The 57,671-nt window shown below is 63.1% G+C and carries 47 protein-coding genes (2 of these 47 running past the window's edge); 17 read left to right on the top strand and 30 right to left on the bottom strand.

Features of this window, described 5'->3' with window-relative positions; translation table 11 throughout:
- The 5 genes in view from gspF to PRJ_RS05535 are tightly spaced (at most 21 nt apart) and all read right to left on the bottom strand, a layout consistent with a single transcriptional unit that may run on beyond the window.
- Positions 1-676, bottom strand: partial view of a type II secretion system inner membrane protein GspF gene (gspF, locus tag PRJ_RS05555; protein WP_010952223.1) — the 5' portion only. Its footprint begins 527 nt before the window's first position; only the first 676 of its 1,203 coding nucleotides appear in the window; it begins with the start codon at positions 674-676; its stop codon lies beyond the left edge, outside the window.
- Between the two features lie 3 nt (positions 677-679).
- Positions 680-2,128, bottom strand: coding sequence for a GspE/PulE family protein (locus tag PRJ_RS05550; RefSeq protein ID WP_104960887.1), 1,449 nt, complete (start codon positions 2,126-2,128; stop codon positions 680-682).
- On the bottom strand, positions 2,128-3,864 hold the full coding sequence (gene gspD, locus PRJ_RS05545; protein ID WP_104960886.1) for a type II secretion system secretin GspD: 1,737 nt from the start codon (positions 3,862-3,864) through the stop codon (positions 2,128-2,130). The genes PRJ_RS05550 and gspD overlap by 1 nt, the downstream gene beginning before the upstream one ends.
- Before the next feature lie 21 nt (positions 3,865-3,885).
- Positions 3,886-4,308 (bottom strand): pilus assembly protein PilZ, encoded by a 423-nt coding sequence (locus tag PRJ_RS05540; RefSeq protein ID WP_049588493.1) that lies wholly within the window; start codon positions 4,306-4,308, stop codon positions 3,886-3,888.
- Positions 4,308-5,948 (bottom strand): lipoprotein UxpA, encoded by a 1,641-nt coding sequence (locus tag PRJ_RS05535; RefSeq protein WP_104960885.1) that lies wholly within the window; start codon positions 5,946-5,948, stop codon positions 4,308-4,310. Before PRJ_RS05535 ends, PRJ_RS05540 begins: the two co-directional genes overlap by 1 nt.
- Before the next feature lie 223 nt (positions 5,949-6,171).
- Between PRJ_RS05535 and PRJ_RS05530 the strand changes: the two genes are divergently transcribed.
- On the top strand, positions 6,172-8,247 hold the full coding sequence (locus PRJ_RS05530) for a PhoX family phosphatase (RefSeq protein WP_104960884.1): 2,076 nt from the start codon (positions 6,172-6,174) through the stop codon (positions 8,245-8,247).
- A 128-nt stretch (positions 8,248-8,375) separates the two neighbouring features.
- Here PRJ_RS05530 and gspK read toward each other — a convergent pair whose 3' ends face one another.
- A complete protein-coding gene (gene gspK, locus PRJ_RS05525; RefSeq protein ID WP_003255010.1) occupies positions 8,376-9,341 on the bottom strand; it encodes a type II secretion system minor pseudopilin GspK in 966 nt (321 codons plus the stop codon).
- 145 nt (positions 9,342-9,486) lie between these two features.
- Here gspK and tatA point away from each other — a divergent pair, with 145 nt between their 5' ends.
- Genes tatA through tatC form a run of 3 tightly spaced genes read left to right on the top strand, consistent with a single transcriptional unit; the run spans position 9,487 to position 10,768 of the window.
- Complete coding sequence (gene tatA / locus PRJ_RS05520; RefSeq protein WP_104960883.1) at positions 9,487-9,720, top strand: twin-arginine translocase TatA/TatE family subunit; 234 nt, start codon at positions 9,487-9,489, stop codon at positions 9,718-9,720.
- Positions 9,720-10,010 (top strand): Sec-independent protein translocase protein TatB, encoded by a 291-nt coding sequence (gene tatB, locus PRJ_RS05515; protein WP_003255013.1) that lies wholly within the window; start codon positions 9,720-9,722, stop codon positions 10,008-10,010. Before tatA ends, tatB begins: the two co-directional genes overlap by 1 nt.
- A complete protein-coding gene (gene tatC, locus PRJ_RS05510) occupies positions 10,007-10,768 on the top strand; it encodes a twin-arginine translocase subunit TatC (protein ID WP_010952216.1) in 762 nt (253 codons plus the stop codon). The genes tatB and tatC overlap by 4 nt, the downstream gene beginning before the upstream one ends.
- Positions 10,769-10,870: 102 nt before the next feature.
- Here tatC and PRJ_RS05505 read toward each other — a convergent pair whose 3' ends face one another.
- Both PRJ_RS05505 and purL read right to left on the bottom strand, forming a co-directional pair.
- Entirely contained in the window at positions 10,871-11,182 is a 312-nt protein-coding gene (locus tag PRJ_RS05505; RefSeq protein ID WP_104960882.1) for a YqfO family protein, read from the bottom strand.
- 3 nt (positions 11,183-11,185) lie between these two features.
- A complete protein-coding gene (gene purL / locus PRJ_RS05500) occupies positions 11,186-15,085 on the bottom strand; it encodes a phosphoribosylformylglycinamidine synthase (RefSeq protein WP_104960881.1) in 3,900 nt (1,299 codons plus the stop codon).
- Between the two features lie 744 nt (positions 15,086-15,829).
- Here purL and mltF point away from each other — a divergent pair.
- Positions 15,830-17,287: a membrane-bound lytic murein transglycosylase MltF gene (gene mltF / locus PRJ_RS05485; RefSeq protein WP_104960880.1), complete on the top strand. Its 1,458-nt coding sequence runs from the start codon at positions 15,830-15,832 to the stop codon at positions 17,285-17,287.
- 91 nt (positions 17,288-17,378) lie between these two features.
- Here mltF and tadA read toward each other — a convergent pair whose 3' ends face one another.
- A complete protein-coding gene (gene tadA, locus PRJ_RS05480) occupies positions 17,379-17,858 on the bottom strand; it encodes a tRNA adenosine(34) deaminase TadA (protein WP_012051365.1) in 480 nt (159 codons plus the stop codon).
- Entirely contained in the window at positions 17,858-19,237 is a 1,380-nt protein-coding gene (locus PRJ_RS05475) for a multicopper oxidase family protein (protein ID WP_020193354.1), read from the bottom strand. The genes tadA and PRJ_RS05475 overlap by 1 nt, the downstream gene beginning before the upstream one ends.
- A 300-nt stretch (positions 19,238-19,537) precedes the next feature.
- Between PRJ_RS05475 and PRJ_RS05470 the strand changes: the two genes are divergently transcribed.
- Positions 19,538-21,418 (top strand): LTA synthase family protein, encoded by a 1,881-nt coding sequence (locus PRJ_RS05470; RefSeq protein WP_104960879.1) that lies wholly within the window; start codon positions 19,538-19,540, stop codon positions 21,416-21,418.
- 93 nt (positions 21,419-21,511) lie between these two features.
- Here the strand turns inward: PRJ_RS05470 and guaA are convergent, their stop codons facing one another.
- From guaA to PRJ_RS05450, 4 genes are all read right to left on the bottom strand, one after another.
- Complete coding sequence (gene guaA / locus PRJ_RS05465; RefSeq protein ID WP_010952209.1) at positions 21,512-23,089, bottom strand: glutamine-hydrolyzing GMP synthase; 1,578 nt, start codon at positions 23,087-23,089, stop codon at positions 21,512-21,514.
- A 78-nt stretch (positions 23,090-23,167) separates the two neighbouring features.
- On the bottom strand, positions 23,168-24,637 hold the full coding sequence (gene guaB / locus PRJ_RS05460) for an IMP dehydrogenase (RefSeq protein WP_003255025.1): 1,470 nt from the start codon (positions 24,635-24,637) through the stop codon (positions 23,168-23,170).
- An 86-nt stretch (positions 24,638-24,723) separates the two neighbouring features.
- Positions 24,724-25,281, bottom strand: coding sequence for a sugar ABC transporter ATPase (locus PRJ_RS05455; RefSeq protein WP_104960878.1), 558 nt, complete (start codon positions 25,279-25,281; stop codon positions 24,724-24,726).
- 47 nt (positions 25,282-25,328) lie between these two features.
- Entirely contained in the window at positions 25,329-26,084 is a 756-nt protein-coding gene (locus PRJ_RS05450; RefSeq protein ID WP_104960877.1) for a sulfite exporter TauE/SafE family protein, read from the bottom strand.
- 97 nt (positions 26,085-26,181) lie between these two features.
- On the opposite strand from PRJ_RS05450, the gene PRJ_RS05445 reads away from it, so the two are divergent.
- From PRJ_RS05445 to leuA, 4 genes are all read left to right on the top strand, one after another.
- Positions 26,182-27,060: a LysR family transcriptional regulator gene (locus tag PRJ_RS05445; protein ID WP_104960876.1), complete on the top strand. Its 879-nt coding sequence runs from the start codon at positions 26,182-26,184 to the stop codon at positions 27,058-27,060.
- A gap of 80 nt (positions 27,061-27,140) precedes the next feature.
- Entirely contained in the window at positions 27,141-28,520 is a 1,380-nt protein-coding gene (gene xseA, locus PRJ_RS05440; RefSeq protein ID WP_104960875.1) for an exodeoxyribonuclease VII large subunit, read from the top strand.
- 3 nt (positions 28,521-28,523) lie between these two features.
- Positions 28,524-29,351, top strand: coding sequence for a M23 family metallopeptidase (locus tag PRJ_RS05435; protein WP_104960874.1), 828 nt, complete (start codon positions 28,524-28,526; stop codon positions 29,349-29,351).
- 432 nt (positions 29,352-29,783) lie between these two features.
- Positions 29,784-31,457, top strand: a complete 1,674-nt coding sequence (gene leuA / locus PRJ_RS05430; RefSeq protein WP_010952204.1) for a 2-isopropylmalate synthase — start codon at positions 29,784-29,786, stop codon at positions 31,455-31,457.
- 394 nt (positions 31,458-31,851) lie between these two features.
- Here the strand turns inward: leuA and PRJ_RS05425 are convergent, their stop codons facing one another.
- The 3 genes from PRJ_RS05425 to zwf are packed head-to-tail and all read right to left on the bottom strand — an operon-like array spanning position 31,852 to position 34,719.
- Positions 31,852-32,532: a bifunctional 4-hydroxy-2-oxoglutarate aldolase/2-dehydro-3-deoxy-phosphogluconate aldolase gene (locus PRJ_RS05425; protein WP_003255037.1), complete on the bottom strand. Its 681-nt coding sequence runs from the start codon at positions 32,530-32,532 to the stop codon at positions 31,852-31,854.
- A 17-nt stretch (positions 32,533-32,549) separates the two neighbouring features.
- Entirely contained in the window at positions 32,550-33,263 is a 714-nt protein-coding gene (gene pgl, locus PRJ_RS05420; protein WP_104960873.1) for a 6-phosphogluconolactonase, read from the bottom strand.
- Positions 33,250-34,719, bottom strand: coding sequence for a glucose-6-phosphate dehydrogenase (zwf, locus tag PRJ_RS05415; protein ID WP_010952201.1), 1,470 nt, complete (start codon positions 34,717-34,719; stop codon positions 33,250-33,252). Before zwf ends, pgl begins: the two co-directional genes overlap by 14 nt.
- Positions 34,720-34,930: 211 nt before the next feature.
- On the opposite strand from zwf, the gene hexR reads away from it, so the two are divergent.
- Positions 34,931-35,794: a DNA-binding transcriptional regulator HexR gene (hexR, locus tag PRJ_RS05410; RefSeq protein WP_169774905.1), complete on the top strand. Its 864-nt coding sequence runs from the start codon at positions 34,931-34,933 to the stop codon at positions 35,792-35,794.
- On the opposite strand, the gene PRJ_RS05405 is transcribed toward hexR, so the two are convergent.
- The 11 genes from PRJ_RS05405 to edd form a co-directional block, all read right to left on the bottom strand.
- Positions 35,787-36,641 carry a D-hexose-6-phosphate mutarotase gene (locus PRJ_RS05405; RefSeq protein ID WP_003255044.1) on the bottom strand — a complete coding sequence of 285 codons (855 nt, stop codon included), beginning with the start codon at positions 36,639-36,641 and terminating at the stop codon, positions 35,787-35,789. The two genes, hexR and PRJ_RS05405, sit on opposite strands and share 8 nt — an antisense overlap.
- Positions 36,642-36,758: 117 nt before the next feature.
- Positions 36,759-38,102, bottom strand: a complete 1,344-nt coding sequence (locus PRJ_RS05400; RefSeq protein ID WP_010952199.1) for a carbohydrate porin — start codon at positions 38,100-38,102, stop codon at positions 36,759-36,761.
- 40 nt (positions 38,103-38,142) lie between these two features.
- A complete protein-coding gene (locus PRJ_RS05395) occupies positions 38,143-39,297 on the bottom strand; it encodes an ABC transporter ATP-binding protein (protein WP_003255047.1) in 1,155 nt (384 codons plus the stop codon).
- A 3-nt stretch (positions 39,298-39,300) separates the two neighbouring features.
- Positions 39,301-40,146, bottom strand: coding sequence for a carbohydrate ABC transporter permease (locus tag PRJ_RS05390; RefSeq protein ID WP_104960872.1), 846 nt, complete (start codon positions 40,144-40,146; stop codon positions 39,301-39,303).
- Positions 40,139-41,047 (bottom strand): carbohydrate ABC transporter permease, encoded by a 909-nt coding sequence (locus tag PRJ_RS05385; protein ID WP_003255050.1) that lies wholly within the window; start codon positions 41,045-41,047, stop codon positions 40,139-40,141. The genes PRJ_RS05390 and PRJ_RS05385 overlap by 8 nt, the downstream gene beginning before the upstream one ends.
- Positions 41,048-41,180: 133 nt before the next feature.
- Positions 41,181-42,467 (bottom strand): ABC transporter substrate-binding protein, encoded by a 1,287-nt coding sequence (locus PRJ_RS05380; protein ID WP_064493191.1) that lies wholly within the window; start codon positions 42,465-42,467, stop codon positions 41,181-41,183.
- Positions 42,468-42,571: 104 nt separating this feature from the next.
- Positions 42,572-43,822, bottom strand: a complete 1,251-nt coding sequence (locus PRJ_RS05375; RefSeq protein WP_104960871.1) for an AGE family epimerase/isomerase — start codon at positions 43,820-43,822, stop codon at positions 42,572-42,574.
- A 215-nt stretch (positions 43,823-44,037) separates the two neighbouring features.
- Positions 44,038-45,492: an ATP-binding protein gene (locus PRJ_RS05370; RefSeq protein WP_010952195.1), complete on the bottom strand. Its 1,455-nt coding sequence runs from the start codon at positions 45,490-45,492 to the stop codon at positions 44,038-44,040.
- Entirely contained in the window at positions 45,473-46,198 is a 726-nt protein-coding gene (gltR, locus tag PRJ_RS05365) for a two-component system response regulator GltR (RefSeq protein WP_014589861.1), read from the bottom strand. Before gltR ends, PRJ_RS05370 begins: the two co-directional genes overlap by 20 nt.
- 78 nt (positions 46,199-46,276) lie before the next feature.
- Positions 46,277-47,236: a glucokinase gene (locus PRJ_RS05360; RefSeq protein ID WP_104960870.1), complete on the bottom strand. Its 960-nt coding sequence runs from the start codon at positions 47,234-47,236 to the stop codon at positions 46,277-46,279.
- Positions 47,233-49,059, bottom strand: coding sequence for a phosphogluconate dehydratase (edd, locus tag PRJ_RS05355; RefSeq protein WP_003255057.1), 1,827 nt, complete (start codon positions 49,057-49,059; stop codon positions 47,233-47,235). The genes PRJ_RS05360 and edd overlap by 4 nt, the downstream gene beginning before the upstream one ends.
- A 264-nt stretch (positions 49,060-49,323) precedes the next feature.
- Here edd and gap point away from each other — a divergent pair, with 264 nt between their 5' ends.
- From gap to PRJ_RS05335, 4 genes are all read left to right on the top strand, one after another.
- Positions 49,324-50,325, top strand: a complete 1,002-nt coding sequence (gap, locus tag PRJ_RS05350; RefSeq protein ID WP_014589858.1) for a type I glyceraldehyde-3-phosphate dehydrogenase — start codon at positions 49,324-49,326, stop codon at positions 50,323-50,325.
- A gap of 172 nt (positions 50,326-50,497) precedes the next feature.
- Positions 50,498-51,010 carry an RNA polymerase sigma factor gene (locus PRJ_RS05345; protein ID WP_003255059.1) on the top strand — a complete coding sequence of 171 codons (513 nt, stop codon included), beginning with the start codon at positions 50,498-50,500 and terminating at the stop codon, positions 51,008-51,010.
- 89 nt (positions 51,011-51,099) lie between these two features.
- Positions 51,100-52,062 (top strand): FecR domain-containing protein, encoded by a 963-nt coding sequence (locus tag PRJ_RS05340; protein WP_041166852.1) that lies wholly within the window; start codon positions 51,100-51,102, stop codon positions 52,060-52,062.
- A gap of 126 nt (positions 52,063-52,188) precedes the next feature.
- Positions 52,189-54,777 (top strand): TonB-dependent receptor, encoded by a 2,589-nt coding sequence (locus PRJ_RS05335; protein WP_019438107.1) that lies wholly within the window; start codon positions 52,189-52,191, stop codon positions 54,775-54,777.
- 87 nt (positions 54,778-54,864) lie between these two features.
- Here PRJ_RS05335 and PRJ_RS05330 read toward each other — a convergent pair whose 3' ends face one another.
- Entirely contained in the window at positions 54,865-56,070 is a 1,206-nt protein-coding gene (locus PRJ_RS05330) for an ISL3 family transposase (protein WP_104960601.1), read from the bottom strand.
- Positions 56,071-56,232: 162 nt separating this feature from the next.
- Between PRJ_RS05330 and PRJ_RS05325 the strand changes: the two genes are divergently transcribed.
- Together PRJ_RS05325 and PRJ_RS05320 are read left to right on the top strand one after the other, a co-directional pair.
- Positions 56,233-56,826 carry a biliverdin-producing heme oxygenase gene (locus PRJ_RS05325; RefSeq protein ID WP_104960869.1) on the top strand — a complete coding sequence of 198 codons (594 nt, stop codon included), beginning with the start codon at positions 56,233-56,235 and terminating at the stop codon, positions 56,824-56,826.
- 54 nt (positions 56,827-56,880) lie between these two features.
- Positions 56,881-57,294 carry a YbaN family protein gene (locus PRJ_RS05320; RefSeq protein ID WP_020189896.1) on the top strand — a complete coding sequence of 138 codons (414 nt, stop codon included), beginning with the start codon at positions 56,881-56,883 and terminating at the stop codon, positions 57,292-57,294.
- On the opposite strand, the gene arcD is transcribed toward PRJ_RS05320, so the two are convergent.
- Positions 57,274-57,671 carry the 3' end of an arginine-ornithine antiporter gene (gene arcD / locus PRJ_RS05315; RefSeq protein ID WP_104960868.1) on the bottom strand. 1,030 nt of this gene lie beyond the right edge of the window, so only the last 398 of its 1,428 coding nucleotides appear in the window; the start codon falls outside the window, past its right edge — the gene reads right to left on this strand; its stop codon occupies positions 57,274-57,276. The genes PRJ_RS05320 and arcD overlap by 21 nt on opposite strands.

Below are 57,671 nucleotides of genomic sequence, written 5' to 3'. Positions count from 1 at the left end.
CCACCCCTAACAACCACGGCCCGGCGTGCACCAGCCCCTGGCTCAGGCCGATCAGCAACGAGGTGATCAGCGGCAGGCTTTGCCCGGCATGGGCGAATTGCTCGGTGAGTTTGGGCACGACGAACGTCATCAGGCCAATCACCACGGCCAGCGATACACCCATCAGCACAGCGGGGTAGATCAGCGCTGTGCGGGCCTTGTGTTGCTGGCGTTGCACCTGCTCCAGGTGGTCGGCCAAGCGGGTCAGCACCTGGGCCAGGTGCCCGGAACGTTCGCCGGCCTCGACCAGCGCGCAGTACAAGCCAGTGAACGGTGCCCCCTGCCGGGCCAGGCTGCGGGCCAGGCCCAGGCCTTCGGCGAGTGAGCCGCGCAAGGCCACCAGCACACTGTGCAGGGCAGGCTGACGCAGTTGCCGTTCAAGGGTGGCAAGGGCATCGACCAAGGGAATGCCGGCCCCGGTCAAGGTGGCCAACTGACGGGTCAGCTCACACAGCTGGGCGCGGCTCAGGCGCTGGCGTCGGGGTTGTCGGCTGCCGGCGTCATGACGTTGCAACTGTCGGGCGAACAGGCCCTGCTCGCGCAACAGCTGGCGGGCGTGGCGTTCACTGTCAGCCTGCAGGCTGGCCTTGTGCGATTTGCCGGCGAGGTCAACGGCCTGGTAGCGATAGGTCGGCATGCCTTAGCCCTGCACCACGCGCAGCACTTCGGCCAGGCTGGTCTCACCGCGGGCCAGGCAATCGCTGGCCATCGCCACCAGGCTTTGGCGCCGGTCAGCCAGATAGTCCTGCATGGCCAGCTCACTGGCGCCGTCGTACAACAGGCCGATGAGCCCAGCGTCCAGCTCGATGAATTCGTACAGCCCCAGTCGCCCGATATAACCGCTGCCCTGGCACTGCTCGCAACCCACGGCGTGATAAGTGCTGTCCAGCGCCGCCAGCTCGGGCCACAGCTCGCGCTCGGCAGCCTGTAGCGGGTGCGCCATGGCACAGCTGCACAAACGCCGCACCAGGCGCTGGGCCAGGACGCCGCGAAGGCACGAGGCGATCAGGAAGGGCTCGATGCCCATGTCGCGCAGGCGGGTCACTGCGCCTACCGCACTGTTGGTGTGCAAGGTCGACAGCACCAGGTGGCCGGTGAGGCTGGCCTGCACGGCGATCTGCGCAGTCTCCTGATCGCGGATTTCGCCGAGCATGATCACGTCAGGGTCCTGACGCAGGATGGCGCGCAGGCCACTGGCAAACGTCAGCCCGGCACGCGGGTTGATGGCGGTCTGGCCAATGCCGGCGATGGCGTACTCCACCGGGTCCTCGACGGTGAGGATGTTGCGGCTGCCATCGTTGAGGCTGTTCAGGCTGGCGTACAGGGTCGTGGTCTTGCCCGAACCGGTCGGCCCGGTGGACAACACGATGCCGTTGGGCCGCGCCAGGCAACTGCGCAGGCCCTGCAATACCGCTGCCGGCATGCCCAGGTTATCCAGCGCCAGCAGGCTGGCCTGCTTGTCGAGGACGCGCATCACCACCCGCTCGCCGTGGATGCCGGGCAAGGTCGAGACCCGTACGTCCACTTCGCGCCCCGCCGCGCGCAAGGTGATGCGGCCGTCCTGGGGCTGACGCTTTTCAGCAATGTCCAGGCGGGCCATGACCTTGATCCGTGATACCAGCATGGCCGACAACGCACGTGGAGGGCGCAGCACCTCACGCAGGTGGCCATCGACCCGCAGACGCACCACCAGGCTCTGCTCGAAGGTCTCGATATGGATGTCCGAGGCGCGCAGCCGTAGCGCCTGGCCGAACAGGCCGTTGATCAGGCGGATCACCGGGGCTTCGTCGTCGCTTTCAAGCAGGTCTTCGATGCGCGGCATCTCGCTCATCAGGCTATCCAGGTCGACCTGGTCGCCAATGCCTTCGATCAGCGCTTCGGTGGCGGCATCGCCGGCCTGGTACAGCTGGCCAAGGCGCTCGTCGAACAGCGCAGGTTCCAGGTATTCGAACAGGCTTGGCTGGCCATGCACACGCAGCAACTCCTGCAACTGGGCATTGTCGGCGTCGGGCCGCAGCCATAGCTGCCAGCCCTGCTCTGCCGGGGCCATGGCCACTCCGCTCTGCCGTGCCTGGCGATAGGGCAGCATCACCAGTCACCGCCTTCCAGGCGTGCGCGGCTGGCGGGGAATACCTGCAACAGCCGCGTGCCCTCTGCAAGGTCCGGCAACTGCAGCGGTGTGGTCTGCTGCAGGGTGCGGTACTTGTCTTCACTGAGGCCCGCCAGGCTCGGCCCGTCGCGCAGGATACGCGGGCGGATGAACACCATCAGGTTCTGCTTGGTATTGCGGGTGGCATCGGAGCGGAACAACCGGCCAAGATAAGGAATGTCGCCGAGCAGTGGCACACGCTGGTCGCTGGTACTCAACTCGTCGCTGATCAGGCCGCCAAGTATCACCAGGCCGTTGTCCTCGACCATGACCTTGGTCTTGATCTCGCGCTTGTTGGTGATCACGTCGCTGGCCGAGCTGGTGTCGGCAATCGACGACACCTCCTGGACGATGTCCAGGCGCACGCTGTTGTCGATATTGATCTGCGGCTTGATGCGCAGCTTCACCCCGACTTCCTTGCGCTCGATGGTCTGGTACGGGTTGGCGTTGTTCTGCGTCACGGAGCCGGTGACGAAGGGCACTTCCTGGCCGACCAGGATCGATGCCTCGGCATTGTCCAGGGTCAGCAAGGTGGGCGTGGACAGCAGGTTGAAGCCGCTCTTGCCCTTCAGCGCGTTGACCAGCATGGCAAAGTTGAAGCCACCGCCGAAATGGCCGATGCCCGCCGTGGCACCGGTGGTGGTGGACAACAGATCGCCCAGGGCCTCGTTGTCGCCACTGGCGGCGGCGCCGGCGATGCTGGCGATATTCACCCCGTTACTGCCGAAGTTGACGATACCGGCGCCGAACTTCTCGTCGGCGAACAGCCACTGCACGCCCAGCTCCTGGGCGCTGCTGTCGGACACCTCGGCGATGATCGCTTCGACCACCACCTGGGCACGGCGAATGTCCAGTTGCTCGACAATGGCCCGGTACGCTGCCAGCTCGCTGTCGGGGCCGACCATGACCACGGCATTGGTACCTTCTTCGTATTCCAGGCGGATGCCCGGGCCACCGGAGGCTGGCATCACCGGCCGGTCCTTGCCCTCTGCCTCACCCGCGCCTTCAGCCGGCACCGCCCCTTCCTGGCTGAGCCCTCGCAGCACCTTGACCACTTCACCGGCATTGGCATGGCGCAAGTAGATCACCTGGGTGCTGCCGCTGCCCGGTGCCTCTTGAGGGCGGTCGAGCTGGCGCAGCAGGCTGGCGATGCGTTCGAGGTTGCTGCGCCAGTCAGTCACCACCAACTGGTGCGCCGCCGGGTACGGTGTAATAACCCCAACCCGTGGGTCGATCAGCGGTTTGAGGATGCCCAGTACCTGTTCGCTGGCGGCGTTGCGCACGCTGAATACGCGGGTGGCCACGCTGTCGCTGCCCTCGCCTTGCTGCCCGCCCGCCTCCACTGGCACCGGCTCCAGGCGCGCGGCCTGGTCGGGCACGATTTTCACGCTGCCGTTGGGCAGGTCGACGGTGGCATAGCCCTGGGCGCGCAGTTGGGCCAGGAAGATGTCGTAGATGGCGTCGGCGTCGTGCAGGTCGACGGTGCGCACGGTGACCTTGCCCTTGACCCGGGGGTCGACGATGAAGGTGGTGCCGGTGATGCGCGACACGCTGTCGATGAACTCGCCGAGTTCGGTATCGACGAAATTCACTTCGTACATCGGCGTACCGTTGTCATCGAACACCGGCTCTTGGGCATAGGCCATGGACAAGGCCAGGCTCAGCGCAGCTGCCATGCAGTATCTAACAGGCATCGTTCATCCTTGCCGCTTGAAGCCGGTCACGGCGGGGCGTGGCGGCCAGGGCAGGCGCTCACGCCGCCCCTGGTTGTTGAAAATCAGGCCATCGCTGTCGATGTCCTGCAGCACGATCCCTGGCGCCAGGCGCTGACCGCGGGCCAGGGTGCGCACTTGCTCGCCGTAGCGCAGCACCACCACACTGGCGGCCAATGGCTGGGCCTTGAGGCCGCCGAGGTATTGCAGCGGCAGACGAGTGATGGTGATGGCGCCGTCGTCGGGCGGCGCCTGCCAGTGACCAACCATCAGCCCGGGCAGCGGGCTGTCGGCCACCGCAGGCGCCGTGGCCGGGTGTGGCTGCCGGCTCAACTGCAGCACACACTGCGCAGACAGCCAGCCGGCCAGGGTCAGGCCAGCGCCGGTGAGCAGACGCGAGGTAAGCATCACGAGGCCAATTGCCGTGGGTGCCAGCCTGGGTGCCCCTGCACGTAACGCACTTCGGGCAGTTGCAGCGGCGCCAGTTGCCAATCCTCAGGCTGGCGGGCGAGCCAGGCCTCGACCCGCTGCCACAGTGGCTCGCCGGCCTGGCTTTCGAACTGCAGGCCAAAGGTGCGGCACAGGCCTTGCACCGGCTCCAACCCCGTGATGCGCTTGCCTTGCGGGCTGTAGCTGACGCTCCAGGCCTGGCCCTGCCAGCGCGGCAGGTCCTGGCTGTTGTCCAGCAGCAGCGGGTCACCGAACAATTGTTCAGCGGCGTTTTCCAGCACTTGCTCAACCTGCCGGGCCGGTGCCTCGACCACTGGCGCGGGGTAGCCTCCGGTAAGGCTGATCAGATGTTCGCGGGTAATGGCCGCCCCCGCTGCCAGCGGGTAGTCATAACGCAAGCCCGGCAGCAACACGGGCATGCTGCTATCGTCGGCCAAGGCTTGATGCAGCAGGCAGTCCCAGCTGCCGCCACGGGTATCGCGGCGCCACAAGGCCTGAGGCGCGCGGGCCAGCGGCTGGTCAAGCCAGGCCGCGTGGCCGGACCGTTGCTGGCGCAGTTGCGCCTGCAATTGCGCGACACGCAGCTGCGCGGCAGGCGCCAGTTGCTGTTCAAAGGCCGGGAAAAAACGCCCGTCGAACTGCCACTGGCCGGCCACACGCTGGCAGCGCAGGCGGAAGGCACCGCTGCCCCGGCAGCCGGCAAACAGCACCGGTACGCGGCGACCGCTGGCCTGGGTGACCTCGACCGGCGCGGGCCACAGGTCCTGACCACGGGCGCACAACAGCACGTCGATTTGCGGCACCCGTTCAGCCAGCCACAGGCCGGGGCCCGTGCCTGCATCGGCCATGGCCACCACCAGGTCAGCCTCGTGCCGGGCTTGTTCGAATACCGGCAGCAGAGACTGGTACCACTGTTTAAGTGAGGCTTTCTGATCCTGGGCGTACGGGTCGGTCACGCCGACCACTGCGATACGGGCACCGCCGCGCTCGAAAACGTGCAGGGCTTGCACACCCAGTGCCTGGCGTTGTGCGTCAGCCAGCCCGGCGCCGAGGGTAATGGCGCTGGCCTGGCGATACAGGCCCGTGCTGCGTTGTGGCCACAGCACACGCTCATCGCTGCTGACCCGCGCTTCGATGCCCAGCAGTTGGCTGCCTTGCACACCACTTTCGCCCTGGGTCAGGTACGCCAGGCCACTGCCATTCCAGCCCTGGCCGTTCTCCAGGGTCAGGCTGTTGCCCGCACCGGCCTCGCCACGCAGTTGTTCCAGCAACGCCGCGAGCACCGCATAACCGCCCAGCTGGGCTGTCGTTGCCTGGCGGGCATCGAGCAGCGGCGCCAGTTGCGGGTAGGCGATACTGGCGCTGCGGCCGGTCATCCAGGGCGCACGGCCCAAGTGGCTGACCGGCCCCAACCGGGTAGCCGGTACCACCGCCTGGCCAGGTTGGCGGGCATCGAGGGTATCGGCGACGTACAGCAAGTCGAGCTGGGCATTGCCGCCCTGCTGCCCTGGGAAGGCTGTGCAGGCGCCGAGCAGCGGTGCCAAGGCACCGATACCCATCCAGCCGATCACTTCGCGCCTGTGCACACTGCTCGCCATCGCATCGCCATCCTTATCCACGTCCATTCAGGGTCCCGGATGTTGCGGCGTTGGCATTACAGTTTGATGGCAGAAATCCGACAGCAATTCCAATTCGATCTTTAGAACACCCATCCAAGAACCGGAAGTTTTAAAAGCTCGTTAACATTTCTGCCAAGGAATCATCACACTTGCGCCTTACAGTCGCGGTTTCTTCCAACTCAGCCAACATAAGGACAACCTGATGAGTCGAGATACCGGCGACAACCTGGACCGGAACCAAAGCGGCAACCTGCCGATGGCCAACGTCATGGACGCCTACCTGAGCCGCCGCAGCGTGATGCGCGGCAGCTTGGGCGCCGCCATCGCCATGATCGCCGGTACCGGCCTGACAGGCTGCTTCGACGGTGGTGGTTCCGATCACGATGATCCGGTCACCGAGCCACCGGTGACCGAACCGCCAGTCACCGAGCCGGAAGTGCCGAAACTGGCGCTAGGCTTCCAGTCCATCCCAGGCTCGCGCACCGACGCCTGTGTGGTCGCCGCCGGCTATAGCGCCTATGTGCTGGCGCCTTGGGGCACGCCACTGAACAGCAACGGCAACCCGTGGAAGTCCGACGGCAGCAACACCTCGACCGACCAGGCCAACGCCATGGGCATGCACCACGACGGCATGCACTTCTTCCCCATCAACGGCAGCTCGGAAGACGGCCTGCTGGCAATCAATTTCGAGTACATCGATACCGCCGCCCTGCACCCGGCCGGCCCCACTACCGATGTCAACGGCAAGCGCCCGGTTGAGGAAGTGCGCAAGGAAATCAACGCACACGGTGCTGGCGTGGTACGCCTGCAGAAAATCAACGGCCGCTGGCAGGTGGTCGACAACGACCCGCTGAACCGTCGCTTCACCACTGCTTCACGCATGGAAATCACCGGCCCGCTGCGTGGCACCGACCACGTCAAGACCAAGTATTCCACTGCTGGCACCCACTGCCGTGGCACCAACAACAACTGCGGCAATGGCTATACCCCGTGGGGCACCTACCTGACCTGCGAAGAGAACTGGCCGGGCATCTTCGTCAACAAGGGCACCCGCCCCGAGGACCAGCGCCGCATTGGCGTGGGCACCTCCAGCGGCCAGTACAAGTGGGAAACCGCTGCCGGTGACGCCAGCGAAGTGGACGACGAATTCACCCGCTTCGACGTTACCGTCAAAGGCGCCAGCGCCACCGACGACTACCGCAACGAAGCCAGCACCTACGGTTACATCGTCGAGATCGATCCGTACAACAACAGCACCCTGGCCACCAAACGCACTGCGCTGGGCCGCTTCCGCCACGAGGGCTGCGCCCCCGGCCTGCCCGTCGCCGGCAAGCCGCTGGTGTGGTACATGGGTGACGACTCGAACAACGAGTACCTGTACAAGTGGGTGTCCACCGCCGTGTGGGACGCCGCTGATGCCAACCCGGCCGACCGCCTGGCCACCGGCGCCAAGTACCTCGACCAAGGCAAACTCTACGTGGCCCGCTTCAATGCCGACGGCACCGGCGTATGGCTGCTGCTGGACGTGGCCACCGCCACCACCGGCGGCAGCACCCTGGGCGCGCTGTATGGTGACCTGCCGGGCATCATCCTCAACACCCGTGGTGCTGGCGATGCCGTGGGCGCAACGCCGATGGACCGCCCGGAATGGACCACGGTCAACCCGCTGAACGGCGACGTATACCTGACCCTGACCAACAACAGTGCACGTACCCCGGACAAGGTCGATGCAGCGAACCCACGCGGCCCGAACCGACACGGCCACATCATTCGCTGGCACGACAGCGACGACCAACTGAGCTTTACCTGGGACATCTTCGTGTTCGGCGCCAACGCTGCCGGCACCGCCGACATCAACCGCTCCGGCCTGACCGAACTGAACCAGTTCGCCAGCCCCGACGGCATGAGCTTCGATAGCCGCGGCGTGCTGTGGTTCGAGACCGACAACGGCGAAACCACCTTGACCGACTACACCAACGACCAGTTGCTGGCGGTGATCCCTACCGACCTGGTGGATGCCAGCGGCAAGCAGGTGCCAGTGAACGCACAGAACCAGGTGGACCTGCGGCGCTTCTTTGTCGGGCCAAATGGTTGCGAGGTGACCGGTATTACCTTTACCCCGGACAACAAGACGCTGTTCGTCAACATTCAACACCCGGACAACTGGCCGTATACCGACAAGGCGACCGATGCGACGCCGGCTGGGGCTACCGTACGGCCGCGGGCTTCGACGGTGGTGATCCAGCGTATTGATGGTGGGGAGATCGGGACCGTTTGATCCCGTGCCGGTCAGCCAACTTTTGCTGGCTGTACCGGCCTCTTCGCGGGCAAGCCCGCTCCTACGGGGGCTCACTGGTTACAGAACCAGCGTAGGGGCGGATTTGCCCGCTAAGAGGTCAGTGAACGTTACCAGGCTATCGGCTCCCGGCTACGCACCCGCACTTGCTGCGCGGGCACCCGGGCATGCCATTGCACCACCCCCAGCGCCTCCACCTGGAACTCGCTGCGCATCACCCGCCCCTCTTCCTCGAACGACAGCTGCAACAGAAAATGACCGCTGTTGAGCAGCAGCCCTTCGCTCAACCGTTCGAACGTTTCGTCATCCACCGCCCCCAGCGCCTGGCGCAGTGCAGCCGCGTCCACATACCCCGACGCCGGCCTGCCGCTGACAATGCGGCTTAGCAACGAACGCGAGTAACGCCCTTCATACAGCGCCTCCAGCAGAGGCAGATGCTCCAACCCCAGCGCATTGGCGTTGAGCCGCCAACCCGTGGTCTGGGGCAAGGCGCACAGCATCGGGTAACGCGCCTGGCGGCTGGCGTCCGGCTCCAGCAACAGGTTCAGCTCGCTGGTGTCGAGCATCGGCTGGTCAGCCGCCAGCCGTGGCGGTTGCTGACGCAGGTACTGGGCGCTCTCGGCGCCCTGCAGGCGGGCATCACTGTCGGCATCGAGCCAGTCGGCCAGGGCATCGACCAGGCGTTCGGCCGCCATGTCATTGCCCAGCAAGTAACGCAACTGGCGCTCGGCGCGTTCGCCGTCGGCGCCGAGCAATGCGTTTACATTGAAGCAGGTGTGCTGGTCGCGTACCCGCAACTGCGCCTGGCCAGCGCCAAAGTCGTAGTTCAGCGGCTGCCCGCGCAAGGCTTGCCAGAACAGCGGACTGAGCCGCCAGGCAGGGTCCCGCAGGGCCTGCCCGGCATAGGCCAGGCCGGCCTGCTCCATGGCCCGCACCTGCACTCGCTGGTGCAGCAGGCGCACTTCGTCGACCTGACGCCGGCCATCCTCCACCAGCCAGGCCATGCCCGCCGCCAGCATTGCCAGCACCACCATCACCATCAACAGGGCCGCACCCTGCTGTTGCCTTCCACCCATCCGTGCGTGCCTCGCTCGCGGAATAAAAACGCCAGTCAACACGCGGGGTGTTTCAGCTAGATGGCAATGCCCGTTCGTCATGTGCACGTCATCTAGGCAAGGCAGGATTGCCCTTCCTTTTCATGACCTTACAGGAGTGGTCGCTATGGGTGGCATTGGAATCTGGCAACTGGTGATCGTACTGCTGATCGTGTTCTTGCTGTTTGGTACCAAGCGCCTGAAGGGCCTGGGTAGCGATGTGGGCGAGGCGATCCAGGGTTTTCGCAAGTCCATGGGTGGTGACAATGACGCCAGCGCCGCTGGCCAGGCGCACGTGCAGCAACAGTGCCCGCTGAACGGCCAAGTGGCCCAGCAATCTCAAGCGGACCGCCAGGCCTGATGTTCGAGGTAGGCTTCAGCGAGTTGCTGCTGATCGGCGTCGTCGCGCTATTGGTGCTGGGCCCCGAGCGCCTGCCGGTGGCAGCCCGTACCCTCGGCCGCGGCCTGGGCCAGGCGCGCCGGGCCATGCACGCCTTGCGCACGCAGGTGGAGCGCGAAATCGAGATGCCCAACCTCGACCAGGCACCTCTGCAACGCCTGGAACAGGAGATCCGCCAGGGCATCAGCCTGAACGCGGAACCGGCCAATGATGCGGCCACGGCCGTGCTGCCCAAGGAAAATGCTTCATGAGTATTGCCATGGACCCTGCCGCGAGCATGCCCCTGACCGAACACCTGCGCGACCTGCGCAAACGCCTGGTGCGTTGCCTGGCGCTGGTGGCATTGGTGTTCGCCGGCCTGTTCCCCTTTGCCCAGACGCTGTACACGCTCATATCCGAGCCGCTACGGCGCTTTTTGCCGGAAGGCGCGAGCATGATCGCCACCAGCGTCACCTCGCCCTTTCTGGCACCGTTCAAGCTGACCGCGATGTGCGCCCTGTTCCTGGCCATGCCGCTGCTGCTGCATCAGGCCTGGGGCTTTCTGGCGCCTGGGCTGTACCGCCGTGAACGGCGCATTGCCCTGCCGCTGCTGGTATCGAGCATCGTTTTGTTCTATGCCGGCATGGCGTTCGCGTTCTTCCTGGTTTTCCCGATGATGTTCGGTTTCTTTGCCAGCGTGACGCCGGACGGCGTGGCGATGATGACCGATATCAGCCAGTACCTGGACTTTATCCTGGCGCTGTTTCTGGCGTTCGGGCTGGCGTTCGAGATCCCGGTGGCGACGTTCATCGTGGTCTGGGCAGGGTTGGCCGATGTGGCCACATTGCGGCGCAGCAGGCCCTACGTGGTCGTCGGGTGCTTTGTGGTGGGGATGATCCTGACACCGCCGGATGTGTTTTCGCAGACGATGCTGGCAGTGCCGATGTGGGTGCTGTTCGAGATGGGGTTGCTGGCTTGTGGAATGTTGAAGCGGCCGGAGCCAGGCAAGGAGATTGTAGCTGGATTGTAGGGCCCTTTCGCGGGCACGCCCGCTCCCACAGGGATATCACGGTTCTGAAGATTGTGATATCCCTGTGGGAGCGGGCGTGCCCGCGAATAGCCGTGATGCGTTCTAGAACTCGGCGAGCCGCCAGACTTCATAGGCTGGCGTCTCGTACGGGTGGCTCTGCTTGAGCGCAGCGACGACCTGCACAATCAGCTCGTCAGCCACCACCAGCTCCACCTTCCACTCTTCCACCGCCTCGACCTGGCCCGCTTGCCCGAGGAACGGCTGGCTGCCGTCCAACGGGCGGAACTGGCCATGGCCAAGGGTTTGCCAGGCGCAGTGGTCATAGTCACCGATGCGCCCGCCGCCAGCAGCGAACACAGCGGCCTTGACCACTTCGACATGGCTGGCGGGGACGAAGAAGGCGAGCTTGTACACGCCTTAGTTCACCCACACCCGTGCGTTGCGGAACATACGCATCAGCGCGGCATCTTCCTGCCACTCGTCCGGGCGCCAGGAGTTCTGCACAGCGCGGAACACACGCTCCGGGTGCGGCATCATGATGGTCACGCGGCCGTCGCGGCTGGTCAGGCCGGTGATACCACGCGGCGAGCCGTTCGGGTTGGCCGGGTAGGCTTCGGTGACCTTGCCGTGGTTGTCGACGTAGCGCAGGGCCACGCAACCGGACACATCGGCTTCCAGCAATGCTTCTTCGCTGGCGAACTCGGCATGGCCTTCGCCGTGGGCGATGGCGATCGGCATGCGCGAACCGGCCATGCCCTGCAGGAAGATCGAGTTGGACTTCTGCACTTCGACCATGGCCACGCGTGCCTCGAACTGCTCCGAGCGGTTGCGCACGAAGTGCGGCCAGTACTCGGTGCCCGGGATCAGCTCGTGCAGGTTGGACATCATCTGGCAACCGTTGCACACGCCCAGGGCGAAGCTGTCGGTACGCTCGAAGAAGGCCTGGAAGGCGTCACGGGCACGGGCGTTGAACAGCGCCGACTTGGCCCAGCCTTCGCCAGCGCCCAGCACGTCACCGTACGAGAAGCCGCCACAGGCGACCAGGCCCTTGAAGGCTTCGAAGTCGACACGGCCAGCGAGAATATCGCTCATGTGCACGTCGATGGCGGCGAAGCCGGCGCGGTCGAAGGCAGCAGCCATCTCGACCTGGCCGTTGACGCCCTGCTCGCGCAGGATGGCCACTTGCGGGCGCACGCCCTTCTTGATGTAAGGCGCGGCGATGTCGTCGTTGACGTCGAAGCCCAGCTTCACCGACAGGCCCGGGTTGTCTTCCTCGAGCAGCAGGTCGAATTCCTGGTCAGCGCAGTCGGCGTTGTCGCGCAGGCGCTGGATCTGGTAGCTGGTTTCAGCCCACTGGCGCTGCAGCATGCGACGGTCATCGTCGAACAGCACTTCGCCGTTCAGGCTGATGGTCACTTCAGCGTTGTTGACCGGCTTGCCGATCACCGCGACGCATTCTTCACCCAGGCCAGCAGCGCTGAACTGTGCCAGCACGTCCGGGGTAGCATCCTGGCGAACCTGGATCACCGCACCCAGCTCTTCGTTGAAGAGGATGGCCGGCACTTCGCCCTTGCTGTCGGTCAGCGGGTCGAGTTGCAGGTCGAGGCCGCAGTGGCCGGCGAAGGCCATTTCCAGCACGGTAGTGACCAGGCCGCCGTCGGAACGGTCGTGGTAGGCCAGCAGGTGGCCGTCGGCGTTCAGGCCCTGGATCACGGCGAAGAAGGCCTTGAGGTCTTCGGCGTCGTCGACGTCCGGTGCCTGGGCCGCGATCTTGCCGTAGGTCTGGGCCAGGATCGAGGCGCCCATGCGGTTCTTGCCGCGGCCCAGGTCGATCAGGATCAGGTCGGTCTCGCCCTTGTCCATGCGCAGTTGCGGGGTCAGGGTCTTGCGGATGTCGGTGACCGGGGCGAAGCCGGTGATGATCAGCGACATCGGCGAGGTGACGCTCTTCTCGACGCCCTCGTCGCTCCACTTGGTCTTCATCGACATCGAGTCTTTGCCGACCGGAATGGTGATGCCCAGCTCCGGGCACAGCTCCATGCCGACAGCCTTCACGGTGTCGTACAGGCGTGCGTCTTCACCTGGGTGACCAGCAGCGGACATCCAGTTGGCCGACAGTTTGATGTCGGACAGCTTTTCGATGCGCGAAGCCGCCAGGTTGGTCAGGGTTTCGCCGATGGCCATGCGGCCGGACGCCGGGGCATCCAGCAGCGCCAGCGGCGTACGCTCGCCCATGGCCATGGCTTCACCGGTGTAGACGTCGAAGCTGGTGGCGGTAACGGCGCAGTCGGCCACCGGAACCTGCCACGGGCCGACCATCTGGTCGCGGGCAACCAGGCCGGTGATGGTGCGGTCGCCAATGGTGATCAGGAAGCTCTTGCTGGCCACGGCCGGGTGGTTCAGCACGCGCTGGACGGCGCTGTCCAGGTCCAGCTCGCTCGGGTCGAAGTCATCGCCCAGCTCGGCTTCGCGGGTAACCGAACGGTGCATGCGCGGCGGCTTGCCCAGCAGCACGTCCAGCGGCATGTCCACCGGGGTGTTGCCGAAGTGGCTGTCGCTGACGGTCAGGTGCTGTTCTTCAGTCGCTTCACCCACCACGGCAAACGGGCAACGTTCGCGCTCGCAGATGGCCTTGAAGCGCTCGAAGTCGACCGCGCTGACGGCCAGCACGTAACGCTCTTGCGATTCGTTGCTCCAGATTTCGTGCGGGGCCATGCCCGGCTCGTCGTTGGGCACGTTGCGCAGCTCGAAGCGACCACCGCGGCCACCGTCGTTGACCAGCTCAGGGAAGGCGTTGGAAATACCGCCAGCGCCCACGTCGTGGATGAAGGCGATCGGGTTTTCGTCGCCCAGCTGCCAGCAACGGTCGATGACCTCCTGGCAACGGCGCTCCATTTCCGGGTTTTCGCGCTGTACCGAAGCGAAGTCCAGGTCAGCCGAGCTGGCACCGGTAGCCACCGACGAAGCAGCGCCGCCGCCCAGGCCGATCAGCATGGCCGGGCCACCGAGCACGATCAGCTTGGCGCCGACAGTGATTTCGCCCTTCTGCACGTGGTCTTCACGGATGTTGCCCATACCTCCGGCAAGCATGATCGGCTTGTGGTAGCCGCGCACTTCTTCACCGTGCGGGGTGTTGATGGCTTGCTCGAAGGTACGGAAGTAACCGGTCAGGGCCGGGCGGCCAAATTCGTTGTTGAACGCAGCGCCGCCAAGAGGGCCTTCGATCATGATGTCGAGGGCGTCGACGATACGCTCGGGCTTGCCGTAGGCCTGCTCCCAAGGCTGCTCGAAGCCCGGAATGCGCAGGTTGGACACTGTGAAGCCGGTCAGACCGGCCTTGGGCTTGGCGCCACGGCCGGTAGCACCTTCGTCGCGGATTTCGCCACCGGAGCCGGTGGAGGCGCCGGAGAACGGGGCGATGGCGGTCGGGTGGTTGTGCGTTTCCACCTTCATCAGGATGTGCACCGGCTCCTGCACCGCGCCGTACTGGCGGGTTTCAGGGTTCGGGAAGAAGCGGCCGGCAACGTTGCCGACGATCACCGAGGCGTTGTCCTTGTACGCCGACAGCACACCTTCGTTGTGCATCTGGTAGGTGTTCTTGATCATGCCGAACAGGCTTTTTTCCTGGGCCTGGCCGTCGATATCCCAACTGGCGTTGAAGATCTTGTGGCGGCAGTGCTCGGAGTTGGCCTGGGCGAACATCATCAGTTCGATGTCGTTCGGGTTGCGCTTGAGGCCCTGGAAGGCATTGACCAGGTAGTCGATCTCGTCTTCGGCCAGGGCCAGGCCCAGGTCGATGTTGGCCTTGGCCAGGGCGTCGCGACCGCCGGAAAGGATGTCGACCGAGGTCATCGGCTTGGGCTGGGCGTGGCTGAACAGGTCTGCAGCCTGCTCCAGCTGGCCGAGCACACGCTGGGTCATGCGGTCGTGCAGTTCGGCGGCGATCAGTTCGGCATCAGCGTCGCTCAGGGTGCCGGCAACGTAGTAGGCGATGCCGCGCTCCAGGCGCTGGATCGACTGCAGGCCGCAGTTGTGGGCGATGTCGCTGGCCTTGCTGGCCCATGGCGAAATGGTGCCCAGGCGCGGTACCACCAGGAACAGACGACCCGTCGGCTCCTGTACCGGCACGCTCGGGCCGTACTTGAGCAGACGGCCCAGCACCTGCTGCTGGTCGGCGGTCAGCTCGCCGTCGACATCGGCGAAGTGGGCAAATTCGGCATACAAACCAGTAACAGCGGGGACTTTCTGGCTCAGTTGCTCGAGTAATTTACCGTGGCGAAAGGCAGAAAGGGCAGGAGCGCCGCGCAGGATCAACATCGTCGGGACAGCCTCAGGAAGGGGTGTGCTTAGAGGCCGTGCATTCTAGCCTAATTCGATGGCTTTCGGCACCTGCTCTAAGCCACGCCTGCCGGGCGGCGGAACCGGACTTCGGGGTCAGTTTTCAGAGGAGTCCGGCTTGAGACGAGATCGAGCGGCGCCGGGTGTCCGGTTCGACACATTCAGCGCCTATGAGATCGAGCGCCGCCAGGTGTCCGCCTCGAGACATTCTGCGCCTGTGAGATCGAGCGCCGCCAGGTGTCCGCCTCGAGACATTCTGCGCCTGTGAGATCGAGCGCCGCCCGCGCGGCGCTTCGCGGGTAAACCCGCTCCTACGTTTGTTTCGGGCCAGTCCATCCTGTGCCTGGCGCGCGCGACCGCCTTGTTGGTACGACGCGATATCGAGATAGGCACCAAGGCGTTCGCGCGCAAATCCCACAGGCATAATTGGCCCGAAACAAACGTAGGAGCGGGTTTACCCGCGAAGCGCCGCGCGGGCGGCGCTCGATCTCATAGGCGCTGAATATTTTAAGGCGGGCACCTGCGGCGCTCGATCTCCCAGGCGCTGAATGTCTCAAGGCGGACACCTGGCGGCGCTCGATCGCCCAGGCGCTGAATGTCTCAAGCCGGCCACCTGGTAGCCCTGATGCAATCCCCCCCCTCCCCAACCACACAACCCGCTACCAGACAAGCTAACAGTTGTCGAGATATGGTTGGGCCAGTCCTTTGCGTATACTGCAACCTATGTTCGCCCACACTGATTTGCGCCAGCGTTGCGCCAAATGGCTTCTCGCAACCGGACTCTTTCTGCTGCTAGGTGCCTGCGTTGAAAAACCCAGCACCCTCGAGCGCGTGAAGGAGGATGGCGTGCTGCGCGTGATCACACGCAACAGCCCGGCAACCTACTTCCAGGACCGTAACGGCGAAACCGGCTTCGAGTACGAACTGGTCCAGCATTTCGCCGACGATCTCGGCGTAAAGCTGCAGATCGAGACCGCCGACAACCTGGACGAGCTGTACGACGCCCTCGGCAAGCCCTCCGGCCCGGTACTGGCTGCCGCCGGCCTGGTCAGCAGTGAGCGGCGCAAAACCCAGGTGAGATACTCCCATCCCTATCTGGAGGTGACCCCGCAGGTCATCTACCGCAACGGCCGCCCGCGCCCCACCGGCGCCAAGGGTTTGGTCGGCAAGAAGATCATGGTGCTCAAGGGCAGCAGCCATGCTGACCAGCTGGCCGAGCTGAAAAAGCAGTACCCGGCCTTGCAATACGAGGAATCGGACGCCGTCGAAGTGGTCGACCTGCTGCGCATGGTGGACGAAGGTCAGATCGACTTGACCCTGGTGGACTCCAACGAACTGGCGATGAACCAGGTGTATTTCCCCAACGTGCGGGTCGCCTTCGATTTGGGCGAAACCCGTGCCCAGCGCTGGGCAGTGGCCGCAGGCGAAGACAACAGCCTGCTCAACGAAATCAACGAGTATCTCGACAAGGCACAGAAAAACGGCACCCTTCAGCGCTTGAAGGACCGCTACTACGGTCATGTCGACGTACTTGGCTATGTCGGCGCCTACACCTTCGCCCAGCACCTGCAACAGCGCCTGCCCAAGTACGAGAAGCACTTCAAGAGCTACGCCAAGGTCGAGCAGGTCGACTGGCGCCTGCTGGCAGCCATCGGCTACCAGGAATCGATGTGGCAGCCGGAAGTCACCTCCAAGACCGGCGTGCGCGGCCTGATGATGCTGACCCAGCGCACCGCCCAGGCCATGGGCGTGTCCAACCGCCTGGACCCGAGGCAGAGCATCCAGGGCGGCGCCAAGTACTTCATGAAGATCAAGGAAGAGCTTGACGACAGCATCAAGGAGCCGGACCGCACCTGGTTCGCCCTTGCTGCCTACAATGTCGGTGGCGGCCATCTGGAAGACGCCCGCACCCTGGCCAAGCGCGAGAAGCTCAACCCGAACAAGTGGCTGGACGTGAAGAAGATGCTGCCGCGGCTGGCTCAGAAGCAGTGGTACCGGCAGACCAAGTACGGCTATGCCCGTGGGGGCGAACCGGTGCATTTCGTGGCCAACATCCGCCGTTACTACGACATCCTCACCTGGGTGACCCAGCCGCAGCTCGAAGGCCAGGTGGCCGAGGGCAACCTGCATGTGCCCGGGGTCAACAAGGACAAGCCAGCGGATAAGTCGTCGCCGATGTAAGCCAGCAGGCCTCTTCGCGGGCACGCCCGCGCTTACAAGATTTGCGCAGAACCTATAGGAGCGGGCTTGCCCGCGAAGAGGCCGTTGCAGCTCAAGCCTTGGCCCGGCGGGCCTTGAAGAAGTCGCTGAGGATCTGCCCGCACTCTTGCGCCAGCACCCCGCCCTCCACCATCACCCGGTGGTTGAGAAAGCCTTGGCCAAAGAACTGCCCCTGGCTCTGCACGATCCCGGCCTTGGGTTCCAGCGCGCCAAACACCACGCGCATCACCCGCGAATGCACGATCAGCCCTGCACACATGCTGCACGGTTCCAGGGTCACATACAGGGTGCTGCCGGGTAGCCGGTAGTTGCTGGCCGACCTGGCTGCCGCCCTGATCGCCACCATCTCGGCATGCGCGCTGGGGTCGCTGTCGATGATCGGCCGATTGAAACCCTGGCCGATCACCTGCCCATGCTGTACCAGCACCGCCCCCACTGGCACCTCGCCCAACGCCGCGCCTTCGGCGGCCAAGGCCAGCGCCAGACGCATGAATTCCTGATCGCGACTGCGATCGATGATCTGCGGGCGCATCAGACCACCGCAATCGCGGCCATCAGGCCGGTTTCCATGTGGTCGATGACGTGGCAGTGAAACATCCAGGTCCCAGGGTTATCCGCCACCAGTGCTACCTGGGCGCGCTCGTTCTTGCCCAGCAAGTAGGTGTCGGTGAACCACGGCTCCTTGATGTCGTGACGGTTGGAGGCGATCACCTTGAAGCTCATGCCATGCAAGTGGATCGGGTGCTGGTACTGGGTCATGTTCTTAAGCTCGAAGATGTAGCTCTTGCCCTTCTGCAACGTGGCGATGGGGCGGTCGGCGCAGGTCTTGTCGGTAATATCCCAGGCCTGGCCGTTGATCTGCCACATGCTCGACGGCTTGGCCGGATCAGGGGTGACAGAGACGCTGGCCGCCCACTCGAAATTGAAGTTCAGCTTTTCGGCATTCTCCAGGTCCGGCTCGGCGATCGGATTGGGCGGCAGCGCGGGCGGCCAGTCACTCGGCGCGTCGTTGCTGGCCACCGAACGCAGGGTGCCCAGGCGCACGAAACCGTCGCGCAGGGAGATTTCCTCACCCGCCTCGGGAATGCGGATGGCCAGGCAGATACGCATGCCCGGCCCTAGCCAGTACTCATCCAGCGCACGCGGGGTCACTGGGTTGCCATCGAGGGCATAGATTCTCGCCTCGCAGTTGCCCTTGAGGTTGAGGCGGTAGGTCCAGGTATTGTCCAGGTTCAGCAGGCGCACCCGCACCACCTGGCCGGCCGGCAGCTCGGTGATCGAGTCGGCCTGGCCATTGATGGTGATCAACCGCCCGGCAGTGCCGTTGCGCGCGGCCTCGCGCGGGATGCTGAAAGGCAGCCATGCGCCCTGCTCGTCCACATGCCAGTTCTTCAGGCTCAGCGTACGCTCATGCTGGAACCCGGTGGGTTCACGTTCCTCGACGATCAGCGGCCCGACCAGACCGCGGCCCAGCTCCTCGGAACTGCTGACATGGGGGTGATACCAATAGCTGCCGGCGTCCGGCACGCGGAATTTGTAATCGAAGTACTCACCAGGCTTGACCGGCAGTTGCGAAACGTATGGCACACCATCCATCTCCAGCGGCAGGCGGATGCCGTGCCAGTGGATGGTGGTTTCGACCGGCAGGTGATTGATGAAACGCACCCGCAACCAGGTGCCTTGGCGTACCCGCAGTTCGGTGCCAGGTGCCGATGGGCCGAAGGCCCAGGCTTCGGTCTTGAAACCCGGCACCAGCTCCACTTCCAGTGGGGCAGCAATCAGCTCGTAGTCGTGCCCGGCATTCTCGTCCTCGACCTTGCCCAGCCAGTAGCGCGCCGCGCCCCCGGCGCCCAGGCCTACCACAACCAGACCAGTAAGGCCTTTGAGCATTTGTCGACGGGTAAAGGACATCGGTGCGGGTACCTCGTTTCTGCGCAATCAGTCTGCCAGCAGGGGCTGGCGATGAAGGGCGAATACGATACACCTGCATTTGCGAAATATTAAGTGAAGTCTTGTCGCACGGCCGGTTAGCGGCCGCGATCGCCAGTGGCAACCCGCTCCCCCCTCGGTACCCAACAAACGCCCCGGGGCTGGCTTGCCGAATTCAGGGTGGGCTGCTTAAGTCTAAAAACGGGGTGCGCAGGTGCTGGCCTTTTGCCCGCCTATCGCTTCAGACAAGACGCCGGCTCTGTGAATGCGAAGGTAGACACCATGTGGCTCAGGAATTCATTACTGCATATCTCGCTCCTGCTCGCTGCAGGCCTGCTGCTGGCACCGAAGATCATCCTGATCGAGTTTTTCTCCCATCGATGGGTGGAGACCGGTGTTTTCGACATTGCCCTGTACTTGCTTCAAGACGTGCTGTTAGTGGTTGCCCTCTATGTGATTGCCGCCAACACCATTACCAGAAACAAATTCAACTTCTATCTGTTGAGCATCGCCTCAGGCGCCTTGCTGCTGTTCCTGCTGGTGGACATGCGTGTTCGGGAGCTATGGCTAAAGCCACTGGACTGGCAACTGATAAGCTACAGCCTGCAAAACGCAAGCAACCTGACCTCCGGGGCCGAGGTGTTTCTCACGCAATCTGCCGGTTTCGGGCACACATTCAGGTTCATTGTCTTTGTGCTTTTTCTGGCTTACCTGGCGACCTGGTCTTTCGCTGGGCTGGCAACCTGCATCGCTTATAAAGAACAGCGCACCCGCACAGTAAAGAAAAGACAACACCTCTGGGCATCACTGCTGGTGATCGGCGCCCTGCTCTTCGGCTCCATCCATGCCAAAGACGCGCGCTATCACCTGAACGAAAACATTGTCATCAGCCCGCTGGTCACAACACTCAGAAACACCACTTCCTTGACCGCAGCGCCGCATAGACCGTCGCTGCCATTCGAACAACCCGCCTACCCGCTGACCAGCGTCAACGAAATCCGAAAACTTCAATCTCACCCCACGCCAGACTTCAAGAACCTGGTCTTCATCGTTCTGGAATCAGTGCGCTGGAACAGCGTGTTTGCTCCCGACATCAAAACCGCCGAGCGCTACCCCACCTTCGATAAGCTCGCTCGGGAGGGCATGCTCTTCAAATCGTACGTCTCAGTGCCTCACTCGTCCAAAGGCTACCACGCGATCCTGACGGGGCTGCATGCCTACCCTGATATTGAAATCAAAGAAGCCATGTACCTGCTACAACCCAGTGTCATCCATGAGCTGAAGAACAGGAAAAACATGGAAGCCGTCGCCTTCAGCTCGCTGTACCTGCAGTTCGAAAACATGGAGGGCTTCCTGAAATCCATCGGTGTGTCGAATGCTTACGGAATTTCGGAGCTCATCCCCGCCGAGAACCGCTCACAAAACGCCAGCAGCTTCGGTGAAAGTGATGAACAGCTGTTTTCGTCCAGCATCGCTTACCTGGAAAACATCAAAAAGAATGGCAAGGGTTTCATCGCGCTCTATTTCCCAAGCGCAGCCCACTACCCCTACCAATGCAGCCAAGGGCCCCCATTACAGAGCGAGCTGGAAAAGTATGAAGACTGCATAGCCAAGACAGACAGCGTACTGGGTGAAATGCTGACATCCTTCGACAAGCAAGGCCTTCTGGACTCGACATTATTCGTACTCGTGGGTGACCACGGTGAGTCATTTGGTGAGCACGGTCTGTTCATTCACAACGCGTCCATGCACGAAGAAGAAGTGAGCGTACCCCTGATTTTCTGGAGTAATGGAAAGGCACTGCCCAAACCCGCCTCAACCACCAGTCACCAGATCGATATTGCGCCCACGGTTGCCGATTTTTTTGATGTGACCGAATCCCCCCTCTCGGTACAAGGCATCAGCTTGTTGAGGGAACAGGGGAAACGCACATTCTTCATGTCCACGTTCTTTGACCAACTGGCGTCAGCCTTGGTGGAGCACCCGTACAAATACATATACGAATTCAGTTCGGACACCCTGACTAAATACAACCTTGAGGATGACCCGCAGGAAAAGCACCCGCAACGCGTGGAGGGTGATGAGTTCATCGCAGTGAGGAGTAGGCTGCTGTCCTATAACGCCTACCAGAAAGCGCTATTTGCCAGAAAGCCAGAAGAATAAGCAATCTTAACGAACAAGAACCAGAAAGCCCGCAATCATGCGGGCTTTCTGGTGTATCCGTCCTGCGGGTGCCAGCCTGGGCTGGCTACCCGATCACTCCCACTCGATAGTGGCAGGCGGCTTGCTCGACACGTCGTAGGTAACGCGCGAGATACCGTCGATTTCGTTGATGATTCGACCGCTGACGGTTTCCAGCAGCTCGTACGGCAGGTGTGCCCAACGCGCGGTCATGAAGTCCACGGTCTCGACGGCACGCAGGGCCACGACCCAGGCGTAGCGACGGCCGTCGCCGACGACGCCGACCGACTTGACCGGCTGGAACACCACGAACGCCTGGCTGGTCTTGTGGTACCAGTCGGCCTTGCGCAGCTCTTCGATGAAGATGTGGTCGGCGCGACGCAGGATGTCGGCGTATTCCTTCTTCACTTCACCGAGGATACGTACGCCCAGGCCCGGGCCCGGGAACGGGTGGCGGTAGACCATGTCGTATGGCAGGCCCAGCTCCAGGCCGATCTTGCGCACTTCGTCCTTGAACAGTTCACGCAGCGGCTCGACCAGCTTGAGGTTCATCTCCTCCGGCAGGCCGCCTACGTTGTGGTGCGACTTGATCACGTGGGCCTTGCCGCTCTTGGCGCCAGCCGACTCGATCACGTCCGGGTAGATGGTGCCCTGGGCGAGGAACTGGATGTTCTCCAGCTTGCTGGCTTCGGCATCGAACACGTCGATGAAGGTGCGGCCGATGATCTTGCGCTTCTTCTCAGGGTCGGCTTCGCCTTCCAGGTTGTCGAGGAACTGCTTTTCAGCGTCGGCGCGGATCACCTTGACGCCCATGTTCTCTTTGAACATGGCCATCACCTGGTCGCCTTCGTGCAGGCGCAGCAGGCCGTTGTCGACGAATACGCAGGTCAGCTGGTCGCCGATGGCGCGGTGCAGCAGCGCGGCAACCACCGAGCTGTCAACGCCGCCGGACAGGCCCAGCAGAACGTTGGCCGAACCGACTTGCGCACGCACCTGGGCGATGGCGTCTTCGACGATGTTGGACGCCGTCCACAGGGCTTCACAGCCGCAGATGTCCTGCACGAAGCGGGACAGGATGCGACCACCTTGCTTGGTGTGGGTCACTTCGGGGTGGAACTGCACGCCGTAGTAGCCGCGGACGTCGTCGTACATGCCGGCGATCGGGCAGCTTGGGGTGCTGGCCAGAATGTTGAAGTTGCCAGGCATCTGGGTGACCTTGTCACCGTGGCTCATCCACACGTCCAGGCCCAGCACGCCGTCGTCGTCAACGTGGTCTTCGATGCCGTCGAGCAGGCGGCTCTTGCCGACAACGTCCACGCGGGCATAGCCGAACTCACGCAGGTCGGAACCTTCTACCTTGCCGCCCATCTGCTCGGCCATGGTCTGCATGCCGTAGCAGATACCCAGCACAGGCACATTCAGGTCAAACACGGCCTGCGGAGCGCGCGGGCTGTTGGCTTCGTGGACCGACTCGGGGCCGCCGGCGAGGATGATGCCGCGCGGGTTGAATTCGCGGATCGCTTCATCGTCCATGTCGAACGGGTGCAGTTCGCAGTACACGCCGATTTCGCGCACGCGGCGGGCGATCAGCTGGGTGTACTGGGAACCGAAATCGAGGATCAGGATGCGGTGAGCGTGAATGTCGAGGGCCATGACTCAATCTCGTCAGTGGAAATCGGAAACGACGCGGGGCTGTCATGACAGCCCCGCTTTATGTTGTAGCTGGAAGCCTCAGCCTACGCGGTAGTTAGGGGCTTCTTTGGTGATTTGCACGTCGTGCACGTGGGACTCGGCCATGCCGGCACCGGTGATACGCACGAACTCCGGCTTGGTGCGCATTTCTTCGATGGTTGCGCTGCCGGTATAGCCCATGGACGAACGCAGGCCGCCCATCAGCTGGTGGATGATCGCGGCCAGGGCGCCTTTGTAAGGAACGCGGCCTTCGATGCCTTCCGGTACCAGCTTCTCGGCGCCGGCCGAGGAGTCCTGGAAGTAACGGTCGGACGAGCCTTGCGCCTGTGCCATGGCACCCAGCGAGCCCATGCCGCGGTAGGCCTTGTAGGAACGACCCTGGAACAGCTCGACCTCACCCGGGGCCTCTTCGGTACCGGCGAACATCGAACCCATCATCACGCAGGACGCACCGGCAACGATGGCCTTGGACAGGTCACCGGAGAAGCGGATACCGCCGTCAGCGATCAGTGGCACGCCAGTGCCTTCCAGTGCTGCGGCAACGTTGGCGATGGCGCTGATTTGCGGCACGCCGACACCAGCAACGATACGGGTGGTGCAGATAGAGCCAGGGCCGATACCGACCTTGACCGCGTCGGCACCCGCTTCGGCCAAGGCCTTGGCGGCAGCGCCGGTGGCGATGTTGCCGCCGATCACCTGCACTTGCGGGTAGGTTTCTTTCACCCAGCGTACGCGGTCGATCACACCTTTGGAGTGGCCGTGGGCAGTGTCGACGACGACGACATCAACGCCAGCCGCCACCAGGGCAGCAACGCGCTCGCCGGTGTCCTTGCCGGTGCCGACAGCGGCGCCGACGCGCAGGCGACCCTGGTCGTCCTTGCTGGCCAGCGGGTAAGCCTTGGCCTTTTCGATGTCCTTGACGGTCATCATGCCCTTGAGGTTGAACTTGTCGTCAACGATCAGGACTTTTTCCAGACGATGCTTGTGCAGCAGCTCGCGAACTTCGTTCTTGTCGGCGCCTTCGCGGACGGTGACCAGGCGCTCTTTCGGCGTCATCACGTCGCGAACCTTGGCGTCCAGGCGATTTTCGAAACGCACGTCACGGGAGGTGACGATGCCGACCAGGTCGCCGTTGGCCAATACCGGCACGCCGGAAATGTTGTTCAGGCGGGTCAGCTCGAACAGGTCGCGCACAGTGGCATCGGCGTCGATGGTGATCGGGTCCTTGACCACGCCAGCCTCGAACTTCTTGACCTTGCGCACTTCGCCGGCCTGTTGTTCGATGGTCATGTTCTTGTGGATGATGCCGATACCGCCTTCCTGAGCCATGGCAATGGCCAGACGCGCTTCGGTCACGGTATCCATGGCAGCGGAAACCAGCGGAATGTTCAGCTCGATGCCACGGGTCAAACGGGTCTTGAGACTGACTTCATTGGGCAGTACCTCGGAATAGCCAGGTACAAGGAGGATATCGTCGAAGGTCAGGGCTTCTTGGCTGATACGCAGCATCGCGGGGGCTCCCGGGCGGGAAAAATGGAAGCGCGCCATTATACTCATGCATGGCGCGCCGCTCAATGCAAAATAAGGGCCTTCGGTCAGGCTTGTGGCAGTTTTACCTGCACCACGGCCACCGGCTGGTCGAGCCAGTCGGCGAAGCTGTCGAGAAAGGCCTGGGTGAAGCCTGCCTCGCCCCAGTTGTTGAAGATGAACCCCAGGTTGGAAAAGGCACATGGCTGCAGGTAAATGAAGCCATTGATGTCATCTTCGAAGCCGCACAGTGGGCAGGTGAAGTTGTCGCTCACTGCCGGCATCCACTCTTCCAGGCTTTCGAACAACGGCTCACCTACCTCGCGCCGGCACTCCGGGCAACCGGCTTCTTCGAGGAAGCCTTCGGTGGGGGTATAGATGCAGCGTTTGAGCATCACTTCCAGGCCGTTGACCGGTTCGCCGAAGGGCAGTTTTTCCGGGTGCAGGGCCACTTTGCGCGCCCCTGCCGCCAGGGCGTGGCCCATGCGGTTGCCGGTGCGGCCACAGGTGGTCAGCTGCTCCTCGACGATCTTTTCGCGCACCAGCCAGCGCAGGATGGCACGGGCACGGGCTTCATGCACCGGGACGGTAGACAGCTTTGGAACGATGATGCTCTGGGTGTTCATGAACGGGACAAGCCTGAAAAACGCCGGTAATGACGCAATTCTACCGCTCAGGCGCTCAGGTAGCGACCAATCAACGCCAGCCCACTGGCCAGCACCAGCCAGGTCACCAGCCGTACGAACGCTTCGCGGGACAACCGGTTGGTCAACCGACGCCCTACCCAAAGGCCAATGAACATGACAGGCAGCAGGGAGGCGGCGAGCAGCAGCAGGCTTTGGTCGGCATAGACACCGGCAATCAGGAACAGTGACAGACGCACTATCGTACTGCAGCTGATCAGCGCGCTCTGGGTGGCGCGTACCTGTTCCTTCACCTCCAGCCGTGCGCTCAGGTAAAGGGCATAAAGAAACCCGCCGCTGCCGAACAAAGCCCCGAACAACCCGCCTGCCGTGCCCATCGGCACCGCCCAGAAGCCGGACAGGCTGGCTGGCCTCACTTTCACTGCCAGCCCGTAAACTGCATAGGCAGTCACGAATACCCCCATCAACAGCAGCAACAGGTCGGACTTCAGTTGCAGCAGGAACACCACGCCCAACGTACAACCCAAGGCCATGAAGGGCAGCAGCCGCAGCAATTCACTGCGGACCACATCCCGGCGCGACGGCAGCAGGTTGCCGAACGCGGCCACGAAATCCAGCAGCACCAGCAACGGGATGATGCGTGACAACGGCATGAAGTGAATCAGCACTGGCCCCGCCACCAGTGCAGTACCGAAGCCGGCGATGCCGAAGACGATGTAAGCCACGGCAATGGCGAACAGGATCGACAGCCAGTCAAGGCCGGAAAACGACAGTTGGGCAAGCATGGCAGCAGTTCCTGGGAAGACAGGCAAAGGTTAGCCAGCCATGAGCCATGCCGACTAATATGCCTTTATTTAAAAAGCCATCTCGAAAAGGCATGACATGACGTCGATCCGACAGTTGCGTTACTTCGTGGAGATCGCCGAGTGCGGCAGTTTCAGCAGTGCAGCCGAGCGCCTGTACGTAGCCCAGTCGGCCCTTAGCCGGCAGATCAAGGAGCTGGAGCAACAACTGGACACGCCGCTGTTCGAACGCACGGCGCGCCTGCCTCGCCTGACGCTGGCCGGTCAGGCCTTTCTTGAACGGGCGCGACGCTTGCTGGCTGACCTGGAACAGGCCGAGCGGGTTACCCGTGACATTGGCCAAGGGTTGCAAGGCAGCTTGCGCCTGAACCATTCCAGCACCGTGCCGCTGACCGGCGGGCTTCTGGCTCGCCTGGGGAACTACCTGAAGCACAACCCAGGGGTTTCGCTGGAGATTGCGCAGCAGTCATCGGAGGCACAGCTGGAAGACATTGCTGCCGGACGGCTGGATATCGGCCTGTTGCGCTTGCCGGTGCTGCGCCAGCATGAAGGCGTGGTGCTGCACGAGTTGTTCGACGAACCCTTGTTGCTGGCGGTCGCCGCTGGACACCCCTTGGCGGGTACTCAGCACGTGCAACTGGAGCAATTGAAGGAAGAACGCTTCATTTCCATCCCGCACCGGGATCGCGGTGGCTTGAGCTACCTGTCGGCCTCGTTGTGCATGGGGGCAGGGTTCTTCCCGCAGGCGGCGCAGGTACTGTCGCGCAAGACTACGCAGTTGCAGCTGATACAGGCGGGGTTTGGGGTGGCGTTGTTGCCAGAGTGCATGCGCCAGATCGCACCCGCTTCGGTCAGTTTCGTGGCACTGGAAGGAGATTGCCAGAGCACAGTGGCGCTGGCCTGTCGCCGCGATGCGGGGCAGATAGCCCGGCAGTTCGTAACGGCCCTGCAGGCCTGAACCTTGTTCTTCGCCGGTGCACCCGCTCCAACAGGGCCCGGGACAGACAACCGGGGCCGATGTCATTTATGATGCCAGCCATGATCAAAGACCCTTTCGAACGACTCGGGCTGGACCGCGAGGTCCTTACCGTCAGCCAACTCAACGGCCGCGCCCGCGTGCTGCTGGAAGACGTTTTCCGCAGCGTGTGGGTGGAAGGCGAAATCTCCAACCTCGCCCGCCCGGCGTCCGGCCACCTGTACTTCACCCTCAAGGACAGCGGCGCCCAGGTGCGTTGTGCGTTGTTCCGGCAGAACGCCACGCGGGTACGCCAGGCGCTGCGCGATGGCCTGGCGGTGCGGGTGCGTGGCAAGGTTTCGCTGTTCGAGGGGCGTGGCGACTACCAGCTGATTCTCGACACCGTCGAGCCAGCCGGTGATGGCGCGCTGCGCCTGGCTTTCGATGCCCTGAAGGAAAAGCTCGGGGCCGAGGGGCTGTTCAGCGCCGAACGAAAGAAGCCACTGCCGGCTCACCCGCAGCGCATCGGCATCATCACCTCGCCCACTGGCGCGGTGATCCGCGACATCATCAGCGTGTTCGGCCGCCGTGCCCCGCAGGTGGAGCTGAACCTGATACCTACGGCGGTACAGGGCCGCGAAGCCATCGCGCAGATCGTACGCGCCATCCGCCTGGCCGACAGCCTCGGCTTCGATGCGCTGATTCTGGCGCGGGGTGGTGGCTCGCTAGAAGACCTGTGGTGTTTCAACGAGGAAGCCGTGGCGCGTGCCGTGGCCGCCTGCGTCACGCCGATTGTCAGCGCCGTGGGCCATGAAACCGACGTGTCGATCAGCGACTTCGTGGCTGACGTGCGCGCGCCCACCCCGTCGGCTGCCGCCGAGCTGCTGGCCCCTGACAACAGCGGCCTTCGGCAACGCCTGGATGGCCTGCAACGGCGCCTGCTGCTGCGCATGCAGAACCGTCTGACCCACGACCGCCTGCGCCTGGAGTCACTCACCCGGCGCCTGCGCCACCCAGGCGAGCGTTTGCGCCAGCAGGCTCAACGCCTGGACGACCTGGACATGCGCCTGCGTCGCGCGTTCATGCTCAACCTCAACCAGCGCCGCGAACGCCTGGCACGCCTGGACGCCCGCCTGGCCGCGCAGCATCCGGGGCGTAACCTGAAACTGCTGAACCAGCGCCTGGACAGCCTGGCCGAGCGCCTGCCACGGGCCATGCGCGAGGTGCTCAAGGACCGTCGCCAGCGGTTCCAGGCCCAGTTGCAGACACTGCAGGTGGTCAGTCCGCTGGCCACCCTGGCCCGTGGATACAGCATTTTGCTGGATGAGCAAGGCCAGGCCATTCGCAGCGCCGAACAGACCCGCAACGGCCAACGCCTGACCGCCCGCCTGAACGAAGGCGAGCTGCTGGTGCGGGTCGAAGACAACCACCTGACCCCGGTCACCCTCTCACTACTGGACTGACACATGCCCCGCGTGCTCGCGCCCCTGCTTGCCCTTTCCCTGCTGCTGTTGGCCGGCGGCGCCCAGGCCAGCTACATCACCCGCACACTGAACAAACCGGTACCCGGCGGTGTGGCAGTCGTCGACCTGGGCCCCGCCGCTAACGCACCCAGCGCCCGTTTCGACGGCAAGCCGGTGCTGGTGGTGAAGGAGCAGGACAACTGGCTGGCCATCGTCGGCATCCCGCTGACCCAGAAGCCCGGCACCGCAGTGCTGAACCAGGGCGGGCGCACCCTGCCTTTCAGCGTAGGCAGCAAGAAGTACCCTGAGCAGCGCATTACCCTGAAGAACACGCGCCAAGTCAACCCGAACCCGGCCGACCTCAAGCGCATCGAGCGCGAGCTGGCCGAGCAGATCAAGGCCTACCGCAGCTTCAGCCCGAACCTGCCGAGCAACCTGGTTCTCGACAAGCCGGTCAACGGCCCGCTGTCGAGCAAGTTCGGCGTGCGCCGCTTCTTCAACGGCGAAGAACGCAACCCTCATGCGGGGCTGGATTTTGCGGTGCCGGCAGGCACGCCGATCAAGACACCCGCCAATGGCAAAGTGATTCTGGTGGGGGATTATTTCTTCAACGGCCGCACGGTGTTCGTCGACCATGGGCAGGGCTTTATCAGCATGTTCTGCCACATGTCGAAAATCGATGTGCAGGTCGGCCAGCAACTGCGTCGTGGCGAGGTGGTCGGACGCGTGGGCTCGACCGGGCGGGCTACCGGGCCGCACATGCACTGGAACGTCAGCCTGAACGATGCGCGGGTGGACCCGGCGATTTTCATTGGCGCGTTCCAGCCCTGAAACTGCGGCGCCTGCTTCGCGGGCACGCCCGCTCCCACAGGTACAGCGAAGCCTTCAGACACAGCACAATACTTGTGGGAGCGGGCATGCCCGCGAAGAGGCCAGCACAGTCGACAGCAGTTCAACTGTGTTGCGCCATCGAAAAATACTGCGCAAACATCAATAAGCGCCCAGCAGATCCAAGCCATAAAATCTCGCCTAATGGCTTTTTTTAAGCATTCCTCTCAATTTTTCCCGAACGCTTGCCATCCCCCACCCCACTGGTTAAGTTTGAAGGCATGAAAACCTTCAGCACCCTCATCCTGCTCCGACAACATCGCAGCCTCTGCCTGGTCAGCGCCCGACTACCAGGCTGAATCGCGTCGCCTCGCCTCTTCATATCGTTATCGCTCGGCAGGCCCGATCTCGGCCGCACACAAAAGGATTGCTTCCATGACCATGCTCAAAGACCCTTCGAAGAAATACCGCGCTTTCCCGACCATCGACCTGCCTGACCGTACCTGGCCGTCGAAGACCATCACCCAGGCACCTATCTGGTGCAGCTCCGACCTGCGTGATGGCAACCAGTCGCTGATCGAGCCGATGGACTCGGAGAAGAAACTGCGCTTCTGGAAGACCTTGGTGCAGGTTGGCGTGAAGGAGATCGAAGCCTCGTTCCCGTCTGCCTCGCAAACCGATTTCGACTTCGTGCGCACCCTGATCGAGGACGGCCACATCCCGGATGACACCACCATCCAGGTGCTCACCCAGGCACGTGAAGACCTGATTGCCCGTACCTTCGAATCGCTGCGCGGTGCGAAGAAGGCCATCGTCCACCTGTACAACGCCACCAGCCCGTCGTTCCGCCGCATCGTCTTCAATCAGGACAAGCAAGGCGTGAAGGACATCGCGGTGAACGCGGCCAAGCTGTTCGTCAAGTACGCCGCCCAGCAGCCGGAAACCCAGTGGACCTTCCAGTACTCGCCAGAAACCTTCAGCGCCACTGAAATGGAGTTCGCCAAGGAGGTCTGCGACGCGGTCATCGAGGTGTGGAACCCTACCCCTGAACACAAGATCATCCTCAACCTGCCGGCCACCGTGGAAGTGTCCACGCCAAATATCTACGCCGACCAGATCGAGTGGTTCTGCCGCAACGTCAGCCGCCGCGACAGCGTGATCATCAGCCTGCACTGCCACAACGACCGCGGCACCGGCATCGCTGCCACCGAACTGGGCCTCATGGCCGGCGCCGACCGTGCCGAAGGCTGCCTGTTCGGCAACGGCGAGCGTACCGGTAACGTCGACCTGGTGACCTTGGCACTGAACCTCTACACCCAGGGCATCGACCCGTTGCTGGACTTCTCCGACATCGACGGCGTGCGCAAGGTGGTCGAAGAATGCAACCAGTTGCCGGTACACCCTCGTCACCCGTATGTGGGCGACCTGGTCCATACCGCGTTCTCCGGCTCGCACCAGGACGCCATCCGCAAGGGCTTCGCCAAGCAGCAGGATGGGGAACTGTGGGAGGTGCCTTACCTGCCGATCGACCCGGCCGACATCGGCCGCAGCTACGAAGCGGTAATCCGCGTCAACAGCCAGTCGGGCAAAGGCGGTATCACCTACCTGCTCGAGCAGGAATATGGCATCAGCCTGCCGCGTCGCATGCAGATCGAATTCAGCCAGGTGGTGCAGGGTGAGACTGACCGCCTGGGCCTGGAAATGACCGCCCAGCAGATCTACAGCCTGCTGCACAAGGAATACCTCCAGGCCAACGCGCCATACGCACTGGTCAGCCATCGCCTGCAGGAAGAAAACGGCCACAGCGCCGTGGAAGTGGAAGTTGCCGGTGAAGGCGAAACCACCCTGCACTGGCGCGGCAAGGGCAACGGCGCCCTGGAAGCACTGGTGGCCGGCCTGCCGATTGCCGTGGAGATCATGGACTACAACGAGCATGCGATTGGCGCTGGCACCAACGCCAAGGCAGCTGCCTACATCGAACTGCGCGTGGCCGGTGGCCGCCCGGTACATGGCGTGGGTATCGATGAGAACATCACCACGGCCAGCTTCAAGGCCCTGTTCAGTGCGCTGAACCGCTCGCTGAGCCAGCAGGAAGCCAAGGCGGCCTGAAGCCTGGAATGAGGGATGAGAAAGCCCGCATCGTTTGATGCGGGCTTTTTGTTGGCCTGGACTGGCCCTTTCGCGGGTAAACCCGCTCCTACGACGGGCTGCGCCCAATCACCAATGTGTGTCCACCACCGATCAGGTGTAGGAGCGGGTTTACCCGCGAATACGGAGGCCACGGCAACGGTGAACGGCCAGGGATATTGGCCAGCAGGCCCGGCCCATTCGCGGGTGAACCCGCTCCTACAACGGCCTGTGCCCCCCGGTGTATGTCCACCGCAGATCGGTGCGTAGGAGCGGGTTTACCCGCGAAAGGGCCAGCACAACCACGGCAAATACCCCAGGCAAAAAAAGGGGCGCCGACCAAGCGCCCCACAAGCCGTAAAGCACACAACTGTTTTCAGTTGGCGTCCAGCAGCGCCATCGCCTCGGCACTGCACGCTTCGATCCGCGCCCAGTCACCGTTCTTGATCCAGCTGCTGTCGAGCATCCAGGTTCCACCCACGCACATCACATTCGGCAGTGCCATGTAGTTGCGCACGTTGGCCGGGTTCACACCGCCGGTGGGACAAAAACGAATATCGCCGAACGGGCCACCAAAGGCCTTGATCGCCGCTACGCCGCCGCTGATTTCCGCCGGGAACAACTTGAACCGGCGGTAGCCCAGGGCATAGCCCATCATGATTTCGGACGGCGTGCTGATGCCCGGCAACAGCGGGATTTCACTGTCCACGCCAGCCTCGAGAATGTCCTGGGTAATGCCAGGGGTAACGACGAACTGCGCGCCCGCAGCTTCAACCGCCGCGAACATGCTGCGGTCGAGCACGGTACCGGCGCCGACACACAGCTCCGGGCGCTGCTCACGCAGCACCTGAATGGCCTTGAGGCCATGCTGCGAGCGCAGGGTCACTTCCAGGGTACGGATACCGCCAGCGGCCAGGGCGTCAGCCAGCGGCAGAATGTCTTCCTCACGAGCAATGGTGATTACCGGCAGGATGCGCGCCTTTTTGCAAATGGCGTCGATCCGCGCGGCTTTATCAGCCATCGAGAGCTTGGGCTGTGGGCGTTCAAGGGTGGTCATGACAGTGGATCCTTGGCTCATGGGCACCAGTAGATGTCCAGGGGGTCGTGAAGAAAAGCGCGAATCGGCATTTCAGTAAGGTCGTTGCCCGCCAGCGCGGCGCGCAGGGTAGCGAGTTTGCCCTGGCCTTGCACAGACAGCGCGATGAAGGCCGCGCTGGCCAGCAGCGAACGGGTCATCGACAGGCGCTGGTGCGGCACGCTCGGCGCCAGCATCGGCAGGCAGCGGCGTGGGCCGGCCGGGTCCAGGCCTGCTTCCAGGTTGGGACTGGCGGGGAACAGCGAGGCGGTATGGCCATCGTCGCCCATGCCCAGCACCAGCACGTCGATCGGCGGTAGCTCGGCCAAGGCCTGGTCAGCTTTGAGCGCAGCTGCATCGAGGTTCTCCGCCTGCTGGTACAGGCCAACGAAACGGGCCTTGGCCGCTTCGCCCTTCAGCAGGTGGCGGGCCAGCAGGCCGGTATTGCTGTCGGCGTGCTCCACCGGCACCCAGCGCTCATCAGCCAGGCTGACAGTGACCTTGGCCCAGTCCAGGTGCTCGCTGGCCAGTTTCTCCAGGAACGGCACCGGGCTGCGGCCGCCAGACAACACCACACAGGCCTGCCCCTTGGCGGCAATCGCGGCGCGCAGGCGCTCAGCCACATCATGAGCCAAGGACACGGACAGTGCCTTGGCATCCGCCAGTTCATGAGCCTTCACGGCCGCTGGCAGTTTCAATTCAGATATCCCCATACCACGCCCTCCCATCGCGTGTGATCAGTGCAATCGAGCTCATCGGCCCCCAGGAGCCCGCCGCGTATGGCTTGGGCGCATCGCCCGCATTACGCCAGCCGGCGATCAACTGGTCGCACCACTTCCAGGCATACTCGATTTCGTCCTTGCGCACGAACAGGTTCTGGTTGCCGCGCATCACTTCGAGCAACAGTCGCTCGTAGGCATCCGGAATTCGTGCACTGCGCCAGGCATCAGAAAAATTCAGCTGCAATGGGCCACTGCGCAGTTGCATGCCCTTGTCCAGGCCCTGCTCCTTGGTCATCACCCGTAAAGAAATGCCTTCGTCCGGTTGCAGGCGGATGATCAGCTTGTTACCGATCTGCAAACGCTGTTCCGGGGCGAAGATGTAGTGCGGCGTTTCCTTGAAGTGAATGACGATCTGCGACAGTTTTTGCGGCATGCGCTTGCCGGTTCGCAGGTAGAACGGCACGCCCGACCAGCGCCAGTTACGGATGTCGGCGCGCAGGGCAACGAAGGTTTCGGTGTCGCTCTGGGCGTTGGCGTTGTCTTCTTCCAGGTAACCCGGCACCGGTTTGCCTTCGCTGTAGCCGGCAATGTACTGGCCGCGCACCACGCTGGTGCTCAGGCCGTCGCCAGTGATCGGTGCCAGGGCTTTGAGCACTTTCACCTTCTCGTCGCGGATGGCATCGGCGGACAGTTCGCTGGGCGGGTCCATGGCGATCAGGCACAGCAACTGCAGCAGGTGATTCTGGATCATGTCGCGCAGTTGGCCGGCCTTGTCGAAATAACCCCAACGGCCCTCGATACCGACCTTTTCCGCGACGGTAATCTCCACATGGGAGATGGAATTCTGGTTCCACTGGGTTTCGAACAGGCTATTGGCGAAGCGCAGGGCAATCAGGTTCTGCACCGTCTCTTTGCCCAGGTAATGGTCAATGCGGTAAACCCGGCTTTCAGGGAAGAACCGCGCCACGGCATCGTTGACCCGGCGCGACGACTCCAGGTCGTGGCCAATAGGTTTCTCGAGCACTACCCGGGTGCGCGCAGCCAGCCCGACCTTGTCGAGGTTTTCGCAGATGGCCCCATACACCGCCGCCGCCGTGGCGAAGTAGGCGATCAGCGGCAGCTCGCCCGGCAGTTGCTCGGCCAAGGCCTGATAGCCCTCGGGCTGAAGGAAGTCCAGGTGCTGGTAATTCAGGCGGGCAAGGAAGCGCCCCAGCGCAGCAGGCTCGATATCTGCCTCGGGCACGTGCCGGCGCAGGTGGGCTTCGATGCTGTCCAGGTGCTCCTGCGCACTGCCGACCTCACGGGCGAGGGCCAGCAGGCGGGTGTCCGGGTGCAACAGGTTGGCCCGGTCGAGCTGGTAGAGCGCAGGAAACAGCTTGCGCAATGCCAGGTCGCCGAGGGCGCCAAACAGGGCAAAGGTGCAAGGTTCGACACTGATTGCGGCCATGATGTTGGTTCTTTCCTAAAGTTGGTCTAGGAATACCGCTTTCACACACGGTTTTCAAGGGATAATGTAGTAAAAACCACAACATTACACACAAGTGTTACAGACAAGTGGTACGCCAACCGCACCGACAGTACGATAGACGACCGTGCAAAAAGCCTGCTGCTCACACAGCCGGCTGTCTTCCCGACCCAAGGACACACCCATGGACCGCGTGCGAAACCTCCTGGAACAGATCCAGGGCCGCCTCGACGAGCTGAACAAGGCCGAACGCAAAGTCGCCGAAGTCATCCTGCTCAACCCGCAACAAGCCACCCGTTTCAGCATCGCTGCGCTGGCCCAGGCGGCCAAGGTCAGCGAACCGACCGTCAACCGCTTCTGCCGCTCGTTCGGCGTCAGCGGCTACCCCGAGCTCAAGCTGCAACTGGCGCAGAGCCTGGCCAGTGGTGCCGCCTATGTCAGCCGCGCGGTAGAGGCCGACGATGACCCGGCCGCCTACACCCAGAAGATCTTCGCCAGCGCCATCGCCTCGCTTGACAGCGCCTGCCAGCAACTGGACCCGCAGCAGGTCAGCCGCGCCGTGGACATGATGATCCAGGCCCGGCAGATCCACTTCTTCGGCCTCGGCGCCTCAGCCCCGGTGGCCCTGGATGCGCAGCACAAGTTCTTCCGCTTCAACCTGGCCGTGTCGGCCCACGCCGATGTGCTGATGCAGCGCATGCTGGCCTCGGTCGCCCACACCGGCGATCTGTTCGTGATCATTTCCTACACCGGGCGCACCCGCGAACTGGTCGAAGTGGCGCGCCTGGCACGTGAAAACGGCGCTTCGGTGCTGGGCCTGACCGCCGCAGGCTCGCCACTGGCCAATGCTTGCAGCCTGAGCCTGCACATTCCGCTGCCGGAAGATACCGACATCTACATGCCAATGACCTCGCGGATCATCCAGCTGACTGTGCTCGATGTACTGGCCACCGGCATGACCCTGCGCCGCGGCGTGGACTTCCAGCCCCACCTGCGCAAGATCAAGGAAAGCCTCAACGCCAGCCGCTACCCGATCGAGGACGACGAACTCAACTGAGCCGGTGCGCCTGCAATCGCAGGTGCGCACGCTGCCCAGGTGCCAGGCTCAGGCCTTCGCCACTGCCACTGGTCGCCTCGACGCAGACAAAACGCTGCGACTCGCGGCCAGTCACCCCCATCAGCGGGCGATTGCCAGGGTGCCAGACCACGGTGTCGTCGCTGTCACCGGTGTCGATGCACAGCTCGCGCTGCCAGGCTGGGTCCTGCAATTGCACCCGTGGCGTACCGGGGTAGACCTTCTGGCAGCCGCCCTTGAGCTTCAGCGCGCCATCCTCACGGCAAGCCTGGCGGTTGAGGCGGTCGTAGCCCTCGATGTCTTCCAGACCAGACAGCGCTATCTCGGACACGTCACTGATGCGCCAGTACGCCAGCAGCGCATGGCTCAACTGGCAGGGTTCGCTGTCCTGATGTTCGGTGCTCAAGCTCAGCTCCATGCGGCTACCCAACCGGGCATGCAGGTCGACCTGCCAGTCGCACAGGTCCAGCCGCCATTTCAGGGTCACGCCCTCCTCGTCCTCACGGCTGTCCACCAGCTTCCAGTCCAGCAACCGCGCCCAACCGTGGGCCGGCCACAGGTCTTCGCTGGGATGACGGCCATACCAGGGCCAGCACACCGGCACACCACCGCGGATCGCCCCCACCTGCGGCCACTGTTCGGCGCACCACAGCCACGGCCGTTCACCCGCTGGTTGAAAGTGCAGCAACTGCGCGCCCTGGCGGCTGAACACCGCCTGGCAACGGGGGTGGTCGATGATCAGGACATCGCGCTGCTGATAACGCTCCCACTCGAATGTCGGCCGGGGCCGCTGCGAGGAGAAGAAGCGATGGAGCGGATGTTCGGGCATGGTTCAGAGCTCTTGTTGTTTGAGATAGCGCTGTCTCGGCCTATCCCCAACACCCACTGCAGACCAGTGGGTGCCGGGAACCGAAAATGGATTGGCGTAAATTTACAACAAGTTGACTCAGAATGACGACTGAATCTTCAAGCCAGCGACCAGCGCGTTATCCACCTCGTCCACCCCGCCAGGGCTCTTGATGTACTGCAGGTTGGGCCTCACGGTCAGCCAGTTGGTAACGTGGAAGCCGTAGTAGAGCTCTGCGTTGTATTCGGTACGCTGCAGCGGTACGAAACCAGGGTTGTCGTAATCGTTGATGCCGCTCTGTGCGTTGAGCAGTTCGGCGCGCTTCTTCACGTCGTCATTCACATGAATACGCGCCACACCGAAGCCGATGTCATCCTTGGGCCGGGCGTCGAAAGCGCCTTTGTAGACCAACCCCACCTGTTGGTAGTTGTCGACCACGTTGGTGGCCTTGTCGTGCACGGTGAAGTTGGCGAAAAGGCTGAGGCCCCGGTTGACGTCGCCGCCATGGGCAGTGACCTGCTGCTGCGCCACCACCCACCATCCGTGCTTGCTGGAGTGCGACTTGAAGGCTTCACCTGTCAGCGCCTGCGGGTTGCCGTTGACGTCGTCGTACACATCGTCAGCCTTGGCCGTGCTGTAGTAGTAACCCAGGCGGTACTCGCCCGGCAGGCCATTGACCTTGGGCGACCACACCGCTTCCACCGGCAAGATCGCACCCTTGGTACCACTGCCGCTGAGCTTGAAGCCGTTGCCGGTTTCCAGGTTGGAAGGGTTCTGCTCGAAGGCCCCGACCTGTACGAAGAACTCCGGCGTGATGTTGTACTTCACCCGCAGCGCCCACTGGCTGACCGGCCAGTTGTACCAGATGCCGCCCACCCAGTTGCCCACCTGCGAGCCGCAGAAGGCCAGGTTCTGGAAGTCGCAAGGGAAGCTGTTGAAGTCCTCGCCCTCGCCAAAACGGCCAAATTTCACGTCCAGCGCGCCGTCGAAGTACTTCTGCTTGATCCACATCTGGGTCAGGCGCCAGGTCTGGCCACGGCCCCACACCTCCTGCACCGAGCTGAACTGCCCGGCGCGCGGGTCGCTGATGCGGTCGTTGGACAGGTTGCGACCGCTTCGCTCGGTGATCGCCAGCTTGAACTCGGCATCATGCCAACCCAGTATCTTCTGCAAGTCCAGATGCGCGCCGAGGGCGAACTGGTCGCTGTAGCGTGCCGTCTTGTCGTCGTTGTAGCCGCCATGCAGGTTGCCAGCCACCTCACCCACATAATCGAGGGTGAAGTCATAGCCCTTGTCCAGCAGCTCGGTCCGGGTGCCGCCCCAGTCGCCGGTCATCCATTTGGATTCGCTGGAAAAAGCCTCGGCAGCCTGTGTACCGCTGCTGCCTACAAGTGCAAGCAAGGCCAGCGATCCCAGTGTCTTGATGCGTTTGCGCTGTTCCATCCCTTTGCGTCCTCTTTTTCTTATTGATGGTGTAGACGAGTCAACGGCCTTTGAAGTGAGCCACGTTGTCCTTTGCGGTTGCGCCAGTACTGGCCAGATGCAGGCGCTCGCCATTGGCGGCGTCGAACAGCAGCACCCGGGCCGGGTCGAATTGCAGGTTGAGGGTGTCACCCACCCGGCACGCCACATCTGGCGCCAGGCGGCAGCACACCTTGGTCTGGTTGAGCGTGACGAACACCAGCAGGTCCGGCCCGGTGGGCTCTGTCACCTGCACCTCGGCGCGGATAGCCGGCAAACCATTGCCGTCAGCAGCGCCCAGGGCGATCTGCTCAGGGCGGATGCCGAGGATGATCTCGCGCCCCTCAAGCGCGTCAGCAGCCTCCCCCAAGGGCAGTTCGCAGCGCGCCTGGCCGCTGTCGAGCAGCGCCAGCAAGCGGCCATCCTGCCTGGCCAGACGCACCGGAATGAAGTTCATTGGCGGCGAACCGATGAAGCTGGCCACGAACTGGTTGGCCGGGTCGTTGTAGATCTGCTGCGGGGTGCCGAACTGCTGGATGATGCCGTCCTTCATCACCGCGACCTTGTCGCCCAGGGTCATGGCCTCGATCTGGTCATGGGTGACGTACACCGTGGTGGTCTTCAGGCGCTGGTGCATCAACTTCATTTCAGTGCGCATTTCGACCCGCAGCTTGGCATCGAGGTTGGACAGGGGTTCATCGAACAGGTAGATCTTGGGTCGCCGCGCCAGCGCCCGGCCCATGGCCACGCGCTGCTGCTGGCCGCCGGACAGCTGCGCCGGCTTGCGCGCCAGCAAGTGTTCGATCTGCAGCAACTTGGCCACCCGCGCCACTTCCTCGTCGATGGCGGCCTGGGGCAGCTTGCGGATCTTCAGGCCGAACTCGATGTTCTCGCGCACGCTCATGGTGGGGTACAGCGCATAGGACTGGAACACCATGGCGATATCGCGGTCCTTGGGGCTCATGCCACTGACGTCCTGCTCGTCGATGAGGATGGCGCCGCCGGTGATCTGCTCCAGGCCGGCGATACAGTTCATCAGGGTCGACTTGCCGCAGCCCGACGGGCCCACCAGGATCAGGAACTCGCCGTCCTTGATCGACAGCTGGATGTCCTTGAGGGTATCCGGCAGGCCGCTGCCGTAGGTCTTGTTCACATTGCGAAGTTCGAGCGTTGCCATGGCTTACCCCTTGACCGCGCCGGCCGTCAGCCCGCGCACGAAATATTTGCCTGCCACCACGTAGACCAGCAGGGTTGGCAGGCCAGCGATCATCGCTGCCGCCATGTCGACGTTGTATTCCTTGGCCCCGGTGCTGGTATTGACCAGATTGTTCAGGGCGACGGTAATCGGTTGCGAATCGCCGCTGGAGAACACCACGCCGAACAGGAAATCGTTCCAGATCTGGGTGAACTGCCAGATCAGGCAGACCATGATGATCGGCGTGGACATCGGCAGGATGATGCGGCGGAAGATGGTGAAGAACCCGGCACCGTCCAACCGCGCGGCCTTGACCAGCGCGTCGGGGATGCTCACGTAGAAGTTGCGGAAGAACAGCGTGGTGAAGGCCAGGCCGTAGACCACATGCACCAGCACCAGGCCGCTGGTGGTGCTGGCCAGGCCAAGCTTGCCGAGGGTGAACGAGGCCGGCAGCAGCACAGTCTGGAACGGCAGGAAACAGCCGAACAGCAGTAGGCCGAAGAACAGTTGCGAACCTCGGAAGCGCCACATCGACAGCACATAGCCGTTCAGTGCACCAATCGCGGTGGAGATCAGCACCGCGGGCACGGTGATCATGATCGAGTTCCAGAAGTAACCGCTGACCGCTCCCCAGGCCTTGACCCAGCCTATGCCGGTAATCACTGCAGGCCAGCTCAGCAGGTTGCCGGTGGTGATGTCTTCGGGGGTCTTGAAGCTGGTCAGCAGCATCACCACCAGCGGTACCAGATACAGCAGCACGGCGATCAGCAACACGGCATGGATGGCCATACGGCTGAAGCTGAGCACCGGCTTGTCGACAGGACTATGCATGGCGTTTGCTCCGCAGCTCCGAGTACAGGTAAGGCACGAGGATCGCCAGGATTGCCCCGAGCATCAGGATGGCGCTGGCCGAGCCCATGCCCATCTGGCCGCGGCTGAAGGTGAACGAGTACATGAACATGGCCGGCAAGTCGGAGGAGTAACCCGGGCCGCCGGCCGTCATTGCCGCCACCAGGTCGAAGCTCTTGATGGCAATGTGCGAGAGGATCATCAGTGCACTGAAGAACACCGGGCGCAGGCTGGGCAGCACCACGGTCCAGTAGATGCGCGGCAGGCTGGCGCCATCCATCTGCGCAGCGCGGATGATCGACGGGTCGACGCCACGCAAGCCGGCAAGGAACATGGCCATGATGAAGCCCGAAGCCTGCCACACGGCCGCGATCACCAGGCAATACACCACCCGGTCGGGATCGATCAGCCAGTCCAGGCGAAAGCCCTCCCAGCCCCAGTCACGCAACAACTTGTCCAGGCCCATGCCCGGGTTGAGCAGCCACTTCCAGGCGGTACCGGTGACGATCATCGACAACGCCATGGGGTACAGGTAAATGGTGCGGATGAAGCCCTCGCGACGGATGCGCTGGTCCAGCAGCACCGCCAGCAACACACCGATGGCCAGGCTGATGGCGATGAACAGGCCGCCGAACAGAAGCAGGTTCTTGCTCGCCACCCACCAGCGGTCGTTGTCGAACAGACGGGCGTATTGCGCAAGGCCCGCCCACTTGTAGGTGGGCAGAAAGGTCGAGGTGGTGAAGGACAGCACGAAGGTCCAGAGGATGTAGCCGTAGAAGCCCACCAGGACGATGAACATGCTGGGTGCCAGCACCAGCTTGGGCAGCCAGCGCTGAAGCGCGTCCAGGGGTGAGGCCCGCAATTGGGCGGTGGTCGTGGTCATGTATTGGATCCCGAGGTAGTGGCAGTGCTATGCACCGCTTCGCGGGCAAGCCCGCTCCCACAGGTCCGGCGTCATGACCAGGAACAGTGGTGAGCAGGGCCCATCTGGGAGCGGGCGTGCCCGCGAACAGCCGTTACTGGGCAGCCTTGATAGCCGCCGCCAGCTTCTTCGCCGCATCGGCCGGGTCGGCCTTGGGGTCGTTGATGTAGTTGGTCACCACATCGAAGAACGCGCCCTGCACGGCCAGCGTGGTGGCCATGTTGTGCGCCATGCTCGGTTGCAGGCCGCCCGTTTTGGCGTCGGCCAGGAAGTCCTTGGCGGAGGTTTGAGCACAGGCATCGAAACCATACTTGCCCATGTCGGCAAGCATGTCGTTGCGTACCGGGATCGAACCCTTGTTGATGCTGAAGACTTTCTGGAAGTCCTCACCCAGCACCTTGCGGGCGATGTCCTGCTGACCGGCAGAGGTGCCAGCGTTGTTCTGCTTGAACACCACCAACGAGTCGATGTTGTACAGGAAGGACTTGTCAGTACCGGGGAACGGCACGCACTGGTAATCCTTGCCAGCAGTTTTCTTCGCCAGGGTCCATTCGCTCTTGGCCCAGTCGCCCATGATCTGCATGCCGGCCTTGCCGTTGATGACCTTGGCAGCTTCCAGGTTCCAGTCCTGGCCCTTGCCGTCCGGGTCCATGTAGGTGGCGACTTTTTTCAGCTCGGTCAGCGCCTTGACCATCTGCGGCCCGGTCAGCGTTGCGCTGTCGAGGTCGACCAAGGCCTTCTTGTAGCCATCGACGCCCATCACCGACAGCACCACGCTTTCGAACACGGTGCTGTCCTGCCAGGGTTGGCCACCATGGGCGAGCGGGATGAAACCGGCAGCCTTGAGCTTGTCGGCAGCGGCGTAGAATTCGTCGAGAGTGGTGGGCGCCTTGTCGATGCCGGCTTTTTTGAACACCTCGGGGTTGATCCACAGCCAGTTGATGCGGTGGATATTCACCGGTACGGCAACGTAGTCACCGTCGTACTTCACGGTGTCGGCCACTTTCTTGTCGAGCAGCGAGTCCCACTTTTCTTCCTTGGCCACATCCTTGAGCACATCGGCGTCGAGCAGGCCGGTGGCCGCCCAGTCCTGGATGTCCGGGCCTTTGATCTGCGCGACGCCCGGCGGGTTGCCGGCCACTGCGCGGCTTTTGAGCACGGTCATGGCCGTTGCACCACCGCCGCCGGCGACGGCGCCGTCCTTCCAGATGAAGCCGTCTTTTTCGACCTGGGCCTTGAGCACATCGACCGCCGCTTTTTCACCACCGGAGGTCCACCAGTGCACCACTTCGACACTGCCTTTGGCGTCAGCAGCCTGGGCACCCAAGGGGATTAACGAGGCAAAGGAAATTGCGGCAGCGAGACGGAGCGTGGAATTCATCGAAGCACCTTTCTTGTTGTTATGCCGTGCAAGTCGATCGCTTGCGTAGCATGAAGTCTAAACAGCGTGCCCGCCTCGTCAGGTAACGAAGCGATGCGTGAATGTCATCGTTTGGTTACATTGCCGGCCAGGTTGCTGGCCAGGCTGGGTGCCAGGGGCAAACCTGGCAGCAGCAGCGCCTGGTAGGCGTGATAGAGGTCGGGCTTGCCCGGCCAGAGGGACCCGGCCGGCTGGTTGTGCGCATCGAGTTCGTGGTGCCAGCTGCCGCCAATGGGGTCGATGAAATGGTTGGCGATAAAGCCCCAGCAGCAGCGGTACCACTGTTCGTAATGCGCCTCGCCGGTGCGTTGCAACAGGGCTGCCGCAGCCGCGCAAGCCTCAGCGTGCACCCAGTGCAATCGTGCATGCACCACCGGGCGATCAGCCCAGTCCAGCGTATAGACGAAACCCGGTTCGCCATCGACGTTCCAGGCCTGTTGGCAGGCTGTGTCGAACAATGCGCGGGCACTGTCCGGCAGCCATTGCGGGGCGTACAGGCCGGCCCGTTCAAGGCTGGCTTCCAGGTGCAACAGCAACCGCGCCCACTCCAGGGCATGCCCGGGTGTAGTGCCATAAGGCCGGAAGGGGTCGGCGGGGTGTTCGAGGTTGTAATCCGGCAGCGGCTGCCAATGGGCATCGAAATGTTCGATCACCCGATAGCCGTTGGCGGCGGCATGGGTATGGATGATGCGTTCGGCGATACGCAAGGCACGTTGCAGCCACAGGCCGTTGCCGGTGACGTCTGCCAACGCCAGGAAGGCCTCGGTCGCGTGCATGTTGCTGTTGGCGCCCCGGTACTGCTCGGGGAGCTGCCAGGCGCGGGAGAAGGTTTCCCGCAGGGCACCTTCTTCTTCGCTCCAGAAATGCGCTTCGATCACCTGGATTGCGTCTGCCAATAGCGTATTGGCGTCGACAGCGCCGGCCACCACCGCCGAGCTGGCGGCCAGCGCGACGAAGGCATGCAGGTACGCCGCCTTGCCGCTATCGTCGTGGCCGCCAGGATGGGCGAACCAACCGCCGTGGGTGGCATCCTGCATGGCACCGCGCAGTGCTGCCACACCGTGCTCGGCATAGGCCAGGCTACCGGGGATGCCCTGCAGGTGGGCCAGGGCAAAGCAATGGGTCATGCGGGCGGTGTTGATGGTTTCGGCACGGGCACCGGGGGCGAGTTGCCCATTGGCATCCAGGTTACCGAAACCGTCGGGTAGTTTCGCGGCCTTGGCAAAGGCCAGCAGGCGCTGTGCTTCAGCCAGGCGCCAGGCGGTGTGGGCCGGGGCATTGAGCCAGCTGTTAACGGACAGGTTGAGGGGGGTCATGGGCCAGCTTGATCCTTGCCAGTCGTTTGCGAATTCTAGCCAGCGGGGTCATGGCGGATGTCACGAAGGACGGCGGGATTGTCACCGGGCAGTGACATTTTGGGTGCCTGTGCGGGCCTCTTCGCGGGTGAACCCGCTCCTACGACGCAAACCTGACTCGGTCGTTGCAGGAGCGGGTTCACCCGCGAAGAGGCCCGCACAGGCACCCCAAAAACTCAATCCATACCCCGCGGCAAATACAGGGTCACCCGCAGCCCGCCCTCCCGCAGGTTCAGCAAGCTCACCTCGCCCCCATGGCTATGGGCGATGTTGCGCGCAATGCCCAACCCCAGCCCATACCCCTGCTGCTGCCCGGCCAGCCGGAAATGCGGCTCGAACACCTGTTCCAGCTGCTGTTGCGGCACCCCGGGCCCCTGGTCATCCACCTGCAGCACAAAGCCCTCTGCCCCGTCGATGATGCGCAGCCGCGCCCGTTCGCCGTACTTGATGGCGTTGTCGATCAGGTTGCCGATGCAGCGACGCAACGCCAGCGGCTTGCCCGGGTAAGGCGCCAGCGCCTGGCCCTCGACGGTGATGCGACCATCGCCCAGGTAAGGCTCGGCCAGAATCTCCAGCACCTGGTTAAGGTCGACCGGCTCGATGTTTTCGTGGATGTCGGTGTCCTTTACGCACTGCAACGCGCCTTTGACCAGCAACTCCAGTTCGTCCAGGTCCTGGCTGAACTTGGCCTGCAGGCGCTCGTCCTCCAGCAGTTCGACACGCAGGCGCAGGCGGGTGATCGGCGTGCGCAGGTCGTGGGAAATGGCGCTGAACAGCTGGCTGCGTTCGGTCAGGTAACGGCTGATACGCTCGCGCATGCTGTTGAATGCCCGGCTCACCTCGACCACTTCACTGCCGCCAGCTTCAGCCACTGGCGCCACATCGGCACCCAGCGACATCTCTCGGGCGGCCCGCGCCAGGCGCTTCAGTGGCCAGCTTTGCCAATGCACCAGCAAGCCGATGAACAGCAACAGCAAGGCCGTGGTCAGCACGATGAAGCCGATCTGCTGGCGCGGCAGGCGTTCGGCTTCCAGCCCCGTGTACGGTTCGGGCAACAGCGAGGCGATGTACAACCATTCGCCCTCGCCCAAGCGGATCTGCGTGACCAGTACCGGGGGTTTCAGCGGTTCCAGGGTCAGCGAATAATGGGCCCATGAGCGCGGCAGTTCGTCGAGTTTGAGGCCGCTGTTGAAGATGCGCAGGTCGTCAGGCCCGACAAACTCCACGGAAATTTCCATCTGCGAACCCAGGCGCTCGTGCAGCACCTGCTGGAACACATCGATCACCGCCTGCTTGCGAGGGGTGACGGGCAGTGCCTGCATGTCCAGCGGCGTGGCGTTAAGCGACACGAAGAAACGCGTGCCGCCCATGCTGCGCAATTGGTCGAGCACCAGCGGCCGATAGGCCACCGGCAGCGAGCGGAAGTAACTGACGCTGGCACTCATGGAATGGGCCAGGCTGCTGGCGCTGGCACGCAGCCCCTGAAGCTGGCTGGCGCGCAGCTGGGACACCCAGATGATGCTGGACAACCCCTGGGCCAGCAGGACAACCAGCAAGGTCAGCAACAGCATGCGCCCCAGCAAGGAGCGCGGCAGCAGGCGCCAGCGCCGCTCAGGGCGCACAGCAGACATGCGCCGCCAACAAGTAGCCACTGCCTCGCACGGTGCGGATCAGCCGGGGAGGTTTGTCGGTATCGCGCAGGCGCTGGCGCAGACGGCTGACCGCCATGTCGACGATACGGTCCAACGGCATCGGTTCGCGACCACGGGTGGCGTTGCCGATGGTGTCGCGGTCGAGGATTTGCTGCGGGTGATCGAGGAACAGTTTGAGCAGGGCAAAGTCGGCGCCGGAGAGAATCACCTCCTCTCCATCACGGTGGAACAGGCGGTGGCTGACCGTGTCCAGGCGCCAGTCGTCGAAAGCCAGCACGGCGCTGCCCGGCGCCGTCTGGCCGAACTCGGTGCGGCGCAACAAAGCCTTGATTCGCGCTTGCAGTTCGCGGGGGCTGAACGGCTTGCCCAGATAGTCGTCAGCGCCCAGCTCCAGGCCGATGACCCGGTCGGCCTCGTCCGAACTGGCGGTGAGCATGATGATAGGTACGCGCGCCTGGCGTGGGTGCTGGCGTACCCAGCGGCACAAGCTGAAGCCGTCCTCGTCGGGCAACATGACGTCAAGAATGACCAGGTCGCAGGGCGTGGTTTCCAGCGCGTGGCGAAAGCCCTTGCCGTCAGCCTCGGCATGCACCTGGAAGCCGGAGCGGCTCAGGTAGGTTTGCAGCAGTTCACGAATTTCCTGGTCGTCGTCGACCATCAGGATCGATTTGCCGGCAGTGCTCAAGGTGGTCCTTCCTCTTGTTGATTACAGGTCTTTTTGCCTGCTGTCGGGTATTGCCATCGGGGCCGCAAAGCGGCCCCCTCAGTGATCCAACGCCTGCTGCAACGCTACCCCTGCCCCCTCCAACCCGGAATATTCCGCCGTCACCAGCCACACCGGAACCCCGGTGAAATAGCCACTCATACACCCCTTGTCGGCAAAACTCGCAGCAAACCCGCTACGCAGGAACAGCTCGGCAAAGCGCGGAATCACACCGCCCACAATATAGACCCCGCCTCGCGCGCCCAGCGTCAGCACATTGTTACCCGCCACTCGCCCAAGGAAACGACAGAATTGCTCGACCACCGCCAGCGCACGAGGCTCACCGCCCAGTGCGGCATCGGTGATATGCGCCGGGGTCTTGTGCCTGGGCGTGTCGCCGTCCAGCGCACAGATCGCCTGGTACAGCCGCACCAGGCCACCCCCACTGAGCACGGCCTCGGCGCTGACATGGCCGATCTGACTGTGGATCTGCTGGTGGATTGCCGCTTCGCGAGCATTGCCTACCGGCAGGTCAACATGTCCGCCTTCACCCGGCAGGGCCTTCCAGTGCTGTTCGCCCAGACGCAGCAACGAGCCCACACCCAGGCCAGTACCTGGCCCGATCACCAATGCCGGCCTCGAGGGGTCGGCCTGGCCGGGGCACACCTCGCGGAACTCGCCTTCGCGCAGACGCGTCATGCCCAGCGCCATTGCGGTGAAATCATTGATCAGCAACAGTCGCTCGACCTGCAAGGTCTTGCAAAATGCCGTGCGACTCAGGCGCCAGTGGTTGTTGGTGAAGCGGAATTCATCGCCATCGACCGGGCCGGCCACCGCCAGGCACACCGCCGCCAGACCACCGCGGGCGATACCTTGGCTTTCCAGGTAGGCCTCGATGGCCTGCTCGGGGTTGGTGTAGTCCGCGGTGGCGAAAACATTTACTTCATGCAGCTGGTTGTCACGCCACAACGCAAAACGGGCATTGGTGCCGCCAATATCACCAACCAGCAGGTGCTTCATTTGAGGTGCTCCAGGGCCGAGGTAAAGGCACTGGCGCCCTGCTCTGCCGGGCTGAACGCCATGCGCATGAAGCCGAACAGCTCGCGCCCACAACCGAGGTCGTTGCCCTGGGGTGCCGGCGGCAGCTCACGGCTGGCCAGTTCTTCGGCCGACACCATGATCCGCAACGTGCCTTCGACTCCGTCGACCCGCACGATATCACCATCGCGCACCCGCGCCAGCGGGCCGCCGTCGTAAGCCTCCGGGCAAACGTGGATGGCCGCCGGGATCTTGCCCGAGGCACCGGACATGCGCCCGTCGGTGACCAGCGCAACCTTGTAGCCACGGTCCTGCAATACACCGAGGAACGGGGTGAGCTTGTGCAGTTCCGGCATGCCATTGCAACGCGGGCCCTGGAAGCGCACCACCGCGACAAAGTCACGTTCCAGCTCACCGGCCTTGAACGCGTCGGCCAGCGACTGCTGGTCCTGGAACACCCGCGCCGGGGCCTCGACCACCTGGTGCTCGGGGGCGACGGCAGAGACTTTCATCACGCCACGGCCCAGGTTGCCCTCCATCACCCGCAGGCCGCCTTCGGCCGAGAATGGTCGCGACACCGGGCGCAGGATGCTTTCGTCCAGGCTGTGTTGCGGCCCTTCGCGCCACACCAGCTTGCCATTGTCGAGGAAGGGTTCCTGGGTGTAGCGGCGCAGGCCATGGCCGGCCACGGTGTTGACATCTTCGTGCAGCAGGCCGGCGTCGAGCAGTTCACGAATCAGGAAGGCCATGCCGCCGGCAGCCTGGAAGTGGTTGATGTCGGCCTTGCCGTTGGGGTAGACGTGCGACAGGGTCGGCACCACTTCGGAGAGGTCGGCCATGTCCTGCCAGGTCAGCTGGATACCCGCAGCCTGGGCGATCGCCGGGATGTGCAGGGTGTGGTTGGTCGAGCCGCCGGTAGCGTGCAGCGCGACGATGGAGTTGACCAGCGCCTTCTCGTCGACGATTTCGCCCAGCGGCATGAAGCTGCCACTGGCCTTGGTCATGCGTGTCACCTGCTGCGCAGCCTCGGCGGTGAGTGCGTCACGCAGCGGCGTGTACGGGTTGACGAACGAGGCGCCCGGCAGGTGCAGCCCCATCACTTCCATCACCAACTGGTTGGTGTTGGCGGTGCCGTAGAAGGTGCAGGTGCCGGGGCTGTGGTAGGAATTCATCTCGGACTCCAACAGCTCTTCGCGGCTGGCCTTGCCTTCGGCATAGCGCTGGCGCACATCGGCCTTCTGCTTGTTGGAGATGCCGGAAACCATTGGCCCACCCGGGACGAAGATGGTCGGCAGGTGGCCGAAGCGCAACGCGCCCATCATCAGGCCGGGGACGATCTTGTCGCAGATGCCCAGCATGAGTGCCGCGTCGAACATGTTGTGCGACAGCGCTACCGCCGTGGACATCGCGATCACTTCACGGCTGGCGATCGCCAGCTCCATGCCCGGCTCGCCCTGGGTCACCCCGTCGCACATGGCCGGCACGCCACCGGCGAACTGGCCGACCGAACCGACCTCGCGCAGGGCCTGCTTGATCTGCTCGGGGAAGTGCAAGTAAGGCTGGTGGGCAGACAACATGTCGTTGTAGGCCGAGACGATGGCCACGTTGGCCGCGTTCATCAGGCGCAGAGTCTGCTTGTCTTCGCTGCCGCAACCGGCCACGCCGTGGGCGAAGTTGGCGCACTGCAGGCTGGCACGCATGGGGCCTTCACTGGCCGCGCCGCGAATCAGTTGCAGGTAGCGTTCGCGGGTGGCGCGGCTGCGTTCGACCAGCCGCTGGGTGACCTCAAGGATGCGCGGATGCATGTACTGGACTCCAGGCTAATTGTAAGGGCGGTTTACCGGGCATTTCCCCTCCAAACGATTGCGGCCTAGGCTCATGGTTAGGAGCCCGCTGCATCGGTGGAGGCACGACGCCCAACCACTCGTTGTATATTTAAACAAAATACTGCCACTAAAAAGGCTTGTTTTCTATCAGCCAGTGAATAATCTTGTAATTCCAACAACAAAACCGTTTCAGTGAAGCTCCTTTGTGCCACAGGTTTCACTCGAACTGCCAGAGGTACTGCCATGACCCTTCGCATCGCCATCAATGGATTCGGCCGAATCGGGCGCAATGTCCTGCGCGCACTGTATACCCAAGGCTACCGCCAGGACCTGCAGGTCGTCGCCATCAACGACCTGGGCGACAGCACCATGAATGCCCACCTGCTCAAGTACGACAGTGTCCACGGCACCTTCGACGCGACCGTCGAGGCCGACCACGAAAGCCTGACGGTCAACGGTGACCGTATCGCGGTCAGTGCCATTCGCAATCCGGCCGAACTGCCCTGGAAGGCCGAGGCGATCGACGTGGTGTTCGAGTGCACCGGGCTGTTCACCGACCGCGCCAAAGCCGCTGCGCACCTGGCCGCCGGGGCGGGCAAGGTGATTGTCTCGGCTCCGGCCAAGGGTGCCGATGCCACTGTGGTGTACGGGGTCAACCACGACATCCTGCGTGCCTCGCACCAGGTCATTTCCAATGCCTCCTGCACCACCAACTGCCTGGCGCCGATCGCCCAGGTGCTGCACCGGGAGTTCGGCATCGAGCAAGGCCTGATGACCACCATCCACGCCTACACCAACGACCAGGTACTGACTGACGTTTACCACAGCGACCCGTACCGCGCGCGTTCAGCCACCCAGTCGATGATCCCGAGCAAGACCGGTGCCGCCGAGGCCGTGGGCCTGGTGCTGCCGGAGCTGGCCGGCAAGCTGACCGGCATGGCGGTGCGGGTGCCCGTCATCAACGTGTCGTTGGTGGACCTCACCGTCAACCTCAAGCGCGAGGCCACGGCCGAGCAGGTCAACCAGCTGTTCCTCGAGGCCAGCAAGCATTCCAAGGTATTGGGCTACAACGCCCTGCCATTGGTTTCCTGCGATTTCAACCACAACCCGCTGTCGTCGATCTTCGATGCCAACCATACCCGGGCCAACGGGCGGATGCTCAAGGTGCTGGCCTGGTATGACAACGAGTGGGGGTTCAGCAACCGGATGCTGGACAACTGCCTGGCGCTGCACCGGGCTGGCTGACGCTCCCACAGGGATCGCGCCAGCTTTTGGAAATTGAGCAAGACAGTTGCTCCAAAAAAAAGCAAACGACATCCAGCGACTACAATCTTTACCTTTTCCTGATAATTCCACACTTGACCTGCCGCACGGATGATAAGCATTATCATTAACCTTTCGTCGGCCAGGTCCCCCCGTGAGTCAGTCCCGGTTCAATTCCGTCTTCCTCGTTCAGCGCCTCACCCTGCTGCGTACCCTGCAACGCATGGTCGGTAACCCCAGCACGGCCGAAGACCTGCTGCAGGAAACCTACCTGCGGGTGTCCCGCGCGCTGGGCGAGCGGCCCATCGAGCACATCGAGCCGTTCGTGTTTCAGACCGCGCGCAACCTGGCGCTGGACCACCTGCGTGCACGCCGGGTGCAGGCACGCATGCTGGTCGACGACGTGCCCGACGAAGTGCTGCACAGTGTCGCCGCGCCCGCCACCAGCAGCGAGGATGCCGCCCACGCCGAGCAGTTGCTCAAGCACCTCAGCGTCAGCCTCAATCAACTGAGCGAACGCCAACAACGCATTTTCATCCTCAGCCGCCTGCATGGCGCCACCTATCTGGAAATCGCCGAACAACTGAGTGTTTCGCCCAGCACGGTACAAAAGGAACTGAAACTGATCATGGCAATCTGCATGGGTGTTGCCGAACGACTCAAGTAAGCTGACCCCAGGCGAACGGCAACGCAAAGCCCTTGCCACACCCCGCCTTAGCCTTGATCATTCGCAAAAAAACCATTCAAGGATTCACCGTGACCGACAGCCCTGCCCCTCGCCCGTCACCTGCCAGGCCTGATGCCCGTGCTCGTGCCATGGACGAGGCGCTGGACTGGCTGGTGCGCCTGCAATGCGCAGATGCCGCAGACACCCAGGCCTTTGAAGCCTGGCTGAGCGCCGCGCCGGAAAACGCCGAGGCCTATGTCGAAGCCGAGGCGCTGTGGAACGGTACGCCGTTGCACAAGGTGGCCACGCACATGCACCAGCAGCAACGCCGCTCATGGCGCGGGCGCCTGCGCAGTCACTGGAAACCCCTGGCCACCGCAGCGCTGCTGCTGGTCGGGCTGTTCACCGTCGGTAACCTGCCCATGCGCCTGCAGGCCGACCACCTTACGGTGGTCGGCGAGCGCCAGCGCCTGCAACTGGAAGACGGCGCAAAAGTGCTGCTCAACACCAATTCGGCATTCGCCAGCGAACGCCAGGACGGCCGCCAGGTCGCCCGCCTGCTACAGGGCGAGGCTTACTTCCAGGTCCCCGAGGGCGCGCAGCTGCCGCTGGAGGTGGAAGCCGGGCCGTTGCGCGCACAGGTGCGCGACACCGACTTTGCCGTGCGCTACCTTGACGGCGAGGCCCAGGTACGGGTGCAACGCGGCGATGTCGACCTGCAGGGGGAGCGCGACCAGCGCATCCGCCTGAGTGCCGGCGACAGCATCAGCGTCGGCCCCCAGGGCTTTGGCCAGCGCCAGCGCCCCGACATGCACAAGGACCTGGCCTGGATCGACGGCCGCCTGGTGTTCGAGAACTGCCCGTTGAGCCAGGTGCTGGCCGAAGTGCAGCGCTACTACCCGGGCTGGATCATCAACCGCAATGCGCAGTTGGAGCACGTTGCCGTCACCGGTAACTACCGCCTCGACCAGCCACTGGAAACCCTGCGCGCACTGGCCCACATCACCTCGGCACAACTGCATGAGTACCCGGCGCTGGTCATCCTGAACTGACCCCTGAATTATTTTTACGCGATCGCACTCGCCCGCCCGTCTCGTTATAGCCAATGCAACTGATTCTTGTTTGAGAACGAGAACAGCCATCACCTATAACAGCCCGCGCGTCTGGGAGCGCTTCCGATGTCCACTGGTCCTACCCGCTCGTCCAACCTTCCCCGCCGTACAGGACAACTGTCCCTGTTGACCCTTGCCCTGCTCGCCAGCGGTGCCTGCAGCCTGCCGGCGCTGGCCGCCGAGCCGGCCCAGGCCAGCAGCCCGCGCATGGGCGACTACCGCTTCAGCATCGGCCAGCAGCCGCTGGTGTCGGCGATCAACGCCTTCAGCCAGGTCACCGGCTGGCAGGTCGGCTTCAGCGCCGAGCTGGCCGACGGCGTGGCTTCGCCAGGCGTACAGGGTTCGCTGCCGCCAGATGCTGCCCTCAAGCGCCTGTTGCGGGGTACCGGGCTGAGTTTTCGCAAGATCAGCAACGGCAATGTGGTACTGGAGCGCCAAACCGCAAGCAACGTGATCGCCCTGCAGCAGGTGACCGTCAGCGCCACCCGCAGCGCACAGGACGTCAGCCAGGTGCCGAGCACTGTCAGCGTGCAGACCCGTGAGCAACTGGACCGGCAGAACGTGAACAATATCCAGGATCTGGTGCGCTACGAGCCGGGGGTTTCGGTATCCGGAACCGGCCAGCGCAGCGGGCTGAACGGCTACAACATCCGTGGTATCGACGGCGAGCGGATCCTCACCCAAGTCGACGGCGTGTCGATCCCCGACAGCTTCTTCTACGGCCCCTACGCCCAGACCCAGCGCAACTATGTCGACCCGGAAATCGTCAAGCGTGTGGAAATCCTCCGCGGCCCGGCCTCGGTGTTGTATGGCAGCAACGCCATCGGCGGTGCGGTGAGCTACTTCACCCTCGATCCGGACGACATCATCAAGCCCGGTAAGGATGTGGGGGCACGCCTGAAAACCGGCTACAGCTCGGCCGACGAAAGCTGGCTGACCTCCGCCACCGTCGCCGGCCGCCAGGGTGACTTCGACGGCCTACTGCACCTGAGCCAGCGCAACGGCCACGAGACCGAAACCCACGGCAGCCACAGTGGCGACGGCCTGTCGCGCACCGAAGCCAACCCGATGGATGCGCGCACCACCAACGTGCTGGCCAAGCTGGGCTGGAACTACGCCGACGACGCGCGCCTGGGGTTCACCTACGAGCGCTACAAGGATGACCGCGACCAGAACATCCTCAGCGCGGTGGGTGGGCCGTTCATTCCGGGCTTCGGTGGCATGAACTCGTACCGCATGCGCCAAGGCAACGACACGATCACCCGTGAACGCTTCGGCCTCAATCATGAATTCGACCTCGATAGCGTGGTCGCGGATCACGTCAAATGGAGCCTCAACTACCAGATCGCGAAGACCGACCAACGTACCGATGAGCTGTATGTCGCCTCGGGACGCCAAGTGTTTCGGGACCGGCAGACTACCTACAAGGATCGCCAGTGGGTATTCGACGCCCAATTGGACAAGGCCTTCAGCATTGGCCAAACCGACCACCTGTTTACCTACGGCACCACACTCAAACAGGAGAAAGTCACGGGTTCACGTAGCGGCACCGGCACTTGCCTGAACATCGGTGGTACCTGTACAGCCATCGGACAGGACAGCGCGCGTGACGGGCAGGCCTTGGTCAGCGACTTCCCGGACCCGACCGTGAATACCTACAGCCTGTTCGCGCAGGATGAAATCCGCTGGAACAACTGGACCTTCATGCCCGGCGCGCGCTACGACTACACCCGCATGGAACCCAAATTCACCGAGGAATTCCTGCGTGGTCTGGAGTCCAGCGGTACGGCGCCTACCGCCCAGGACGATTCGGACAAGAAGTGGCACCGCGTCTCGCCCAAGTTCGGCCTGACTTACGCCTTCAACGACAATTACACCTGGTACGGCCAGTATGCAGAGGGCTTCCGCACGCCGACCGCCAAAGCCATGTATGGCCGCTTCCAGAACCTGGACCAAGGCTACCGCGTGGAGGGCAACCCGAACCTTGAGCCTGAAAAGAGCAAAAGCTACGAAACCGGCCTGCGTGGCAACTTCGACGCCGGCAACTTCGACGTGGCAGTGTTCTACAACAAGTACCGTGATTTCATCGACGAAGATGCCGTGCAAAGCGCCAACCTGGAACAGACCTTCCAGGCCAACAACATCAAGCACGCCACCATCAAGGGTGCCGAATTCAAGGGCCGCCTGAACCTCGACCACTTCGGCGCACCGCAGGGTCTCTATACCCAAACCTCGATTGCCTACACCTATGGTCGTAACGATGACACCGGTCAACCGCTGAACAGTGTCAACCCGCTCAAGGGCGTATTCGGCCTGGGCTACGAGCAGCAGAACTACGGTGGCTTGCTGAGCTGGACGCTGGTCAAGCGCAAGACCCGTGTCGACGACAGCACCTTTTATTCGCCTGACGGTTCTACCTCGAAGTTCCGCACCCCGGGCTACGGTGTGCTGGACCTGACCGGCTACTACAAGGTCACCGACGACGTCACCATCAACGCCGGGCTGTACAACCTTACCGACAAGAAGTACTGGCAGTGGGATTCGGTGCGCAGCTACGACGGCCAGGGTGAGGCGGCTGTGACCCAGCCAGCCAACATCGACCGCCTGACCATGCCGGGGCGCAACTTCGGTATCAATGTGGTTTGGGATATCTGAGGCGTTACGTCTGTACCGGCCTCTTTGCGGGTAAACCCGCGAAGAGGCCGGTACTGGCAACACAAATACCGGCTTTTTTTAGGTTCTTCACGGATTGCCGGGAAAGTCATTCTTGATCTTCATGAAAAAGAATTCGCTGTCCCGGTAACCGTAAGCCATCCGCTTGATCACCTTGATCCGGTTGTTGATGCCTTCCAGCTGGCCCGTATGCATCGGCCATCGCACCCTGCTCAAGATGCCGCGCCAGTATCCCTTCAGGCGTTTAGCAAACTGCTTCAGTGCCGGTATCGCGCTTTCATCAGCCAGACGCAGCCACTGCTTCCAGGCTGATCGCCAACCCCAGGCGGTGGTGGGCGACCACAGCGCTTTTAACTCTGCTTTCATCAGATAAACCGTCATCAGCGATTGGTTAGCCGACAGCAGATCCCTCAGGTGCACCTGTTGATCTTTTCGCTTGAGATTTTCCGGATTACGCAGCAGTAGCCAGCGTGCTTGCTTGATCACCCTGCGCGCGGGTTTGTCATGGCGCAGACGGTTGGCTTCGTCGACCCGTACCCGGTCAATCACCTCGCGCCCATACTTGGCGACTACATGAAACAGGTCGTAGACCACGCGTGCCTGAGGGCAGTGTTGGCGTACCTCCAGGTCAAATGCGGTGTTCATGTCCATCGCCACTGCTTCGATCCGCGCACAGCCTTCTGGCCCCAACTCCTCAAAGAAGGGCCTGACAGCCGCTCTGCTACGTCCTTCGCCAATCCACAGAACCCGGCGGGTATCGGCGTCCAGCACCACGCTGGCGTAGCGATGGCCTTTGAACAGGGCGAACTCGTCCATCACCAGGCGCCTGGGCTGGGCCTTTGGTAGCTTCTCTAGAGCGGCTTGTAGAGCTCGTCGCTCCAGCAAGCGCACACTGTCCCAATGCAAGTCAAACAGCTCAGCGACGTGCAGGGTAGGCAGCCGCTGGCAAGCCTGGATCACGGCCTCGGCCAAGCGCTGGGTCATACGCGAATAGCGATCAAGCCAGCTGACTGACTCCATCCGCTTGCCGCATGCGCGACACCCAACGCGCCGCAGTTCCACATTCAACCGTACCGCATGGCCAAGAATGGGGAGATCACGGATCGAACGCTGGCAGTATTCGTGGATGGCGGTGCTGGGCTGATGGCAGCCGCTGCAGGTGGGGAACCTAGTGGGCTGCGGAATCAGGTCGATCAGCAGATCGTCGCCGTCAGGCCTGATGGCAATGACAGAAAAGCCCTCCCAAAAGGGCAGAAACGTATTAATATCGTGCACAAGAACGCCGGTTTGTTGATGTGTTTGCTCGCACGAACATCATCCATCAAACCGGCGTTCTTGTTTCTGTCTTTCCCGGGATTCCGTGAAGAACCTTTTTTTACTGTCCCGCTCCCGCTGTTTCGTCTTGTATCTAGACGCCCTCTTTCCAAGGACTCCCCCATGACCGACCGCCCAGCCCTGCGCTCCCAGCGCCTGAACCAGATCACCCACGCCCCGCACGCCGAACTGGATGCCCTGGTCAAATCCCACGCGCCTTTCGACAGCCGCGAAAGCTTCGCCCGCTTCGTCGTCGCGCAGTACCTGTTCCAGTCCGAGCTGCAGGCCCTGTACAACGACCCTCAGCTGATCGCCATCGTCCCTGATCTGGCTGAGCGCTGCCGTGCCGAGCAGGCCCGCCTGGACCTCGCCGACCTCGACACCGAAATACCGGCCGCCGTACCGGGTGCCGTGGGCAAGCCGAGCCTGGGCGAGGCAATGGGCTGGATCTTCGTCTCCGAAGGCTCCAAACTGGGCGCTGCGTTTCTGATCAAGCGTGCCGTGGCCCTGGAACTGTCCGACAGCTTCGGCGCCCGTCATCTGGGGGAGCCCGCCGGTGGCCGTGCCGAAGGCTGGAAGCAGTTCACCCGCATCCTCGATGGCCTGGCGCTCTCGCCTGAAGAGGAAGCGGCTGCCGAACGCGGTGCAGTGGCCGCCTTCGAACGCTTCACCCAGTTGCTCAAGCACGCCTACGCTGCGGATGCCGCGCTGGTCTGATACGCCGTAGCCGGCCACCCCTCCGGTGGCCGAACCGTTTTTTGCAGTGAGAACATGACCCTACCAGCCCGCTCGAAACTCGCCCGCCTGTTGTATGGAATCCTGGCTTACGTGAGCCTCGGGGTGGGCCTGGTCGCCATTGTGATTCCTGGCTTGCCGACCACCGAGTTCATCCTGCTGGCCGCCTGGGCCGCCACACGCAGCTCACCGCGCCTGTCGGCATGGCTGGAGAACCACCGTTTGTTCGGGCCAATTCTGCATAACTGGCGCAACGGCAAGGTGATCCAGCGCCGGGCCAAGGTCAGCGCAACCATCAGCATGCTGCTGTGCGCGGGCCTGATGCTGACCTTTCTGGAACACCACTGGCCGGTGTTCCTGGCAATCGCCGGCATGACCCTGGGCAACCTGTGGATCTGGTCACGCCCGGAACACGCCTGCCCTGCCCCGTCACAAGCTCAGCAGCCCTGAATACAAGGCGTAGGCCGCCAGCGCGGCACCCACCAGCACGGCGGCGAAAATCAGCTTTTCCCAGGCTGTGAACAACGTCTGCCCCTGCTCATGCTTGGCCCTCGCGAACAAGATGACGCCGGGGGCGTACAGCAGCGCCGAAAGCAGCAGGTACTTGAGCCCGCCGGCATACAGCAGCCACACGGCATACAGCAGGGCAACCAGCGCCACCAGCAAGTCCTTGCGCCGCAACCTCGGCTGCCCGGCATAGGTTTCTGCGCGAATCGCCAGCAGCACGGCATAGGCCGCAGACCACAGGTAGGGCACCAGGATCATTGAGGAGGCCAGGTAGATCAGACTGGTGTACGTACCGGCGGAGAACAGCGTAATCAGCAGGA

It is taken from the genome of Pseudomonas sp. XWY-1, assembly GCF_002953115.1.
In the GTDB taxonomy this organism is placed as follows: Bacteria; Pseudomonadota; Gammaproteobacteria; order Pseudomonadales; family Pseudomonadaceae; genus Aquipseudomonas; species Aquipseudomonas alloputida.
Note: the sequence above shows the minus strand (reverse complement) of the source record. Positions and strands in the feature narration are given on the sequence as shown.

What these genes read in the sequence shown, in the direction of transcription:
- gap (WP_014589858.1), top strand. Translation starts at nt 49,324, where the DNA reads ATGACCCTTCGCATCGCCATCAATGGATTCGGCCGAATCGGGCGCAAT.
- PRJ_RS05530 (WP_104960884.1), top strand. Translation starts at nt 6,172, where the DNA reads ATGAGTCGAGATACCGGCGACAACCTGGACCGGAACCAAAGCGGCAAC.
- PRJ_RS05390 (WP_104960872.1), bottom strand. Translation starts at nt 40,146, where the DNA reads ATGCATAGTCCTGTCGACAAGCCGGTGCTCAGCTTCAGCCGTATGGCC.
- PRJ_RS05455 (WP_104960878.1), bottom strand. Translation starts at nt 25,281, where the DNA reads ATGAACACCCAGAGCATCATCGTTCCAAAGCTGTCTACCGTCCCGGTG.
- PRJ_RS05535 (WP_104960885.1), bottom strand. Translation starts at nt 5,948, where the DNA reads ATGGCGAGCAGTGTGCACAGGCGCGAAGTGATCGGCTGGATGGGTATC.
- PRJ_RS05550 (WP_104960887.1), bottom strand. Translation starts at nt 2,128, where the DNA reads ATGCTGCCCTATCGCCAGGCACGGCAGAGCGGAGTGGCCATGGCCCCG.
- pgl (WP_104960873.1), bottom strand. Translation starts at nt 33,263, where the DNA reads ATGGGGATATCTGAATTGAAACTGCCAGCGGCCGTGAAGGCTCATGAA.
- PRJ_RS05405 (WP_003255044.1), bottom strand. Translation starts at nt 36,641, where the DNA reads ATGCCCGAACATCCGCTCCATCGCTTCTTCTCCTCGCAGCGGCCCCGG.
- tatB (WP_003255013.1), top strand. Translation starts at nt 9,720, where the DNA reads ATGTTCGAGGTAGGCTTCAGCGAGTTGCTGCTGATCGGCGTCGTCGCG.
- tadA (WP_012051365.1), bottom strand. Translation starts at nt 17,858, where the DNA reads ATGCGCCCGCAGATCATCGATCGCAGTCGCGATCAGGAATTCATGCGT.
- PRJ_RS05425 (WP_003255037.1), bottom strand. Translation starts at nt 32,532, where the DNA reads ATGACCACCCTTGAACGCCCACAGCCCAAGCTCTCGATGGCTGATAAA.
- purL (WP_104960881.1), bottom strand. Translation starts at nt 15,085, where the DNA reads ATGTTGATCCTGCGCGGCGCTCCTGCCCTTTCTGCCTTTCGCCACGGT.
- edd (WP_003255057.1), bottom strand. Translation starts at nt 49,059, where the DNA reads ATGCATCCGCGCATCCTTGAGGTCACCCAGCGGCTGGTCGAACGCAGC.
- gspK (WP_003255010.1), bottom strand. Translation starts at nt 9,341, where the DNA reads ATGGGTGGAAGGCAACAGCAGGGTGCGGCCCTGTTGATGGTGATGGTG.
- PRJ_RS05475 (WP_020193354.1), bottom strand. Translation starts at nt 19,237, where the DNA reads ATGTCCTTTACCCGTCGACAAATGCTCAAAGGCCTTACTGGTCTGGTT.
- mltF (WP_104960880.1), top strand. Translation starts at nt 15,830, where the DNA reads ATGTTCGCCCACACTGATTTGCGCCAGCGTTGCGCCAAATGGCTTCTC.
- PRJ_RS05435 (WP_104960874.1), top strand. Translation starts at nt 28,524, where the DNA reads ATGCCCCGCGTGCTCGCGCCCCTGCTTGCCCTTTCCCTGCTGCTGTTG.
- xseA (WP_104960875.1), top strand. Translation starts at nt 27,141, where the DNA reads ATGATCAAAGACCCTTTCGAACGACTCGGGCTGGACCGCGAGGTCCTT.
- PRJ_RS05335 (WP_019438107.1), top strand. Translation starts at nt 52,189, where the DNA reads ATGTCCACTGGTCCTACCCGCTCGTCCAACCTTCCCCGCCGTACAGGA.
- zwf (WP_010952201.1), bottom strand. Translation starts at nt 34,719, where the DNA reads ATGGCCGCAATCAGTGTCGAACCTTGCACCTTTGCCCTGTTTGGCGCC.
- PRJ_RS05470 (WP_104960879.1), top strand. Translation starts at nt 19,538, where the DNA reads ATGTGGCTCAGGAATTCATTACTGCATATCTCGCTCCTGCTCGCTGCA.
- PRJ_RS05325 (WP_104960869.1), top strand. Translation starts at nt 56,233, where the DNA reads ATGACCGACCGCCCAGCCCTGCGCTCCCAGCGCCTGAACCAGATCACC.
- PRJ_RS05380 (WP_064493191.1), bottom strand. Translation starts at nt 42,467, where the DNA reads ATGAATTCCACGCTCCGTCTCGCTGCCGCAATTTCCTTTGCCTCGTTA.
- PRJ_RS05445 (WP_104960876.1), top strand. Translation starts at nt 26,182, where the DNA reads ATGACGTCGATCCGACAGTTGCGTTACTTCGTGGAGATCGCCGAGTGC.
- PRJ_RS05540 (WP_049588493.1), bottom strand. Translation starts at nt 4,308, where the DNA reads ATGCTTACCTCGCGTCTGCTCACCGGCGCTGGCCTGACCCTGGCCGGC.
- leuA (WP_010952204.1), top strand. Translation starts at nt 29,784, where the DNA reads ATGACCATGCTCAAAGACCCTTCGAAGAAATACCGCGCTTTCCCGACC.
- PRJ_RS05320 (WP_020189896.1), top strand. Translation starts at nt 56,881, where the DNA reads ATGACCCTACCAGCCCGCTCGAAACTCGCCCGCCTGTTGTATGGAATC.
- gspD (WP_104960886.1), bottom strand. Translation starts at nt 3,864, where the DNA reads ATGGCAGCTGCGCTGAGCCTGGCCTTGTCCATGGCCTATGCCCAAGAG.
- guaB (WP_003255025.1), bottom strand. Translation starts at nt 24,637, where the DNA reads ATGCTGCGTATCAGCCAAGAAGCCCTGACCTTCGACGATATCCTCCTT.
- PRJ_RS05360 (WP_104960870.1), bottom strand. Translation starts at nt 47,236, where the DNA reads ATGAAGCACCTGCTGGTTGGTGATATTGGCGGCACCAATGCCCGTTTT.
- tatC (WP_010952216.1), top strand. Translation starts at nt 10,007, where the DNA reads ATGAGTATTGCCATGGACCCTGCCGCGAGCATGCCCCTGACCGAACAC.
- PRJ_RS05400 (WP_010952199.1), bottom strand. Translation starts at nt 38,102, where the DNA reads ATGGAACAGCGCAAACGCATCAAGACACTGGGATCGCTGGCCTTGCTT.
- PRJ_RS05375 (WP_104960871.1), bottom strand. Translation starts at nt 43,822, where the DNA reads ATGACCCCCCTCAACCTGTCCGTTAACAGCTGGCTCAATGCCCCGGCC.
- tatA (WP_104960883.1), top strand. Translation starts at nt 9,487, where the DNA reads ATGGGTGGCATTGGAATCTGGCAACTGGTGATCGTACTGCTGATCGTG.
- PRJ_RS05395 (WP_003255047.1), bottom strand. Translation starts at nt 39,297, where the DNA reads ATGGCAACGCTCGAACTTCGCAATGTGAACAAGACCTACGGCAGCGGC.
- PRJ_RS05385 (WP_003255050.1), bottom strand. Translation starts at nt 41,047, where the DNA reads ATGACCACGACCACCGCCCAATTGCGGGCCTCACCCCTGGACGCGCTT.
- PRJ_RS05450 (WP_104960877.1), bottom strand. Translation starts at nt 26,084, where the DNA reads ATGCTTGCCCAACTGTCGTTTTCCGGCCTTGACTGGCTGTCGATCCTG.
- PRJ_RS05370 (WP_010952195.1), bottom strand. Translation starts at nt 45,492, where the DNA reads ATGTCTGCTGTGCGCCCTGAGCGGCGCTGGCGCCTGCTGCCGCGCTCC.
- guaA (WP_010952209.1), bottom strand. Translation starts at nt 23,089, where the DNA reads ATGGCCCTCGACATTCACGCTCACCGCATCCTGATCCTCGATTTCGGT.